The 57,185-nt window shown below is 73.5% G+C and carries 50 protein-coding genes and 1 tRNA gene (2 of these 51 running past the window's edge); 17 read left to right on the top strand and 34 right to left on the bottom strand.

Annotated features, from left to right (window positions below; genetic code table 11):
• Positions 1–267: the 3' portion of an antibiotic biosynthesis monooxygenase family protein gene (locus ACFFKU_RS08935; RefSeq protein WP_380137288.1), read on the top strand. 57 nt of this gene lie to the left of the window's left edge; the window shows 267 of its 324 coding nt (coding positions 58–324); its start codon lies off the left edge, out of view; it ends in the stop codon at positions 265–267.
• A gap of 13 nt (positions 268–280) precedes the next feature.
• Here ACFFKU_RS08935 and ACFFKU_RS08930 read toward each other — a convergent pair whose 3' ends face one another.
• Positions 281–928, bottom strand: a complete 648-nt coding sequence (locus ACFFKU_RS08930; protein ID WP_380138051.1) for a FadR/GntR family transcriptional regulator — start codon at positions 926–928, stop codon at positions 281–283.
• 178 nt (positions 929–1,106) lie between these two features.
• On the opposite strand from ACFFKU_RS08930, the gene ACFFKU_RS08925 reads away from it, so the two are divergent.
• Genes ACFFKU_RS08925 through ACFFKU_RS08915 form a run of 3 tightly spaced genes read left to right on the top strand, consistent with a single transcriptional unit; the run spans position 1,107 to position 5,096 of the window.
• A complete protein-coding gene (locus tag ACFFKU_RS08925) occupies positions 1,107–2,675 on the top strand; it encodes an aspartate ammonia-lyase (RefSeq protein WP_380137286.1) in 1,569 nt (522 codons plus the stop codon).
• Complete coding sequence (locus ACFFKU_RS08920) at positions 2,672–4,120, top strand: amino acid permease (protein WP_380137285.1); 1,449 nt, start codon at positions 2,672–2,674, stop codon at positions 4,118–4,120. The genes ACFFKU_RS08925 and ACFFKU_RS08920 overlap by 4 nt, the downstream gene beginning before the upstream one ends.
• Positions 4,113–5,096, top strand: coding sequence for an asparaginase (locus tag ACFFKU_RS08915; protein WP_380137284.1), 984 nt, complete (start codon positions 4,113–4,115; stop codon positions 5,094–5,096). The genes ACFFKU_RS08920 and ACFFKU_RS08915 overlap by 8 nt, the downstream gene beginning before the upstream one ends.
• 15 nt (positions 5,097–5,111) lie before the next feature.
• Here the strand turns inward: ACFFKU_RS08915 and ACFFKU_RS08910 are convergent, their stop codons facing one another.
• From ACFFKU_RS08910 to ACFFKU_RS08890, 5 genes are all read right to left on the bottom strand, one after another.
• Positions 5,112–5,474 (bottom strand): TfoX/Sxy family protein, encoded by a 363-nt coding sequence (locus ACFFKU_RS08910; RefSeq protein ID WP_380137282.1) that lies wholly within the window; start codon positions 5,472–5,474, stop codon positions 5,112–5,114.
• A 244-nt stretch (positions 5,475–5,718) separates the two neighbouring features.
• Positions 5,719–6,108 carry a DUF3253 domain-containing protein gene (locus ACFFKU_RS08905; RefSeq protein WP_380137280.1) on the bottom strand — a complete coding sequence of 130 codons (390 nt, stop codon included), beginning with the start codon at positions 6,106–6,108 and terminating at the stop codon, positions 5,719–5,721.
• Between the two features lie 7 nt (positions 6,109–6,115).
• Positions 6,116–7,417: an ABC transporter substrate-binding protein gene (locus ACFFKU_RS08900; RefSeq protein WP_380137279.1), complete on the bottom strand. Its 1,302-nt coding sequence runs from the start codon at positions 7,415–7,417 to the stop codon at positions 6,116–6,118.
• Positions 7,418–7,467: 50 nt separating this feature from the next.
• Complete coding sequence (locus ACFFKU_RS08895; protein ID WP_380137277.1) at positions 7,468–8,310, bottom strand: carbohydrate ABC transporter permease; 843 nt, start codon at positions 8,308–8,310, stop codon at positions 7,468–7,470.
• Entirely contained in the window at positions 8,307–9,182 is an 876-nt protein-coding gene (locus ACFFKU_RS08890; RefSeq protein WP_380137276.1) for a carbohydrate ABC transporter permease, read from the bottom strand. The genes ACFFKU_RS08895 and ACFFKU_RS08890 overlap by 4 nt, the downstream gene beginning before the upstream one ends.
• A gap of 172 nt (positions 9,183–9,354) precedes the next feature.
• On the opposite strand from ACFFKU_RS08890, the gene ACFFKU_RS08885 reads away from it, so the two are divergent.
• The gene (locus tag ACFFKU_RS08885) at positions 9,355–9,723 is read left to right on the top strand and encodes a trypco2 family protein (protein WP_380137274.1); all 369 of its coding nucleotides are present in this window, start codon (positions 9,355–9,357) and stop codon (positions 9,721–9,723) included.
• Positions 9,716–13,237, top strand: a complete 3,522-nt coding sequence (locus ACFFKU_RS08880; RefSeq protein ID WP_380137272.1) for an ATP-binding protein — start codon at positions 9,716–9,718, stop codon at positions 13,235–13,237. The genes ACFFKU_RS08885 and ACFFKU_RS08880 overlap by 8 nt, the downstream gene beginning before the upstream one ends.
• 39 nt (positions 13,238–13,276) lie before the next feature.
• Here the strand turns inward: ACFFKU_RS08880 and ACFFKU_RS08875 are convergent, their stop codons facing one another.
• The 6 genes from ACFFKU_RS08875 to ilvD form a co-directional block, all read right to left on the bottom strand.
• Positions 13,277–14,668 carry an HNH endonuclease gene (locus ACFFKU_RS08875; protein WP_380137271.1) on the bottom strand — a complete coding sequence of 464 codons (1,392 nt, stop codon included), beginning with the start codon at positions 14,666–14,668 and terminating at the stop codon, positions 13,277–13,279.
• 203 nt (positions 14,669–14,871) lie between these two features.
• Entirely contained in the window at positions 14,872–15,900 is a 1,029-nt protein-coding gene (gene ilvC, locus ACFFKU_RS08870; RefSeq protein ID WP_380137269.1) for a ketol-acid reductoisomerase, read from the bottom strand.
• Between the two features lie 69 nt (positions 15,901–15,969).
• Positions 15,970–16,482 carry an acetolactate synthase small subunit gene (ilvN, locus tag ACFFKU_RS08865; RefSeq protein ID WP_380137268.1) on the bottom strand — a complete coding sequence of 171 codons (513 nt, stop codon included), beginning with the start codon at positions 16,480–16,482 and terminating at the stop codon, positions 15,970–15,972.
• Entirely contained in the window at positions 16,482–18,341 is a 1,860-nt protein-coding gene (locus tag ACFFKU_RS08860) for an acetolactate synthase large subunit (protein ID WP_380137267.1), read from the bottom strand. The genes ilvN and ACFFKU_RS08860 overlap by 1 nt, the downstream gene beginning before the upstream one ends.
• Positions 18,342–18,557: 216 nt before the next feature.
• A complete protein-coding gene (locus tag ACFFKU_RS08855; RefSeq protein WP_380137266.1) occupies positions 18,558–19,691 on the bottom strand; it encodes a diguanylate cyclase domain-containing protein in 1,134 nt (377 codons plus the stop codon).
• A 21-nt stretch (positions 19,692–19,712) separates the two neighbouring features.
• Positions 19,713–21,404 (bottom strand): dihydroxy-acid dehydratase, encoded by a 1,692-nt coding sequence (gene ilvD, locus ACFFKU_RS08850; protein WP_380137264.1) that lies wholly within the window; start codon positions 21,402–21,404, stop codon positions 19,713–19,715.
• Positions 21,405–21,460: 56 nt separating this feature from the next.
• Between ilvD and ACFFKU_RS08845 the strand changes: the two genes are divergently transcribed.
• Both ACFFKU_RS08845 and ACFFKU_RS08840 read left to right on the top strand, forming a co-directional pair.
• The gene (locus tag ACFFKU_RS08845; protein WP_380137262.1) at positions 21,461–22,603 is read left to right on the top strand and encodes a uroporphyrinogen-III synthase; all 1,143 of its coding nucleotides are present in this window, start codon (positions 21,461–21,463) and stop codon (positions 22,601–22,603) included.
• An 84-nt stretch (positions 22,604–22,687) separates the two neighbouring features.
• A complete protein-coding gene (locus ACFFKU_RS08840) occupies positions 22,688–23,944 on the top strand; it encodes a methyl-accepting chemotaxis protein (protein WP_380137260.1) in 1,257 nt (418 codons plus the stop codon).
• Between the two features lie 15 nt (positions 23,945–23,959).
• Here the strand turns inward: ACFFKU_RS08840 and ACFFKU_RS08835 are convergent, their stop codons facing one another.
• Complete coding sequence (locus ACFFKU_RS08835) at positions 23,960–24,934, bottom strand: 2-hydroxyacid dehydrogenase (protein WP_380137259.1); 975 nt, start codon at positions 24,932–24,934, stop codon at positions 23,960–23,962.
• Positions 24,935–25,054: 120 nt separating this feature from the next.
• Here ACFFKU_RS08835 and ACFFKU_RS08830 point away from each other — a divergent pair, with 120 nt between their 5' ends.
• The gene (locus ACFFKU_RS08830) at positions 25,055–26,272 is read left to right on the top strand and encodes a PQQ-dependent sugar dehydrogenase (protein WP_380137257.1); all 1,218 of its coding nucleotides are present in this window, start codon (positions 25,055–25,057) and stop codon (positions 26,270–26,272) included.
• Between the two features lie 9 nt (positions 26,273–26,281).
• Here ACFFKU_RS08830 and ACFFKU_RS08825 read toward each other — a convergent pair whose 3' ends face one another.
• Positions 26,282–28,048, bottom strand: coding sequence for a glycoside hydrolase family 15 protein (locus ACFFKU_RS08825; protein ID WP_380137255.1), 1,767 nt, complete (start codon positions 28,046–28,048; stop codon positions 26,282–26,284).
• 170 nt (positions 28,049–28,218) lie between these two features.
• Between ACFFKU_RS08825 and fgd the strand changes: the two genes are divergently transcribed.
• From fgd to ACFFKU_RS08805, 4 genes are read left to right on the top strand one after another with little or no spacing between them, the layout of a single operon-like run.
• Positions 28,219–29,235, top strand: a complete 1,017-nt coding sequence (fgd, locus tag ACFFKU_RS08820) for a glucose-6-phosphate dehydrogenase (coenzyme-F420) (protein WP_380137254.1) — start codon at positions 28,219–28,221, stop codon at positions 29,233–29,235.
• 51 nt (positions 29,236–29,286) lie between these two features.
• Complete coding sequence (locus ACFFKU_RS08815) at positions 29,287–29,847, top strand: helix-turn-helix domain-containing protein (protein ID WP_380137252.1); 561 nt, start codon at positions 29,287–29,289, stop codon at positions 29,845–29,847.
• A gap of 10 nt (positions 29,848–29,857) precedes the next feature.
• A complete protein-coding gene (locus tag ACFFKU_RS08810; protein ID WP_380137251.1) occupies positions 29,858–31,156 on the top strand; it encodes an MFS transporter in 1,299 nt (432 codons plus the stop codon).
• Entirely contained in the window at positions 31,153–31,686 is a 534-nt protein-coding gene (locus ACFFKU_RS08805) for an isochorismatase family protein (RefSeq protein WP_380137249.1), read from the top strand. The genes ACFFKU_RS08810 and ACFFKU_RS08805 overlap by 4 nt, the downstream gene beginning before the upstream one ends.
• Positions 31,687–31,701: 15 nt before the next feature.
• Here the strand turns inward: ACFFKU_RS08805 and gatB are convergent, their stop codons facing one another.
• The 7 genes from gatB to ACFFKU_RS08770 all read right to left on the bottom strand — a co-directional run bounded on the left by gatB (position 31,702) and on the right by ACFFKU_RS08770 (position 42,151).
• Positions 31,702–33,234: an Asp-tRNA(Asn)/Glu-tRNA(Gln) amidotransferase subunit GatB gene (gene gatB, locus ACFFKU_RS08800; RefSeq protein ID WP_380137248.1), complete on the bottom strand. Its 1,533-nt coding sequence runs from the start codon at positions 33,232–33,234 to the stop codon at positions 31,702–31,704.
• On the bottom strand, positions 33,231–34,790 hold the full coding sequence (gene gatA, locus ACFFKU_RS08795) for an Asp-tRNA(Asn)/Glu-tRNA(Gln) amidotransferase subunit GatA (protein WP_380137247.1): 1,560 nt from the start codon (positions 34,788–34,790) through the stop codon (positions 33,231–33,233). The genes gatB and gatA overlap by 4 nt, the downstream gene beginning before the upstream one ends.
• Entirely contained in the window at positions 34,787–35,086 is a 300-nt protein-coding gene (gene gatC, locus ACFFKU_RS08790; protein ID WP_380137245.1) for an Asp-tRNA(Asn)/Glu-tRNA(Gln) amidotransferase subunit GatC, read from the bottom strand. The genes gatA and gatC overlap by 4 nt, the downstream gene beginning before the upstream one ends.
• Before the next feature lie 116 nt (positions 35,087–35,202).
• Positions 35,203–37,380, bottom strand: a complete 2,178-nt coding sequence (locus ACFFKU_RS08785; protein ID WP_380137244.1) for a glutamine synthetase III family protein — start codon at positions 37,378–37,380, stop codon at positions 35,203–35,205.
• 163 nt (positions 37,381–37,543) lie between these two features.
• On the bottom strand, positions 37,544–40,111 hold the full coding sequence (gene leuS / locus ACFFKU_RS08780) for a leucine--tRNA ligase (protein ID WP_380137242.1): 2,568 nt from the start codon (positions 40,109–40,111) through the stop codon (positions 37,544–37,546).
• Between the two features lie 128 nt (positions 40,112–40,239).
• Positions 40,240–41,181 carry a GGDEF domain-containing protein gene (locus ACFFKU_RS08775; protein ID WP_380137239.1) on the bottom strand — a complete coding sequence of 314 codons (942 nt, stop codon included), beginning with the start codon at positions 41,179–41,181 and terminating at the stop codon, positions 40,240–40,242.
• Between the two features lie 91 nt (positions 41,182–41,272).
• Positions 41,273–42,151 (bottom strand): shikimate 5-dehydrogenase, encoded by an 879-nt coding sequence (locus tag ACFFKU_RS08770; protein ID WP_380137238.1) that lies wholly within the window; start codon positions 42,149–42,151, stop codon positions 41,273–41,275.
• A gap of 78 nt (positions 42,152–42,229) precedes the next feature.
• Between ACFFKU_RS08770 and ACFFKU_RS08765 the strand changes: the two genes are divergently transcribed.
• Together ACFFKU_RS08765 and ACFFKU_RS08760 are read left to right on the top strand one after the other, a co-directional pair.
• Positions 42,230–43,240: an LLM class flavin-dependent oxidoreductase gene (locus tag ACFFKU_RS08765; RefSeq protein ID WP_380137236.1), complete on the top strand. Its 1,011-nt coding sequence runs from the start codon at positions 42,230–42,232 to the stop codon at positions 43,238–43,240.
• Between the two features lie 93 nt (positions 43,241–43,333).
• Entirely contained in the window at positions 43,334–44,179 is an 846-nt protein-coding gene (locus ACFFKU_RS08760; protein WP_380137234.1) for a PKD domain-containing protein, read from the top strand.
• Between the two features lie 112 nt (positions 44,180–44,291).
• On the opposite strand, the gene ACFFKU_RS08755 is transcribed toward ACFFKU_RS08760, so the two are convergent.
• The 6 genes from ACFFKU_RS08755 to ACFFKU_RS08730 all read right to left on the bottom strand — a co-directional run bounded on the left by ACFFKU_RS08755 (position 44,292) and on the right by ACFFKU_RS08730 (position 46,779).
• Positions 44,292–44,495, bottom strand: a complete 204-nt coding sequence (locus ACFFKU_RS08755; protein ID WP_380137232.1) for a cold-shock protein — start codon at positions 44,493–44,495, stop codon at positions 44,292–44,294.
• A gap of 272 nt (positions 44,496–44,767) precedes the next feature.
• A tRNA-Ala gene (locus ACFFKU_RS08750) sits at positions 44,768–44,840 on the bottom strand.
• A gap of 94 nt (positions 44,841–44,934) precedes the next feature.
• Positions 44,935–45,588, bottom strand: a complete 654-nt coding sequence (locus tag ACFFKU_RS08745; protein ID WP_380137230.1) for a histidine phosphatase family protein — start codon at positions 45,586–45,588, stop codon at positions 44,935–44,937.
• Positions 45,589–45,591: 3 nt separating this feature from the next.
• Positions 45,592–45,975 carry a ribosome silencing factor gene (gene rsfS / locus ACFFKU_RS08740; protein WP_380137228.1) on the bottom strand — a complete coding sequence of 128 codons (384 nt, stop codon included), beginning with the start codon at positions 45,973–45,975 and terminating at the stop codon, positions 45,592–45,594.
• A 28-nt stretch (positions 45,976–46,003) separates the two neighbouring features.
• Positions 46,004–46,579 carry a nicotinate-nucleotide adenylyltransferase gene (nadD, locus tag ACFFKU_RS08735; RefSeq protein WP_380137227.1) on the bottom strand — a complete coding sequence of 192 codons (576 nt, stop codon included), beginning with the start codon at positions 46,577–46,579 and terminating at the stop codon, positions 46,004–46,006.
• 35 nt (positions 46,580–46,614) lie between these two features.
• Complete coding sequence (locus ACFFKU_RS08730; protein ID WP_380137226.1) at positions 46,615–46,779, bottom strand: hypothetical protein; 165 nt, start codon at positions 46,777–46,779, stop codon at positions 46,615–46,617.
• Positions 46,780–46,867: 88 nt separating this feature from the next.
• Here ACFFKU_RS08730 and ACFFKU_RS08725 point away from each other — a divergent pair, with 88 nt between their 5' ends.
• Both ACFFKU_RS08725 and ACFFKU_RS08720 read left to right on the top strand, forming a co-directional pair.
• Positions 46,868–47,863: a glycosyltransferase family 2 protein gene (locus ACFFKU_RS08725; RefSeq protein WP_380137225.1), complete on the top strand. Its 996-nt coding sequence runs from the start codon at positions 46,868–46,870 to the stop codon at positions 47,861–47,863.
• Positions 47,864–48,017: 154 nt separating this feature from the next.
• Positions 48,018–48,788 (top strand): glycosyltransferase family 2 protein, encoded by a 771-nt coding sequence (locus tag ACFFKU_RS08720; RefSeq protein WP_380137224.1) that lies wholly within the window; start codon positions 48,018–48,020, stop codon positions 48,786–48,788.
• A gap of 30 nt (positions 48,789–48,818) precedes the next feature.
• On the opposite strand, the gene ACFFKU_RS08715 is transcribed toward ACFFKU_RS08720, so the two are convergent.
• From ACFFKU_RS08715 to ACFFKU_RS08685, 7 genes are all read right to left on the bottom strand, one after another.
• The gene (locus ACFFKU_RS08715) at positions 48,819–50,165 is read right to left on the bottom strand and encodes a glutamate-5-semialdehyde dehydrogenase (RefSeq protein WP_380137223.1); all 1,347 of its coding nucleotides are present in this window, start codon (positions 50,163–50,165) and stop codon (positions 48,819–48,821) included.
• Between the two features lie 61 nt (positions 50,166–50,226).
• Entirely contained in the window at positions 50,227–50,640 is a 414-nt protein-coding gene (locus ACFFKU_RS08710; RefSeq protein ID WP_380137221.1) for a DUF8830 family protein, read from the bottom strand.
• Positions 50,641–50,681: 41 nt separating this feature from the next.
• Positions 50,682–51,818: a glutamate 5-kinase gene (gene proB, locus ACFFKU_RS08705; protein ID WP_380138050.1), complete on the bottom strand. Its 1,137-nt coding sequence runs from the start codon at positions 51,816–51,818 to the stop codon at positions 50,682–50,684.
• Positions 51,819–51,861: 43 nt separating this feature from the next.
• Positions 51,862–53,388 (bottom strand): GTPase ObgE, encoded by a 1,527-nt coding sequence (obgE, locus tag ACFFKU_RS08700; protein ID WP_380137220.1) that lies wholly within the window; start codon positions 53,386–53,388, stop codon positions 51,862–51,864.
• 125 nt (positions 53,389–53,513) lie between these two features.
• Complete coding sequence (rpmA, locus tag ACFFKU_RS08695) at positions 53,514–53,768, bottom strand: 50S ribosomal protein L27 (protein ID WP_380137219.1); 255 nt, start codon at positions 53,766–53,768, stop codon at positions 53,514–53,516.
• Between the two features lie 9 nt (positions 53,769–53,777).
• On the bottom strand, positions 53,778–54,089 hold the full coding sequence (gene rplU, locus ACFFKU_RS08690) for a 50S ribosomal protein L21 (RefSeq protein WP_380137217.1): 312 nt from the start codon (positions 54,087–54,089) through the stop codon (positions 53,778–53,780).
• A 172-nt stretch (positions 54,090–54,261) separates the two neighbouring features.
• Positions 54,262–57,185, bottom strand: the 3' portion of a protein-coding gene (locus ACFFKU_RS08685; RefSeq protein WP_380137216.1) for an Rne/Rng family ribonuclease. 106 nt of this gene lie beyond the right edge of the window; the window shows 2,924 of its 3,030 coding nt (coding positions 107–3,030); the start codon falls outside the window, past its right edge; it ends in the stop codon at positions 54,262–54,264.

The raw sequence follows: 57,185 nt of genomic DNA, 5'->3' as shown, positions 1-57,185 counted from the left end.
GAGCGTCGCTTCGCCCACCGCATGGGTGCGGTCGAGGGGACGCCGGGCTTCCTGGGGTTCGAGCTGCTCCGCCCGGTCCAGGGCGAGACGCGCTACTTCGTCTACACGAAGTGGGAGACCGAGGAGGCGTTCCAGGCGTGGGCGAACGGCGGCGCCCGCGAGGCGCACGCCGGGGAGCGGGCCCGCCCCGTCGCCACCGGCTCCAGCCTGCTGGAGTTCGAGGTCGTGCTCGGCGCCGTCCCGGTGGACCCGTCCGCCGCGAGCTGAGCCCCGGGGACCCTCAGCCGGTGAGCCGGGAGAGGGCCTGCCTCACCTGACCGAGGTGGGCGCGCATCGCCTCCGTGGCCGCCTCGACCCGGCCGGCGACGACCGCCTCGACGACCCGGGCGTGCTCGTCGTCGGAACGGCTGCGACGGTCGGGGATGAGGTTGAGGGTCTGCGACTGCGCGGTGAGCGCGGACCGGATCTCGGCCAGCATCGACTCCAGCACCCGGTTGCGGGCGCAGGTCGCGATCAGGGCGTGGAACCGCGCGTCCATCCGGGCCCACTCCCCCGGGTCGGCCTCGACCCGCATGCGCTGCAACAGGTCCTGCAGTTCCTGCGCCTGCTCCGGAGTTCTCCGCGCCGCCGCCCATCCGGCCGCCGGGACCTCGACCAGGGGCCGGACCTCCAGCAGTTCGTGGGCGGCGTAGTTCGCGAACACCGGGTCCGGGCCCAGGCTGTCCTTGACGACGAACGACCCCGCACCGGTCCGGGCCTGGGTCAGCCCCAACGCGTGGCACGAACGCAGCGCCTCCCGCACCACCGACCGGCTGACCCCGTGCCGCTCGGCCAGCGCCGCCTCCGAGGGCAACCGGGTCCCCACGGGGAGCTCCCCGGTGAGGATCGCGGCCCGCAGATCGGCGAAGAGGGCCTCGGCCGCACTCATCCGCACGGTGCTGGGGGCGCGCCGGGCCCACTCGACGTCGGGGTCGGCGGCGCTCACGGATCGATCCTCGCACGCCCGGACCGATCCCGGCGGGGGGCTTGCGCGCCGGGGCCGACCGGGGTCACACTCTCGGAATCTGTCGGACAGCCTGACAGGTTGTGAGAAGGGACGGGTCACCGTGACCCCGAGCACCGTCGCTCCACCGCCCCCCGCACCATCCGAACCCGGGCCCCCCACCGGACCCGCCGCCACCGTCCCCGCCACCGCCCCCGCCACCCGGCGCGAGCACGACCTGCTCGGTGAGCGGGACGTGCCGGCCGCGGCGTACTGGGGGGTCCACACCCTGCGTGCGCAGGAGAACTTCCCGATCACCGGGCGGACCATCGGTGCGGACCCGCACCTGGTCCGGGCCCTGGTGGACGTCAAGCGGGCGGCCGCCACGGCCAACCGCGACCTCGGCCTGCTCCCCCGGGACAAGGCCGACGCGATCATCGCCGCCTGCGCCGAGATCGCCGACGGCGCGCTGCACGAGCAGTTCGTGGTCGACGTCGTCCAGGGTGGCGCGGGCACCTCGAGCAACATGAACGCCAACGAGGTCGTCGCCAACCGGGCCCTGGAACTTCTCGGCCGCGCCCGGGGCGACTACGCGTTCCTGCACCCCAACGAGCACGTCAACGCCGCGCAGTCCACCAACGACGTCTACCCGACCGCGGTGAACATCGCCACGATCCGCTGCTTCGAGGACCTCGCCGTCGAGCTCCGCCGGCTGCAGGACGCGTTCGCAGCCAAGGCCGGCGAGTTCGCCGACGTCGTCAAGATGGGCCGCACCCAGCTGCAGGACGCCGTCCCGATGACCCTCGGCCAGGAGTTCGCGACCTACGCGATCATGCTGGGCGAGGACCTCGACCGGCTGCGCGAGTCCAGCGCCCTGCTGCTGGAGATCAACCTCGGGGCCACCGCCGTCGGCACCGGGTTGAACGCCCCCGCCGGGTACGGCGAACGCGCCATCGCCGCCCTGCGCGAGATCACCGGCCTGGACCTGGTCCGTGCCGAGAACCTCGTCGAGGCGACGCAGGACGTCGGGCAGTTCGTCCACCTCTCCGGCGTCCTGAAGCGGGTCGCGGTCAAGCTGTCGAAGGTCTGCAACGACCTGCGGCTGCTGTCCTCCGGCCCCCGCGCGGGGCTCGGCGAGATCCGGTTGCCCGCCGTCCAGGCCGGTTCCTCGATCATGCCCGGGAAGGTGAACCCCGTCATCCCCGAGGTGGTGAACCAGGTGGCGTTCGAGATCGTCGGCAACGACGTGACGATCTCGATGGCCGCCGAGGCGGGACAGCTGCAGCTCAACGCCTTCGAACCGGTGATCGCCCACCGTCTGGGCGAGGGGGCCCGCCACCTCACCGCGGCCGTGGCGGTCCTGACCGACCGGTGCGTGGTCGGCATCGAGACCGACGCCGACCTGTTGCGCGCGCGGGTCGAGAACTCGATCGGTCTGGTCACCGCCCTCAACCCGCGCATCGGTTACGAGGCCGCCACGCGCATCGCCGCGCTCGCGGCCCGCACCGGCGCCCGGGTGGGCGACCTCGTCCTCGAGGCCGGCCTCCTCGACCGGGCCGAACTCGACGAGCTGCTGCGCCCGGAGAACCTCGGCGACCTCCGCCTGCCCGCCCGCTTCGACGGCTCCACGCCCGGCGGCGAACCCCAGCTCGGCCACGACCCCCAGACCTCCTCCGACCGGAGCCCGCGATGAGTTTCGAGAACACGGCCACCGCCGCCCCGCACGTCCGCGTCGACCAGGCCTCCGAGGCCGGGTACCACAAGGCGCTCCGTCCCCGGCAGATCCAGATGATCGCCATCGGTGGCGCCATCGGGACCGGGCTGTTCATGGGGGCCGGTGGCCGCCTGGCCGGGGCCGGCCCGGCCCTGGTCGTCGTCTACGCCGTCTGCGGGGCCTTCGGGTTCCTGATCCTGCGCGCGCTCGGCGAGCTGGTCGTGCACCGCCCGACCTCGGGGTCCTTCGTCTCCTACGCCCGGGAGTTCTTCGGCGAGAAGATGGCCTTCGCCGCAGGCTGGCTGTACTGGCTGAACTGGGCGACGACCGCCGTCGTGGACGTCACCGCGGTCGCGCTGTACATGAACTTCTTCGCCAAGTACTGGGCGCCCATCGGTTCGGTGGCCCAGTGGGTCTGGGCGCTGGCCGCGATCGTCGTCGTGCTCGCGCTCAACCTCCTCTCGGTCAAGGTTTTCGGTGAGCTGGAGTTCTGGTTCGCCCTGATCAAGGTGGCGGCCCTGGTCGCCTTCCTCCTGGTGGGCACGTACTTCGTGCTGTTCGGCACCCCCATCGACGGGCAGGAACCCGGGTTCTCGCTCATCGCCGCCAACGGCGGTTGGCTCCCCAACGGCTTGCTCCCGGCGATCGTCGTCGTCCAGGGCGTCGTCTTCGCCTACGCCTCCATCGAGCTGGTCGGCACCACGGCCGGGGAGTGCGAGCACCCCGAGAAGGTCATCCCGCGGGCGATCAACACCGTGATCGTCCGGATCGTCGTCTTCTACGTGGGTTCGGTCCTGCTGCTGGCGATGCTGCTGCCCTACACCGCGTACGAGGCCGGGGTCAGCCCGTTCGTGACGTTCTTCGGCAGCCTCGGGGTCGACGGCATCGACGGCGTGATGAACCTCGTCGTCCTGACCGCGGCGCTCTCCTCGCTGAACGCCGGCCTGTACTCGACCGGCCGCATCCTCTACTCGATGGCGCACAACGGGTCGGCCCCCGCCTTCGCCGGGCGCATGAACCGCAACGGCGTCCCCTACGGCGGGATCGCCCTCACCGTGGTCGTGGCCCTGCTCGGGGTCGTGCTGAACGCGTTCGTCCCCGACCAGGCCTTCGAGATCGTGCTGAACATCGCCGCGATCGGCATCGTCAGCGCCTGGGGCGTCATCGTGCTCTGCCAGCTCAAGCTCTGGTCGCTCTGCCGGGCCGGGAAGCTCCCCCGGCCCTCGTTCCGGATGCCCGGGGCGCCCTGGACGGGGATCCTGACCCTCGTGTTCCTCGTCAGCGTGCTGGTGCTCATGGCCTTCGACAACCCGGTCGGCACCTGGACCATCGCCTCCCTGGTGGTCATCGTCCCGGCCCTGATGGTCGGTTGGCGCTTCGCCGCCCCGCGCGTCGCGGCGCTGTCCGGGGCCCCGCGTGCCTGAGACGGTCGTCGGCGGGGTCACCGGCGGGGATGGTCGGGTCGCGGGGACGCGCCTCGTCGTCGTCACCACCGGCGGGACCATCGCCAGCACCGTCGACGAGCACGGGGTCAGCTCCCCCACGCTCACCGGCTCCGACCTGCTGGGCGGCACCGCCCGGCAGGTCGGAGTCGAGGTCGAGGTCCGGGAGGCGCTCCGGGTCGACTCGGCCACGCTGACCCTGGCCGACGCCGACCGCATCCACCGGACCGTCCGGGACGCTCTCGCCGACGCGACGGTGCACGGGGTGGTCGTGCTGCACGGGACCGACTCCCTCGAGGAGACGGCCTACCTGCTCGACCTGCTGCACGAGGACCCCCGCCCCGTGGTCCTCACGGGCTCCCAGCGCACCGCGGACCACGCGGACTCCGACGCCCCGGCCAACGTCCGTACGGCGTTCCTGGCCGCGGCCGACCCGGCCTCCCGGGGCCGGGGGGTCCTCGTCGCCTTCGGCGGGTACGTCCTCGCCGCGGCCGGGGTCACCAAGCGGCACACCACCGCCCTCGACACCTTCGGGACCCCCGACGGGGCCCTCCCGCGTCCCGGCGTCCTGCCCGACGCGGCCGGCCCCTGGCCCCGGGTCGACGTCGTCGCCCTCACCCCCGGCGACGACGGCCGGCTGCTCGACGCCTGCCTGGGCCTGGCCCCCGACGGGCTCGTGCTCGTCGGCCTGGGATCGGGCAACGCCAGCCCGGCGGTCGTGGCGTCGGTGGCCCGGGCCACCGCGGCCGGGGTCCCCGTCGTCCTCACCACCCGGGTCCCCGCCGGGCCCACCGCCTCCAGCTACGGAGGCGGGGGCGGCGGGCACGACCTGGTCGCGGCCGGGGGCGTGCCGGCCGGCCGCTTGCGCGTCGCGCAGGCCCGCGTGCTGCTGGCCGTCCTGCTGCGCGGTGGTTCCCGAGCGGAGGACCTCCGCGCGGAGTTCGCCCGCCGCGGCTGACCCGCAGGTCCGGCGTCAGCCGCGACCGAGCCGGGCGTGGTGCTCGGCCGCGACGCCGAGCCAGAAGGCGAGGTCGGCCTCCTCGTCCAGCGCGTCGGCGGACACCGTGATCCACCCCGGTCCCATGGGCCGGTCGGTCCCCATGACCGCGGGACCGGCTCCCGGACGCGCGACGAGCTCGTCGTGCCGGGCCGGGTCGATGCGGACGAGCAGGTCCCCACCGCGCCCGACGGAGACGAGCATCGCCCCGTCCACCATCACCGCCCGCCCCCCGAACATCGCCACCTCGCGCAGCTCGCGACCCGCCAGGGCGGCCCGGACCCGGTCGAGCAGGTCGACCTGCACGGGGTCCGGCCCGCGAACGGCACGAGCGGCCACGGTCATCCCCTTCCCGTCGGTTGTCGAACCCTTCACGGTCGCAGATCCCGGCCCCGACCCCCGCGTCAGCCCCGCCCCACCGTCACCCCCCACCCCACCCCCGCCCCCCACCCCACCCCTCCCGTGATCGAGGAATTTTTCTCGCCCGCCCCACCTGTCACCTCTCCTGGCCGAGCTGGGTGGGTCGGCCGCGACCGAGGAGAATTCCTTGATCACGGGGGAAGGGGTGCGGGTCCCGGTCGGGTCAGACCCGGCGGACGCGGATGGGGCCCTTCGCGGTCGAGGGGTCGACGACCTTCCCGCCCTGGGTGATCTCGGCCCGACCGGAGGCGACGAGGCGGCGGGCGGCGGCCCGGGCCGGCTCCATGAGGTCGCGCCAGTCGTCGCCGCCGACGGCGCGGGCGACCTCGCTGGGGCACACGGTCTTGTTCGTCCCGCGCGCGTCGAGGAGGTCGGCCAGGGCCCGGTCGAGGTCGGCGTCGACCGCGGCCCCGGCCCCCTTCGCCCGCCGTCGGCAGGCGTCGGAGCAGTAGCGGACCAAGTCCCAGTCCCGTTCCCACTTCTTGCGCCAGGTGATCACCCGGCCGCAGACCGCGCAGTCCTTGGTCGGCAGCGGCGAGGAACTGCGGCTCACGCCCGGTTCACGCCTCGATCGCGGCGTTCGCCGCGTCCTGCGCCTGCTTCAGCCCCTCGGCCACCGGCAGCCGCCCGGCGAACACCTCCTGCAGGGCCGGTTCGGCGGCGGTGGAACCGATCTGGGCCTTGGGACCGCGGGGGGCGCCCATGGTCTTCTCGGCGGCCGCGGCGTCGAGGAACGGCTGGACGTCGACCCCCTGCCCCTTCCAGTAGTCCAGGAACCCCTGCTGCGCGGCGGTGACCGCCGGGAAGGCCGCCCCCTCGGCCCCGATCGGGTTCGCGCCCTCCTCGGTGCCCAACCAGCGCAGCAGTTCCTTGGTCTCGTCCAACCGGGAACTCTTGGCGTTGCCGACCGCGACGATCCCGTTGGTGACGAGCACCCGGCCGGCCGGACCGGTCAGCCCGGGGGCCAGCGCCCAGTCGAACTGGGCGCCGTCGGCGACGTTCTTCAGGTTGTAGGTCCCGGACTGGAACAGCGCCATGTTCCCCTGGGTGAACTGGTCGCGGCTGAAGTCGGTGTTCGTGTTGGTGTCCGCCGCGCTCGGCGCGACGCGGTAGCGGTTGATCAGGTCGACGACGTACTGGATGGCCTCGACCGAGCGCTCGTCGTCGGCGAAGACGTAGCGGTCCCCCTCGCCCTGCCACTGCCCCCCGTTGGAACCGACGAAGTTGTAGTAGATGGCCTGCAGGTCGTAGGCCGCGTTGAACCCGTACTGCGTCCGCGCCCCGCCGGTCACCGTGAGGGCCTGGGCCGCGGGCAGGAACGTGTCCATGGTCCCGCCCCAGGCGAGGGTCGCGGGGTCGACGCCGGCGGCGGTCGTGAGGTCGCGGTTGTAGAACAGGCCGATCGCGTCGGACAGCTGCGGGACGCCCCACAGCGTCCCCGAGCGGGTGTACTGCTCCACGACCGAGGACTGCCACCCGGAGGTGGCCTCCCCCAGCTCGGCGCCGACGTCGACGAACGTCCCCGCGTCGACGTAGGTCCCGAAGTTGGAACTGTTGGTCCAGAGGACGTCGGGGAGCGTCCCGCCCGCGACGTCGGCGGGCAGCCGGTCGAAGTAGCTGGCCCACGGCACGAGCTCGACCCGGACGTCGACGCCGGAGTTCGCGGCCTTGAACCCGTCGATGCTCTTCTGCACCGCCGGTTGCAGCGTCTGGTCCCAGATGCGCATGGTCAGGGCCGACCCCGACCCGCCGGACCCGCCCGACCCGGACCCGTCGTCGGCGATCGAGCATCCGGCCAGGGCTCCCGGCAGCCCGACGGCGGCGGCGCCCCCCAGCAGCAGACTGCGGCGCGTGATTCCCATGACGACTCCTCGGACGGTGGCGGACGGACTGCGGTTCTCGGGGATCGGGCTCAGCGGAACCCGGTGAGGGCGATGGACTCGGTGACGTGCTTCTGCACCAGCAGGAACAGGACGACCAGCGGGGCCATGGCCAACGTGGTCGCGGCGGTGACCAGGGTCCAGTTCCCGTTGTACTGGCCCTGCAGGTTGGCGGTCGCGACCGTCAGGGTCTGCCAGGTGGGACCGGCGGTGATGATCAACGGCCAGAGGAAGTTGTTCCACTGCGAGACCACGGTGATGACGGCGAGCGTCGCCAGCACCGGCCGGGACAGCGGCACGACCACGTGCCGCAGGATGCGCAGCGTGCCGCACCCGTCGATGCGGGCCGCGTCCTCCAGGTCGGTGGGGATGCCCCGGAAGTACTCGCGCAGCAGGTAGACCGCGAACGGCGAGCCGAACAGGGTCGGCAGGACGATGCCCCAGAACGTGTTCCGCAGACCCGCCTGGGCGAACATGACGTACAGCGGCACGACGGTGACCGCCTGGGGCACCATCATCGTCGTCAGGTACCCGCCGAACAGCACCTGCCGACCCGGGAACTCGACCCGGGCGAAGGCGTAGGCGGCGAGCACCGAGCAGACGAGCTGTCCGACGAGGAGGACGGCCACCACCTGCACGGTGACGACGAGCGCCGGGATCAGCGTGAACTGCCCACCGAGGATCGCCGCGTAGTTCTCCCCCGTCCAGGGCGCGGGCCAGGTCAGCGTCGCCTGCCGGGCCAGCTGCACGGGTTGTTTGAGCGAGGTCAGCAGGCTCAGCGCGTAGGGCGCGAGCGCGAGCACCGCCCCGGTCAGCAGGACGACGTAGGTGAGGGCGACGGCGAGCGGACGACGGGTCGTGCTGGTCCCCCTCATGCGCTCACCTCGTAGGTCGTACGGCGGGCGAACCACCACCGCTGGGCCACGCTCAGCAGGACGAGCACGGCGAGCATGACCACCGACATGGCTGCGGCCCGCCCCATTCGCAGCGCCGTGAACGCCTCGTCGTAGATCTTGGCCGCGACGACCTGGGTCGCCCCGCCGGGTCCGCCACCGGTCATCGCGTACACGGTGTCGAACACCTGGAAACTCGTGATCACCCCGGTCAGCAGGACGAACGACGTCGTCGGCCGCAGCAGCGGCAGGGTGATGCTCCAGAACGTCCGCAGCGGGCCGGCCCCGTCGACCCGGGCCGCGTCCAGCAGCTGGGCGGGCACCCCGGCCAGGCCGGCCAGGAAGAACAGGGCCACGTACCCGACGTTGCTCCAGATCGTCACGAACGCGACCGCGGGCAGGGCCAGGTCTGGGTCGCTGAGCCACTCGACCCGCACCCCGGTGAGGGCGTTCAGCGCCCCGGTGGAGGGGTCGAACATCCACCGCCAGACCAGCCCGACCACCAGCGGGGCGCAGACCCAGGGGACGACGAAGAGCACCCGGAGCAGGGTCGACCCGGGCAGCCGCTGGGCCAGCAGGACGGCGACGAGAAGTCCGAGACCGGTCTGCAGCGGGATGACCAGCAACGTGAACAGCAGGGTGATGCCGAAGCTGGACCGGATCCCGGCGTCGGCCAGGACCGCGAGGTAGTTGTCGAACCCGGCCCACGTGGGCGGGGAGACGAGGTCCCAGCGCTGCAGGCTCAACCAGAGGGCCACCGCGACCGGGACCAGCAGGAAGAGCACGGTCCCGACCAGGCTCGGCGCCAGCAGCGCGTACCCGGTGGCCGTGTCCTGGCCTCGCCTCGTCCGCACCCGCACCCCCCGACCCGGTTCCGGTCCGCAGTGGACCATCCCGCGCCGGGACCGGCAAGTGGTGCCGATCAGCGGCGCCCTCGATGTCGGCGAACGTCCGACGGATGGGCGAAGTGCACGCTAGCGTCGGGTGCCCTTGCACAGAGTGGTGGGATTGCCCCGGAGGTGGGTCATGGCGCACGATAACGACAGCGCGAGCCGCGGAGGCAAGGTCGACCTGGCCGCGGTCGTGGGACAGTTGCGTCGCCAACTCGGGGACGCCCAGGACGCGGCCCTCACCGACCTGGCCACCGCTCAGGCGGCCGGGCGGCCGACCGTCGTCTTCGAGGTCGGCGACGTCACCGTCGACCTGGACGTCACGATCACGGCCGAGGCCAGCACCAAGGCTTCGGTGAAGTTCTGGGTCGTCGTCGAGGCGGGGGCCGAGGCCGGGGTGTCACGCGCCTCGTCGCAACGCATCTCTTTGACCCTGACGCCGCGCGTGGTCGCGTCGGACGGTCAGATGCAGACGTCCCCGGTCCGGGTACGCGACCTTGAGTGAAGCGCAAGGGCGGGCGGTCCTCGTCGACTGCGACGCCGGGGCCGCTGCCCGGGGTCGGCCTCGTTGCGCGGTCGGTTCCGGGACGGATCTCGGCGGTGGCCTGATCCTTACCGCGGCCCATGTCGTGTTCGATGCCGGCGTCCCGTCCACCGAGGTCCGCATCAGCCCACTCAGCTCGGCGGCGACCGCAGACCCGCTCTTGGGGACGGTCGTCTGGCCGCGGGCTTGGACGGATCCGGGACCGGAGCGGCGGGTGGCCGGGAACACGCCCCCCGACCTCGCGCTGGTGCGGCTCAACACCTCGCCCCTCATTCCGCGGCGTCCCGTCCGGCTCGGGCGGATCACCGGCTCGTCCCCCTACGACGTGGAGTTCGTGGGCTTCCCGCGACAGCAGCGTCTCGGAGGAAAGCCCGACGACCGGGACACACGTCCCGTGATGGCCACGCGGCGGGACAGCGAACAGGCCAGCGCGTCGATCGCCCCGGCCACCGGTGTCCGCGACGGTCGTCTGGCACTGGACGTCCACTCGTCGTTCCCGACCGGCGACGGCCGGGCCGAAGGGTCCGGTTGGAGCGGGGCTTCGGGGGCAGGTGTGTTCGGGGGTGGACTGCTGCTGGGCGTGGTCGCCGACGACGACGTGCGCTACGGAGGCGGGCGCTTGTTGGCAACCCCGCTCGCGACCGCACTGCCTGACCAAGGCTTCCAAAAACTTCTCACCGAGGCAGGTATCGACCTCACGCTGGCGTCCGTGGAACTGGGTCCCTTGTGGGTTTCCCGCCATCGACCCCGCCGCCTGAGCCCTGCCGATCTCCTGCGAGCCGATGCGCGCGTCGTACCTTTTGCCGGTCGCGAAGCGATGCTGAACGATCTCATCGACTGGTGCACCGGAGAACCCGGCACCGAGGTCCAGCTCGTTAGTGGACCGGGTGGCCAAGGAAAGTCCCGCCTGGCCGAGGAACTCCTCCGAGGACTGCCAACCGAGGAGTGGGTCGCAGGTGTGCTGCGCAACGACCCCGACGGCGGAGTCCTTGATCTCACGCCACTCGGTCTAACCCGCGGGCCGCTGCTGGTCCTCGTCGACTACGCCGAGAAGCGGCGCGAACAGGTCGGTCGGCTCGTCCGCATCCTCGAAAACCGGTCGGACGAGGCGCCGAGTCGCGTGCTGCTGCTGGCCCGCAGTGCCGGTGAATGGTGGACGAACCTGCAGGCCGACCTCCGGCCTATGGCCGCCGACCTCGGCAAGGTCGACCTACCCCCACTGCTGCCCGACCCTGAGGATCGAGAGCTCGCGTTCCGGACCGCCGTCGACGCGTTCGCGGGGCGCCTGACGTCCGTCGAGCCCGGCACCGACTGGCCGTCAGCCGCAGCCGCGTGCCGTCCCCCGGATCTGGCGGCCGCGACCTTCTCCTCGGCCCTCACCCTGCAGATGTCGGCGTTGCTGGAACTCCTGCAGCACGGCCCCCACCCGCTGGCCCAACGGCCCACCGGCCCACCGGAACAGGGGTTGTTGGACCACGAGCGTCGCTACTGGGACGCCTGCCCGGCCCCGGCCGACTACCGGGCGCCCCTCGTCGCCACCGCGAGCCTGCTCGGGGCCAGGGACCGGTCCGATGCCGTCGCCACGTTGTCGCGGCTCGCTCCGTTCGCCGGCGACGACAGTCACCGGGCTAGGCACGACATCGCGAACTGGTTGCGCGGCCTCTACCCAGCCGAGGTAGAGGAGTTCTGGGGCAGCCTACAACCGGACCGGTTGGTCGAACATCTCGTCGCGCAGGTGTCGGAGGCGGAACCGGAGTTTCTCGGTGCGGTGCTCGGAAACGCCTCCGAGGCGCAAGTGACCCGCGGCCTGACCGTCCTGACGCGCTGCAGCGTGCACCAACCCGGTATGCGGGTGCGGGTCAAAGAACTTCTCGCGACGAATCAGCACCTCGTCCCCGCCGCGGTGGACGCGGCTCTCAGTTCCCCCGCACCAGAACATCTGGTCGCCGCCATCGAGTCAGTGCTACCCCGGTTATCCCTCGCCCTCGCCCAGGACGCCGCCGGGCGCATGCCTCAGGAGACCAGACTCCTCGCTTGGTCCGCAGGAATGGTCGCCACCCGGATCGTCGACATCCTCCGCGAGGCAGGTTCTCCCTGGCCCGGCGACGCTGAGGGGCGGTCGATGCTGGCCGGAGCCCTCAACGACCAGTCCGTCCGCCTCGCCGCCCTCGGCCACCACAAAGAGGCCCTCACCGCGATCACCGAGGCAGTCACCGTCCGCCGGGACCTGGCCGGCACCAACCCCGACGTCCACGCCCCCGACCTCGCCCGATCTCTCTCCAACCAGTCCAACCACCTCGCCGCCCTCGGCCGCCACAAGGAGGCCCTCACTGCCAGCACCGACGCCGTCATCCTCTTCCGCAACCTAGCCGCCAACCACCCCGACGCCTACAACCCCGGGCTTGCATCGGCTCTCACTAACCAGTCCAACCACCTCGCCGCCCTCGACCGCCGCGAGGAGGCCCTTACCGCCAGCATCGACGCCATCACCCTCTATCTCGACCTGGCCACCACCGACCCCGACGCCTACATACCCTCCCTCGCCTTATCCCTCAACAACCAGTCTGCCTGCCTAGCTGACCTCAACCACCCCGAGAAGGCCCTCACTGCCATAGCCGACGCCATCGCCCTCTACCGCGACCTGGCCGACACCCACCCGGACGCCTACAACCCCGACCTCGCCCGATCTCTCACCAACCAGTCCAATTACCTGTCCACCATGGGCCACCACAGGGAGGCCCTCACCGCCGGCACCGACGCCGTCACCCTCTACCGCGACCTAGCCGACACCCACCCCGACGCATATAACCCCGACCTCGCAACGACCCTCACTAACCAGTCCATCCGCCTAGCCAACCTCGGCCACCACGAGGAGGCCCTCACCGCTGGCACCGACGCCGTCACCCTCTACCGCGACCTGGCCGACACCCACCCCGACGCCTACAACCCCGACCTCGCCTCGTCCCTCTACAACCAGTCCAACCACCTCGCCGCCCTCGGCCACCACGACGAGGCCCTCACCGCCATCACCGAAGCCGTCACCCTCTACCGCAATCTGGCCGACACCCACCCCGACGCCTACAACCCCGACCTCGCCTCGTCCCTCTACAACCAGTCCAACCACCTCGCCGCCCTCGGCCGCCACAAGGAGGCCCTCACCGCCATCACCGAAGCCATCACCCTCCGCCGAGACCTGGCCGCCACCCGGCCCCGAGTCCATGGGGGGAAACTCATCGCCTCGATGCGTCAGCGGGGGTACATCCACACGGTGCGGGGAGACCACACGGCCGCCCTGGACGACGACCTGGCGGCGCTGCGAATCGCCGGGCGGCTCCGGCGTGAGGAAAGCGTCGACCTGACCGACCTCGTGATCGCGCTGGAGGAGGATGTCGTCATCGACCTGCGAAACCTCGGGCGGGACGAGGTGGCCGCCCGCGACGAAGCCGCCCGCTACCGCCGGGAGTCGACGACCTGACCCGGGGAGCGACCGCCGACGGGCGGGGGGCCGGCGCTGTCAGGACGCAAGGTCGTAGACGTAGTCGACAGCCACACCCCAGGTCACGAAACTGACGTGGCCGCGACGTCGAGCCCCAGGGAAGGGCGGAGGCTCCGGTTCGCGGTCGTCGGGATACCCCAGCGGGGGCGGGTCACCGGTGGTGTACGTGTGCCCGGTCGGGGTGGTGACCGTGGTCGTCCCGGCCTCGTCGTCACGGTGCGAGGTGAACCCGGGCACTTCCTTGGCCAGGTTACAGCGCACGCACAACCCCTGACCGTTGGCGGCGGTGGTGGGACCCCCACTCGCATGCGGTCGAACGTGGTCGAGATGGCGGATCGGGGCCTCGCAGAACGGCGTCGCGCACCGCTGGTCGCGTAGCCGGAGGAAATCGGCCAGACCCTTGGGGAAGCACCGGGCGGTGCTGTCCATGGCCACCAACCGTGAGCGGTCCGGGACGGTGAACACCCGGCGGACCCAGGCCACGTCCTGCTCGGCCGCCGCCGCCACGAGATCGCGGGCGATCGCGGCAGGGATCGGCCCGTGCCCGGGCACGCCGGCCGGTCCGTCACCGCGACCGAGGAGGGTCTCCTCGGTCATCACCAGGTCGACGGTGACCGGAGTGGCGTCGGTGACCGGGTCGCGGCCGGTGAGGCGTTCCACCAGAAGGTCGGCCTCGAGCTGAGCTTTGCTCCGCTCATCACCGTCGTCCCGGTCCATCGCCGCCACCGCCCGCTTCAACGAGGCGGCGCACCGCACGGCCGCACGAACCGGCACCAAGGCGGTGAGGTAGGCCATCGAATCCGGGGCAGGACGCACGGAGACGTAGCGGCCCGACTCCGCCCGGGCGGCCTTCACCACCGCCGCGGCCGGGTCGAGCTTCTGCGCCAGTGCCCGCGCGGAGCCGACCAGGCGCTTCGGGCCGACCCCGGCCCGGGCGAGTTCCTTGCGCATGGCCCGGTCGACCTCGACCCGGTGCTCCAGGGTGAGGGCGGCCGTCTCGCGGACCAGTTGATGCGCGGTCCATTCCTCGATCCGCCCCTCCTGCAGGGCGGTGAACGTGTTCGGCATCTCCGTGACCAGACCGGTCGACGATCCGACGAACATCCCACCCAGGTAGGGCGAGGCACCCCGGGCCAGCGCCACCTGCGGGGCGACGGACTTCCCCTGCCGATCCCGAGCAACTCCTCGCGCGGCGTCCGCAGCGCGGACCGAGGCGGTGAACGCGGCCGTCACCTCCGCCTGCACCGCGGAACTCTGCCGCTTGAGTTTCTCCAGACCGGCAAGGGCATCGATCAGCTCGACGTCCGGAACTCCGGCGGCGACGAGAACGCTCAGCTCGCCGACCAGTGCGCGGGCAGCAGCGAGCTTCTCGACGACCGCCGAGACCTCTCCTTCCCACCCGCTGTACATGTGTTCTATTGTAGACGAATCTGCTGCCGCGCAACACCTCTGATCGCATCTCTCCCGCGAGCGGCACGGCGCCCCCGTCCCCCGCCGCGACCGGACGCACGGGACACGTGCGAACGGCGCGTCCCCAGCCCCGGTCGGGGGCGGCGGGAACGCGCCGTTCGGTGGTGCCGCGGATCGCGCGGCCGTTCGGGGGGTGGTGCGGGTCAGCGGGCGGCGGTGCCCTCGACGTAGTCGGAGTCGTCCGACTTCACCCAGGACATGAGCTTGCGCAGTTCGCGACCGGTGGCCTCGATCGGGTGCTGCTCGCCGGCGGCGCGCAGCTTCTTGAACTCCGGGGCGCCGGCGTCCTGGTCGGCGATGAAGCGCTCGGCGAAGGTGCCGTTCTGGATGTCGGCGAGGACCTCCTTCATGCGCTCCTTGACCGAGGCGTCGATGACGCGCGGGCCGGAGACGTAGTCGCCCCACTCGGCGGTGTCGGAGACCGACCAGCGCTGCTTGGCGATCCCGCCCTCGTACATGAGGTCGACGATGAGCTTGAGCTCGTGCAGGCACTCGAAGTAGGCGACCTCGGGCTGGTAGCCGGCCTCGGTCAGCACCTCGAAACCGGTCTGCACGAGGGCGGAGGCGCCACCGCAGAGGACGGCCTGCTCACCGAACAGGTCGGTCTCGGTCTCCTCGGTGAAGGTGGTCTTGATGCCACCCGCACGCAGGCCACCGATCGCCTTGGCGTAGGACAGGGCCAGCGCCCACGCCTCGCCGCTCGCGTCCTGCTCGACGGCGACGATGACCGGGACGCCCCGGCCGTCGACGTACTCGCGACGGACCAGGTGACCCGGGCCCTTGGGGGCCACCATGACGACGTCCACGTCGGCCGGGGGCTTGATGTAGCCGAAGCGGATGTTGAAGCCGTGGCTGAAGAACAGCGCCTTGCCGGCGGTGAGGTTCGGCTCGATCGACTCCGCGTACAGACCGCGCTGCAGGTGGTCCGGGACCAGGACCATGATCACGTCGGCCCAGGCCGCCGCCTCGAACGGGGTCTGCACCGTCAGGCCCTGCTCCTCGGCCTTGGCGCGGCTCTTGGAGCCCTCCTTCAGGCCGACGACCACGTCGACACCGGAGTCGCGCAGGGACAGCGCGTGGGCGTGACCCTGGCTGCCGAAGCCCAGGACCGCCACCTTCTTCCCGGTGATCTTCGACAGGTCGGCGTCGTCCTCGTAGAACATCTCGGCCACGTCTGGTTCTCCTCAGGGGTTTCTCTAGCGGGGGTCTGGCAGGTGGGACGGTTCGGTTCCGCGCGGGCCTCAGGCCGAGCGCAGGGCCTTCTCGGCGATGCCCTTGCCCCCGCGCGCGAGCGCGACGGCACCGGACTGCACGAGTTCACGGACCCCGAACGGTTCGAGGACCCGCAGCAGGGCCTCGAGCTTCTCCGGGGACCCGGTCGCCTCGACCGTGACGGCGTCCAGCGAGACGTCGACGACGTGGGCCCGGAACAGCCGCACCGCGTCGAGGACGTCGCCGCGGGCCGAGGCGTCGGCGCGGACCTTGATGAGCAGCAGCTCGCGCTGGACCGTCGTGTCGTCGTCGAGCTCGACGATCTTCAGGACGTTGACCAGCTTGTTGAGCTGCTTGGTGACCTGCTCCAGCGGCTGGGCGTCCACGTCGACGACGATGGTCATCCGCGAGATCTCCGGCCGCTCGGTCGGGCCGACCGTGAGCGAGTGGATGTTGTAGGCCCGGCGGGCGAACAACGAGGTCACCCGGGTCAGGACCCCGGGGCGGTTCTCGACGAGGACCGAGAGGGTGTGCCGGCTCATCAGGAAACCACCAGTTCCGGACCGCTGGCGTTGTCGCCGCCCTCTTCGCGGTCCCAGTCGGGAGTCATGTCACGGGCGTACTGGATCGCGTCGTTGCTGACGCCGGCGGCGACCATCGGCCACACCATGGCGTCGCGGTGGACGCGGAAGTCCACGACGACGGGCACGTCGTTGATCGCCATGGCCTTCTCGATCGTCGCGTCGACGTCCTCGGGCCGGTCGCAGCGCAACCCGACGCACCCGTAGGCCTCGGCCAGCTTGACGAAGTCCGGGACCGGCCCGGAGTGCTCGCCGTGGTGGGCCCCCGAGTTCAGGTCGGTGTTGGAGTAGCGCTCGGAGTAGAAGAGCGTCTGCCACTGCCGGACCATGCCCAGGGAGGAGTTGTTGATGATCGCGACCTTGATCGGGATGCGGTTCAGGGTGCAGGTCGCGAGTTCCTGGTTGGTCATCTGGAAGCAGCCGTCGCCGTCGATGGCCCAGACCACCGAGTCCGGCATGCCGACCTTGGCCCCCATGGCCGCCGGCACGCAGTAGCCCATCGTGCCGAGCCCGCCGGAGTTCAGCCAGGTGCGCGGGTTCTCGTACCGGACGAACTGCGCGGCCCACATCTGGTGCTGGCCGACGCCCGCGGCGTAGATCGCCTCCGGGCCGGCGATCGCGCCGATGCGGGAGATGACGTGCTGGGGCGCGACGCTGCCGTCGTCGGAGTCGGTGTACCCCAGGGGGTACGTCTCCCTCCACGACCGGGTCAGGTCCTGCCAGGCCGAGATGTCGGCGCGGTGCCCCGCCTCGAACTCGGCCTCGACCGCGACCAGCAGCTCGGACAGGACCCGCCGGGCGTCACCGACGATCGGCACGTCCACGGGCTTGTTCTTGCCGATCTCGGCCGGGTCGACGTCGGCGTGGATGATCTTCGCGTGCGGCGCGAAGCTCGCCAGGTCGCCGGTGACGCGGTCGTCGAACCGGGTGCCGATCGCGATGAGCAGGTCGGCCTTCTGCAGCGCGGTGACCGCGGCGACCGTCCCGTGCATCCCGGGCATCCCCAGGTGCGTGGGGTGGGAGTCGGGCAGCGCGCCCCGGGCCATCAGCGTCGTCACGGACGGGATGCCGGTGAGGTCGGCGAAGGCGGTGAGCTCGGTCGCCGCGTCGGCCTTGATGATGCCGCCGCCCGCGTAGATCACCGGACGGCTGGACTCGGCGATGAGCCGGGCCGCCTCCTTGACCTGCTTGCCGTGCGGGCGGACGTTCGGGCGGTAGCCCGGCAGGTCGACCTTCTCCGGCCAGGCCGGGTCCCAGGCGAACGACGTCTTCGCGACCAGGGCGCTCTTGGCCACGTCGACCAGGACCGGGCCGGGCCGCCCGGCGGCCGCCAGGTGGAACGCCTCCGCGACGACGCGCGGGATGTCGGCGGCGTCGGTGACGAGGAAGTTGTGCTTGGTGATCGGCAGGGTGATGCCGATGATGTCCGCCTCCTGGAAGGCGTCGGTCCCGATCGCGTGCGCGTTGACCTGCCCGGTGATCGCGACCATCGGGACCGAGTCCATGTTCGCGTCGGCGATCGGGGTGACCAGGTTGGTGGCCCCGGGACCCGAGGTGGCCATGCAGACCCCGACCTTGCCGGTCGCGACCGCGTACCCCTCGGCGGCGTGCCCCGCGCCCTGCTCGTGGCGCACCAGGACGTGACGCACGTGCGGGGAGTCCATCAGCGGGTCGTAGGCCGGCAGGATCGCGCCGCCCGGGAGGCCGAACACGACCTCCACGCCCACGGCCTCCAACGACCGGATGAGGCTCTGCGCCCCGGTCAGGGACGCGACGGGCAGCTTGGGGTCGAACGGCAGCGCGGCGGCTTGCTCGGCCATCTGGACTCCTCCTCGGTGCGGCGGTGCTTCCTCGACGACGCGCCCGGCCGCAGGCTGCCGGACGCGAAAAGACCCCTCCGCCGGTGGGCAAGACGAGGGGTCGCGCGCTCGGCTGACGATCTTCAGCCGGCGCGCTGTCCGATGAGTACGAGGAACCGCATGACGCTGAAGGTAGACCACGAGCGCGGGGGGCGTCACCCAGGGGTGGGTCGCGTCTCACATGCTGGACTCCCCGTCCGCCGGTCGGACACCCGCACCGGGGACGACCAGGTGGGCGTCGCGCAGGTCCAGGGTGACCGGCGCGTCCGCGTGCTTGACCGCGTACATCGCGCGGTCGGCCATCCGGAGCAGGGTCTCCCCGTCCTGGGGCACCTCGGTGCCGACCGTCCCGACGCTGACCCCGACCCGCAGCCGACGCTCCCCGGTCTCCACCGGCGCGCGCAGCGCGTCCTCCACGGCCCGGGCCACGGTCGCGAGCCCCGCGGGGGCGGCGAGCCCGGGCAGCAGGGCCACGAACTCGTCCCCGCCCATCCGGGCGACCACCGCCCCGGCGGGCAGCACCGTCCGCAACCGACGCGCCACGGCGACGAGGAGGTCGTCACCGGCGGCGTGACCGTGGCGGTCGTTGACCCGCTTGAAACCGTCGAGGTCGGCGTAGACGAGACCGAGCCCCTGCCCCGGCCGGGCCTGGGCCGCGGCCCGCCCGAGCGCCTCGCCCAACCCCCGTCGGTTGAGCAGCCCGGTCAGCTCGTCGTGCGTGGCGGCGTGCTCCAGCTCGGCCTGCCGCCGCCGCCGCTCCGCGGCCAGCGCCTCCTCGACCGCCCGCCGCCCGGCCGCCTCCCGGGCCAGCGGGTAGAAGGCGCACACCCCCATCAGGGCCATGACCGTGACGACCAGGAGGTCCAGCCGCAGGGGCAGGACGACCGGCGTCCACGGCAGGACGTGGGCCAGGGGGGTCAGCACGGTCCCCAGCACGATGGTGAGGATCCCCGTGGCCAGCGTGCGACGGCTGGACTCCTCGTGCAGCCAGCGGGCGCCGACCACGGCGCAGATCGCGGGCAGCAGGAAGTTCAACCCGCCCGGCAGCAGCGCCACGGCGGTGAGCACGGCCGGGACCAGCAGCCGCAGCCAGCCCCGGTCCACCCCGGGCGGTCCGGCCAACCACCGCTGGACCGGGTGCGCGTAGCTGAGGTTCGCCGCCCCCCAGAGCACCAGGGCGACGGGCAGCGGGGGCCGGGGCAGTTCGAGGCGCCCCTGGACGCACCAGAAGCCGACGATCACGACGAACTGGAAGGCCACCACCGCGCCGGGGCGCGTGAGCGCCCCGGCCCAGCGGCGGTTCCCGGCCACCGGCGCGGTCCGGAGGAGGCGTCAGCCGCAGACGGCCCCGACGGAGGCCGAGCGGACCTGCTTGGCGTACTTGGCCAGGACGCCGCGCGTGTAGACGGGGGGCAGGGGGGCCCACCCCTCGCGGCGCGCCTCGAGCTCGGCCGGGTCCACCAGGAGGTCCAGCGTCTTGCCCGCCACGTCCAACCGGATCCGGTCGCCGTCGCGCACGAACGCGATGGGGCCCGCGTCGACCGCCTCCGGCGCGACGTGCCCGACGCAGAGACCCGTCGTGCCCCCGGAGAAGCGGCCGTCGGTGAGCAGCAGGACGTCCTTGCCGAGACCCGCCCCCTTGATCGCGCCCGTGATGGCCAGCATCTCCCGCATGCCCGGACCACCCTTGGGGCCCTCGTAGCGGATGACGACGACGTCGCCGGCCGAGATCGTGCCGTCCTCCAGCGCGTCGAGCGCCGCGCGCTCGCGCTCGAAGACGCGGGCGGTGCCCTCGAACACGTCGGTGTCGAACCCGGCGCTCTTCACCACGGCCCCGCCCGGGGCGAGCGAGCCGGACAGGATCGTGATCCCGCCGGTGGCGTGGATGGGGTTGTCCAGCGCCCGCAGCACCACGCCGTCGACGTCCGGCGGGGCGATGTCGGCGAGGTTCTCGGCCATGGTCTTCCCGGTGACCGTCAGGCAGTCCCCGTGCAGCAGACCGGCGTCGAGCAGGCAGCGCATGACCACCGGGATGCCGCCGATGCGGTCGACGTCGACCATCACGTGGCGGCCGAAAGGCTTGAGGTCACCCAGGTGCGGGACCTTGGAGGCGACCCGGTCGAAGTCGGCCAGGGTCAGGTCGACCTCGGCCTCGTAGGCGATGGCGAGCAGGTGCAGCACGGCGTTGGTCGAACCGCCGAGGGCCATCACGACCGCGATGGCGTTCTCGAACGCCTCCTTGGTGAGGATCTGCCGCGCGGTGATCCCCTTCTCCAGCAAACGGACCACGGCCTCGCCGGACTTGCGGGCGAACCCGTCGCGGCGGCGGTCGGTGGCCGGCGGAGCGGCCGAGCCCGGCAGCGACATGCCCAGCGCCTCCGACGCCGCGGCCATCGTGTTGGCGGTGTACATGCCGCCGCAGGCGCCCTCACCGGGGCAGATCGCCCGCTCGATGACGTCGACGTCCTCGCGCGACATGAGCCCCCGGGCGCAGGCCCCGACCGCCTCGAAGGCGTCGATGATGGTGACGTCCTTCTCGGTCCCGTCGGAGAGCTTGGCGCGACCGGGCAGGATCGAGCCGGCGTAGAGGAACACGCTGGCCAGGTCGAGACGGGCCGCGGCCATCAGCATCCCGGGCAGCGACTTGTCGCAGCCGGCCAGCAGGACGGAACCGTCGAGCCGCTCGGCGCTCATCACGGTCTCGACCGAGTCGGCGATGACCTCGCGGCTGACGAGGGAGAAGTGCATCCCCTCGTGGCCCATCGAGATGCCGTCGGAGACGCTGATCGTCCCGAACTCCATCGGGTAGCCCTGGGCGGCGTGCACGCCGTCCTTGACCGCCTTGGCCAACCGGTCCAACGACAGGTTGCAGGGGGTGATCTCGTTCCAGCTCGAGCCCACGCCGATCTGGGGTTTGGCGAAGTCTTCGTCGCCCATCCCGACGGCCCGCAGCATCCCGCGCGAGGCGGTCGCCTCCAGCCCGTCGGTGACCTGGCGACTCCGGGGTTTGATGTCCACGCTCACGTGGTCACTGTAGGACGACCGCCCACGGTCGCGACGCCGCCCACTAGGTTCGAGGCGTGAGCCAGACGCAGGCCCCCGCCACCACCGAGGACCGAGGACTGCTCGGCGTGAGCATCGGCATCACCAGCGACCGCCGCTCCGAGGACATGATCGCCAGCCTGGCCCGCAAGGGCGCCCGGCTCGTGCACGCCCCGACCATGCGCATCGTGCCGCTCGGCGAGGACGAGCAGCTGCTGGCCGAGACCCGCGACGTCGTCGCCGACCCGCCCGACGTCGTCCTGGTGACCACCGGCATCGGGCTGCGCGGCTGGGTCGAGACCGCCGACGCCGCCGGGCTGGGTGCCGCCCTGCTGCAGACCCTGGGCCGGGCCCGGGTCGTCGCCCGTGGCCCCAAGGCCACCGGGGTGATCCGGGCCAACGGCCTGCGCGAGGCGTGGTCGGCCGCCTCGGAGCAGACGGCGGAGGCCGTGCAGCGCCTCCTCGACGAGGGGGTGGCCGGTCGCTCGGTCGTCGTGCAGCTGCACGGGGCGGCCGACGCCCACCAGCTGCAGCCGCTGCTCGACGCGGGGGCCCGCGTCCGTGGGGTCGAGGTCTACCGCTGGCAGCCGCCGGCCGATCCCGAGGCCGTCGTCCGCCTCGTCGACCAGATCGCCGACCGGCGCCTGGACGCGGTCATGTTCACCAGCGCCCCCGGGGTCGTCGCCCTGCTCGAGGCCGCCCGGGAGCGCGACCGGCTCGCGGCGGTGCTGGCGGCCTTCGCCGACGACGTCGTCGCCTGCGCGGTCGGCGACGTGACCGCCGAACCGTTGCGTGCGCACGGGCTCGCCCCGCTGATCCCGGAGCGGTGGCGACTCGGGGCGCAGCTGCGGACCCTGACCGCGCACCTGGCCGCGCACCCGCTGGCCGCGGCGGACACCCCGGCGGGACGCCTGCTCGTCCGGGCGGGGGCGGCGGTGCTCGACGGCGAGGTCGTGGAGCTGGGGGCCGGACCGCTGGCGCTGCTGCGGGCCCTCGTCGAGGCGGACGGGGACGTGGTGGGGCGCGAGCAGCTGCTGGCGCGGTTGCCCGGGGCCGCCGACCCGCACACCGTCGAGGTGACCATCGGCCGGCTCCGCGCGGCCCTGCCGGCACCGGACCTCGTCCGGACCGTGGTCAAGCGCGGCTACCGGCTGGCCACCGCGGAGCCCGCGACCTCCTGAGCGGGACCCACGCCGACCCGCGCCCACCCACGGCCGGACGGGGTGCGGGCTCAACTGCGGGCCCCCCGTGCCGACAGGAGACGCATGGTCATCTCCGCGTCGTCCAGCCTCACCGACGGCTCCGTCACCGCGCGCCTGCTGCCGTGGGCCTGGGTCATGATCGCCGCCACGCTGGCGATCACGGGTGGCGTCGCGGCCGGGCAGCGGCTGCCGCTGCTCGTCGCCGCGGGCGTGGCGCTCGTGGTGGCGACGGTCCTGTTCCTGACCGGGGAACGGGTCACCCGCCCCTGGGCCAACCGGGTCGCCCCCTGGCCGCTGCTGGCCGTGCTGGCCGCCCTCGGCGTGCTGGCCCCCGCCGGGGAGCCGGTCTACGTCGCGCTGACCGTCGCCTCCGTCGTGCTGACCGCGTTCAACGGGCGCGTCCCGAGCCTGCTCGCGGCCGTCGCCGGATCGCTCGCCGTCCTGGCCTTCCCGCTGTACCGCGCCACCGACGCGCTCGCCGCGACCGGGCAGCTGCTCGCGCACGCCGGCGTCCTGCTGATGGCCGGCCTCGGGCTGCTCGCGGTCCGCGCCCGGGTCGACGCCGCCGTCGCGGCGGCCGTCCAGGTCGAGCAGGACGCCGCGCGCGCCCAGGCCGAGTCCGCCGCCGCCCGGCAGCGGGCCGACGCGGAGCGGGCCGTGGCCGCCTCGGCCGAGCTCGCCGAGCGGGTCCGGTTCCAGGAGCAGATCTCGCGGCAGTCGGAGTCCCTGGCCGAGGCCGCCGAGCAGGTCCGCCTCCAGTCGTCCTCGGTCGCCGCGGCCGTGGAGGAGATGTCGGCCGCGCTGGCCAACCTCACCCAGACCGCGCAGACCACCGAGCAGATCGCCGAGGGCGTGGCCGGCCGGGCGCGCGACGCCGCCGAGACCATGCTGTCGCTGCGGACGTCGAGCGGGCGCATCCACACCGCCAGCGACGTCATCCAGGGCATCGCCGAGCAGACGAACCTGCTCGCGCTCAACGCCACGATCGAGGCGGCCCGCGCCGGGGAGGCCGGGCGGGGTTTCGCGGTGGTCGCCGCCGAGGTCAAGGAACTGGCCCGGCAGTCCGGCGGGAACGCCGACTCGATCACCTCCTCGGTGAACGAGGTGCAGGGCCACGTGGCCCTCGCCGTCGAACGGGTCGCCGAGATCTCGACCAGCATGGTGGAACTGTCCGAGCACAACGGTCTGCTCTCGATCTCCATCGACCAGCAGGCCACCGCGCTGCGCGAGATCGCGGCCTCCGTGGCCGGGACCGCGACCGAGGTCGCCCTGATGGCCGACGGCATCGAGTCGTTGCGCCGCATCGCCCGCAACCGCTGACGGGCACGGCGGGGATCAGCCTGCGACGACGTTCTCCGGCGTCCCGCCCGCGGCCAGGGTCGCGAGCTGACGGCGCAGCAGACGGACGGCCCGCGGCCGGAACGCGGTGGAGTTGCCGCCCACGTGCGGGGTGATGAGCACCCCGGGCGTGCGCCACAGGGGGTGCGCGGGGGGCAGCGGCTCGGGGTCGGTGACGTCGAGGGCGGCCCGCAGGCGACCGGCGGCGGTCTCGGCCAGCAAGGCCCCGGTGTCCACGACCGGCCCCCGGGCGACGTTGACCAGCAGCGCCCCGTCGCGCATCGCCGCCAGGAACCCCGCGTCGACCAGGCCACGGGTCTGCTCCGACAACGGGCAGGCCAGGATCACGACGTCCTGCGCCGGCAGCAGCCTTGGCAGGTCCTCCGGTCCGTGGACGGTCACGCCGTCCTCGACGCGGGGGGTCGAGGCGAGCGCGGTCAGCTCGACCTCGAAGGGGCGCAACCGGGCCCCCACGGCCCGCCCCACCCCGCCCCAGCCCACGACCAGCACCGAGGAGTCGGCGAGCGCCGGGCGGCGGGCCGCGGCCCACTCCCCCGTCGCCATCCCCCGGGCGGCGTCGTCGATCCCGCGCCGGGAGGCGAGGACGAGGCCCAGGGCGAGCTCGGCGGTCGAGGCCTCGTGGACCCCGGCGGCGTTGCTGAGGGCGACCCCGGGGGGCAGCTGCTCGGGGACCCCGTCGTAGCCGTTGGTCAGGAGTTGCACGAGCCGCAGCTCGAGCCGTCCCGCGAGGCGTTCGGCGTAGGGCGGGCGACCCATGTAGGGCGGGACGACCACGTGCGGTTCGGGTCCCGTCCAGTCCGCGCCGAGGTCCCAGACGGAGAACTCGACGCCGGGCAGCGGACCGACGCCGGCGACCCACGCCGCGCTGGGCAGGGTCACCCGCAGCGTCGTCGCCCCGCGGGGCGTCGCGCCGGCGGGGGCAGGCGGGGTCTCGGGTCCGCGTGACGTCATGGTCGAGGAAGCTAGGGCATGTCCCGCCCCCCGACCCCTCCGGCCCACCCGCCGGTGACCGCGGCTTCGCCGGCGCGGGCGGGAATCGCGGGCCCGGGGACCTCGGGAGACGATGACCGCATGACGGACCGCTCCCGGCCCCGCCCCGCCCGCACCGCGGCCGCGCTCCCGGGCGCCGCCTGCGCCCTCGCGCTCGCGTTGTCCGCCTGCTCCCCGGCGGGCACCGGCTCACCGGCCCCGGTGCCGTCCTCGACGGCCTCGGGTCCGACGAGCAGTGCCGGGCCGGGGGCGGAGACGCCGACGTCCGGCCCCCGCGACCTCTCCCCGGCCGCGTTGCGCGACGGCGCCTTCGGCGTGCCGGGCGACCCGGTCGACGTCACCACCCAGCTCGACGTGCCCTGGGGCATGGCCCTGCTGCCCGACGGCAGCGCGCTCGTCACGTTGCGGGACGAGGCCCGGGTCGTGCAGGCCGGGCCCGGCCGGTTGCAGCAGGTGGCCGCCGACGGCGACGACGGCCGGGTCCAGGGCGTCGTGCCCGGTGGCGAGGGCGGGCTGCTGGGGGTGGCCGTGTCCCCCGGGTTCAGCGACGACGGGCACGTGTTCCTCTACTTCACCGCCCGTACGGACAACCGGGTGGTCCGCTACACGCTGACCGACGGGCGCCTGGGCGAGGCGACCCCGATCCTGACCGGCATCCCCAAGAACTCCACGCACAACGGGGGTCGGCTCGCGTTCGGTCCCGACGGCGACCTGTACGTCGCCACCGGGGACGCGCAGGACCGCCCGAGCGCGCAGGACCCGAACTCCCTGGGGGGCAAGATCCTGCGGGTCACCGCGACCGGGGAGATCCCGGCCGACAACCCGTTCCCGAACTCCCCCACCTACTCCCTCGGCCACCGGAACCCGCAGGGGCTGGGCTGGGACTCGACCGGTCGTCTGATCGCCGCCGAGTTCGGCCAGGACCGCTTCGACGAGCTGAACGTCATCCGGCCCGGCGGCAACTACGGCTGGCCGGAGGTGGAGGGGGCCGGGGACGGCGGCGGACGGTTCGTGGCCCCGGTCCAGACGTGGCCGACGTCGGAGGCGTCCCCCTCGGGGATCGCGGTGACCTCCGACGCCGTCTACGTGGCCGGTTTGCGCGGCGAGCGGTTGTGGCGGGTCCCGCTGACCCCCGAGGGACCGACGGGGTCTCCCGAGCCCTACCTCGAGGGAACCCTGGGTCGGCTCCGGACGGTCGAGCTCGGACCGGACGGCGACCTGTGGCTGCTCACGTCGAACACGTTCCGGGGCGAGCCCCGCGGGGGCGACGACCGGTTGGTGTCGGTCCCGCTGAACTGACCACCGGGGTCAGCCGGCGGCCCGGTCCAGCAGCACCGCCGAGGAGATCAGCCCGATGTGGCTGAAGGCCTGGGGGAAGTTGCCCAGGAACTCCCCGTTCTCCGGGTCGATCTCCTCCGAGAGCAGCCCGACGTGGTTCTGCCGCCGCAGCAGTTTCTCGAACAGGTCGCGGGCCTGCTCGACCCGTCCGGACTGCACCAGGTTGTCCACCCACCAGAACGAGCAGAGCAGGAACGCGCCCTCCTCCCCCTCCAGCCCGTCCGGGGAGTCGGTGTGCAGGTAGCGGTAGAGCAGGTCCTCGCCCGCTCGGAGCTTGTCGACGACGGCGGCGGTCGTCGCGACCATCCGCGGGTCGGCGGCGTCGACGACCCGGCGCAGCGGCAGGGCCAGCAGCGAGGCGTCGAGGGTGCCGGGTTGGTCAAGGTGCTCGGTGAAGCACCCGTCCTCCGCGCTCCAGGCCCGTTCCAGCAGTTCGGCGCGCAGTGCCTCGGCCGCTTCCTCCCACTCCAGGGCGGACTCCTCGCGACCGGTGGCGCGGGCGATGCGCGCGAAACGGTCGAGGGCGACCTGGCACATCGCCACGGAGTAGGTGAAGGGGCGTCCCGCGTCGCGGATCTCCCAGATCCCCTGGTCGGGGGTCTCGGCGTTCTCGCGGGCGAGGGTGGCCAGGTGCCGCAACCGGTCGAAACGCCGGTCGTCGACCTGCCCGCCCGCACGCACGAACTGCCAGGCGCAGTCGAGGATCTCGCCGTACACGTCGTGCTGCAGCTGCCCGGCCGCCCCGTTGCCCCAGCGGACGGGGCGGGAACCCCGGTAGCCCTCGTAGCGGTCGTCGTCCTGCTCCTCCCCCGGGATGTGCCCGTCGAGGGTGTAGAGCACGTCGGGGCGCCCGTCGTCGTGGGTGCAGGCGTCGAGCACCCAGTCGAGGAAACCATCGGACTCCTCGACCATGCCGACCCGGCGCATGGCGTAGACGGTGTAGGCCGCGTCGCGCACCCACGTGAAGCGGTAGTCCCAGTTCCGTTCCCCGCCGATGGCCTCGGGCAGCGAGCTGGTGACCGCGGCGACGACGGCGCCGGAGACGTGGTGGTCGCACACCTTGAGGGTGATCGCGCTGCGGCGGACCGCGTCCACGTAGGGCCCGGAGTAGGTGACGTGCTCCGCCCAGGACCGCCAGACCCGGATGGTCTCCTCGATCGCGGCGTCCACCTCCGCGGGGGTCCACACCTCGGGTTCCTCGGCCCAGGTCAGCGCCAACGTCCAGGTGTCTCCGGCGACGAGCTCGTGCGCCTCCGCACCCGGTCGCGAGGATCGCAGCCGGAGGGTCCGCCCACCCTCCCCGCCGGGCAGGGGGACCCGGGCGCCGTCGACCGCGGCACCGTCGAAACCCCGCAGGTCGCTGGCCACCCGCACCCGCCCCTCGACGACCCGCAACCGGCGGAGCAGGGTCTGCCGGGCGGCGCTGCGCTTCTCCTCGAACTCCCCCGCCACCGCCAGGACGTCGGTGACCTCGAGCACCCCGTCCGCGGTCCGCAGCTGCGTGACGACGACCGCGGTGTCCTCCACGTAGCGCTGGCTGGTCCCGGTCACCCCCTCGACGGGCAGGTCCCACCGACCCCCGCGGTCGGCGTCGAGCAGGGAGGCCAGCACCGCCGGGGAGTCGAACCGGGGCAGGCAGGCCCACCCGATGCGGGCGTCGAGCCCGACGAGCGCGGCCGTCTCCCCGTCGCCGACGACGGCGTGGTCGGCGATGGGCGGGTAACGGTCGTCGGGCACGGGGCGTCTCCTCGTTCGGCTCGGCGTCTCGTCCAGCTCGGCGTCTCGTCCGTGCGGCGTCGCTCGACCGTAGATCGTGACGCCCCCTGGCGCCCGGCGACGGGGCGCGTAGGGTCGCCGACGGGACCGGGAGCACACCACCGGGGCCAGGAGCGGACGGAGGAGCGGACATGGCGGTCGACCGGCACGCACGCCCGTTGCGGTTGGGGTACAAGGCGTCCGCGGAGCAGTTCGCCCCGGCGGCGCTGGCCGACTTCGCGGTGCAGGCCGAGGAGTCCGGGTTCGACTCGGTCTGGATCTCCGACCACTTCCAACCCTGGCGCCACGTCGACGGGCACGCCCCGTCCGCCCTGGTGTGGCTGCCGCACGTCGCCGCCCGCACGTCGCGGGTGCAGCTCGGCACGAGCGTGCTCACCCCCACGCTGCGCTACAACCCCGCGGTGATCGCCCAGGCCTTCGCCACCCTGGGCGCCCTGCACCCCGGTCGCGTCATCCTCGGCGTCGGGACCGGGGAGGCCCTGAACGAGCACGCGGTCGGGGTCGCCTTCCCGGAGGCGCGCGAACGCTTCGCCCGGTTGCGGGAGGCGGTGCGCCTCATCCGTCGCCTCTGGACCGAGGAGCGGGTGAGTTTCGAGGGCGAGTTCTACCGGCTCGAGAACGCGACCGTGTACGACCGCCCGGAGCAACCCGTCCCGATCTACGTCGCGGGCGGCGGCCCCGGGGTGACCAAGTACGCCGGACGGGCCGGCGACGGCTACATCTGCACGTCGGGCAAGGGGATGGACCTCTACTCCGAGACGCTGCTGCCCGCCCTGCGGGAGGGGTTGGAGCTGTCCGGCCGCGGTGAGGGTGACATCGACCGCACGATCGAGATCAAGGTCTCCTACGACACCGACCGGGACCGGGCGCTGGAGAACTGCCGGTTCTGGGCCCCGCTCTCGCTGACCCCCGAGCAGAAGGCGGGGGTCGAGGACCCGGTGGAGATGGCCCGGCTGGCCGACGAGCTGCCCATCGAGCAGGTGGCCCGCCGCTGGATCGTCGCCGACCATCCGGCCGAGGTCGCGAGCGCCGTGCAGGCCTACGTCGACGCCGGGTTCACCCACCTGGTCTTCCACGCCCCCGGGCCCGACCAGTCGCGGTTCCTGGAGCAGTTCAGCCGCGACGTCGTCCCCCTGCTGCGCGACTGACTCCCACAAGAGACCTTGTACAAGGTCTCTTGTGCATCTACGGTCGAGGGTGTGGAAGCCTCGACCCGCCTCACCGACCCCGCGGCCATGCGGGCCCTGGCCCACCCCACCCGGCTGCGGATCCTCGCGGAGCTGCGCAGCACGGGCCCCGCCACGGTCGGGCGGCTCTCCTCCGCGCTCGACGAGGCCCCGGGGTCCATCAGCTACCACCTGTCCCGGCTCGCCGGCATCGGCCTGGTCAGCCCCGACCCGACGCTCGCCCGCGACTCCCGGGAGCGGTGGTGGCGGGCCGAGCACGAGCTGACCTCGTTCCACCCCGTCGAGGACCGGGCCGACCCCGAGCGCGCCGCCGCCTCGATGGCCCTGCGCCGGGAGTTCGCCCGGCGCTGGGCCGAGCTGCACGAGCGCTACCTGGACCTGGAACCGTCCCTGGACGACGCCTGGGTGGCCGCCGCGAACGAGGGCGACCGCTCCTTGCACCTGAGCGTCGAGGAGCTCGCCGAGCTGGGCGCGGAGCTGGACGACCTCAGCGAGCGCTGGCAGGCCCGGTCCCGACGGGGCGAGGGCCGCGAGGCCGTCGTGCTGCTCACCGCGGCGTTCCGGCGACCGTGACGTCCTCGCCGTGACCGGCCGGGCGCGGCTGCGGTGGCTGCTGGCCGCGCACACCATCAGCTCCACGGGCAACGCCGCCACCGCGATCGCCCTGCCGCTCTACGTGCTGGCCACGACCGGGTCGGCCGTCCTGGTCGGCGTCGTCGCCACCGCGGCCGTCGTCCCGGTCGTCGTGGGCGGGCTGTTCGGCGGGGTGCTGGTCGACCGGTTCGGCTACCGCCGGACCAGCGTCGTCGCCGACGCGGTGGGGGCGGTGACGATCCTGGCCGTCCCCGTCCTGCACGTGACCACGGGCCTGCCGTTCTGGGCGCTGGTGCTCCTCGTCGTCGCCACCAACCTGCTCGACACCCCCGGGCAGGCCGCCCGCCACGCCCTGCTGCCCGAGCTCGCCCGCGAGGCCCGGGTCCCGCTGGAGTCGGCGACCGCCTCGATGGACGCCGCCGAACGGGCCTCCCGCCTGCTGGGCGCCCCCGCCGCCGGGGCCGCCGTCGCGGTGTTCGGCGCCCCGGCCGTGCTGGTGGCCGACGCGGTGACCTTCGTGGCGGCGGCCGCTCTCGTGGCCCTGGCCCTGCCCGCGTCGACCCGGGCGGCGCGAGCCCGTGCCGCGGGCGCCGCCGCCGCGGTGCGCTCCTACCTCGGGGAGCTGCGGGAGGGGCTCGGCTTCGTCCGGACCGACCGGCTGCTGCTCGCGGTCGTCGGGATGGTGACGGTCACCAACGCCCTCGACGCGGCCTGGTCCTCGGTCGTGCTCCCCGTCTACGCCACCGACCGTCTCGGCGGCGGGACCGCGTTCGGGCTGCTCGTGGGCGTGTTCGGGGCGGGCGCGGTCCTGGGGGCGCTGCTGTTCGCCCGGGTGGCCGGGCGGTTCTCGCGACGCGCCGTCTTCGCCGGGTGCTTCCTGGTGGCCGGCGCCCCCCGGCTCGTGGTCATGGCCGCCGATCCGGGCCTGACCGTGCTGCTGCTGACCCTGGGGCTGGCGGGGCTGGCCGCCGGGGCGATCAACCCCGTCCTGGGCGCGGCCCAGCTCGAGCGGGTGCCCGCCGACCTGCGGGCCCGGGTCGCCGGGGTGGTGGGTGCGGGGGCCTGGGCCGGGATGCCCGCGGGCACCCTCGTCGCCGGCGTGTGGCTGGAGCACGGGTCCATGACCGCGCTGCTGCTGGCCCTGGCCGGGGTCTACCTGGCGGTCACCCTGCTCCCGGTCCTCTCCCCCACCTGGCGCGAACTGGACCGCTTCCGCGACCCGGCCGGTGGCGGCACCCGGCGCGGGACGGACCTGACGACCGGCGGCCCTGGTAGAGAAGGGCGATGACCCGGACGTCAGGCACCGCCACCGCGCTCGTGCTCGTCGACGTGCAGCGCAACCTGGTCGAGGGGCCGCACGCGGTCCCCGCGGCCCCGGCCCTGCGCGTCGGCCTCGACACCCTCCTGCGCCGGGCCCGGGCGGCCGGAGCCGTCGTCGTCCACGTCCAGCACGAGGGCCCGCCGGGCTCACCCGACGAGCCCGGGACGCCCGGCTGGGAGCTGCACCACCCCCCCGCCCCGGGAGAGCTGCTGGTGCGCTGCGGGGTGCGCGACGCCTTCGAGGCCACCCCCGAGCTCGCCCGGTCGCTGACCGCCCGGGCGGTGGACCGGGTCGTGGTCGCCGGCGTGCAGTCGGAGCACTGCGTGGCGGCCACCTGCCGGGGCGCGCGCGCCCAGGGGTTCCGGGTCGAGCTCGCCGCCGGCCTGCACGCCACCTACGACTCGGCGACGTTCGCGGCCGAGATCGAGAGCGGGGTGGAGAAGGCCCTGGAGGCCGAGGGCGTCGTGCTCACCCCCGGCACCCGGGTCGTCTTCTAGGGTCGGTCCCGGCGCTCAGGACCCCACGCGCTCGACGACGAGCTCGCGGACGCGGGCCGCGTCGACCTTGCCCTGCATCTCCTTCATGACCGCCCCGATGAGGGCGCCGGCCGCCTGGGCCTTGCCCCCGCGGATCTTCTCGACCACCCCGGGGTTGGCGGCGATGGCGGCGTCGACGGCCGCGACCAGCGCGGTCTCGTCGGACACCACGGCCAGGCCGCGGGCGGCCACGACCTCGCTCGGAGACCCCTCGCCGGCGAGGACGCCGTCGAGCGCCTCACGGGCCAGACGGTCGGTCAGCGTCCCCGCCTCGACCAGGGCCTGCAGCTCCGAGACCTGCAGCGGGGTGATCGGCAGCGAGGCCGGGTCGGTGCCCTCGGCCTTGGCCCGCCGCGAGAGCTCGCCCGTCCACCACTTGCGCGCGCTCGCGGGCGAGGCCCCCGCCGCGACCGTCGCCTCGACCGGGTCGAGCAGGCCGGCGTTGAGGACGTCGCGCATCTCCAGCTCGGAGAAACCCCACTCGGTCGTCAACCGTCGACGCCGCTGGGCGGGCGGCTCGGGCAGCGTGGCCCGCAGCTCCTCGACCCAGGCCGGGTCCGGGACGATCGGGACGAGGTCGGGTTCGGGGAAGTAGCGGTAGTCCTCGGCGTCGGACTTCTCCCGACCGCTGGTGGTCAGGCCGGTGTCCTCGTGCCAGTGCCGGGTCTCCTGGACGACCTTGTGGCCGGCGTCGAGGAGCCCCGCGTGCCGGGAGACCTCGTAGCGGACCGCCCGCTCGACGGAGCGCAACGAGTTCACGTTCTTGGTCTCCGAGCGGGTACCCAGCGGGGAGTCCGGCGTCGGGCGCAGGGACAGGTTCACGTCGCAGCGCAGCGAACCCTGTTCCATCTTGACGTCGGAGACGTCCAGGGCCCGCAGCAGGTCGCGCAACGCGGCCACGTAGGCCCGGGCCACGTCGGGCGCCCGGTCACCGGTCCCCGTCAGCGGCTTGGTGACGATCTCGATGAGCGGGATGCCGGCCCGGTTGTAGTCCACCAGGGAGTACTCCGCGCCGTGGATGCGGCCCGTGGAACCCCCGACGTGCAACGACTTGCCGGTGTCCTCCTCCATGTGCGCCCGTTCGATCTGCACGCGGTAGGTGAACGCCTCGCGGGTCCCGTCCTCGCTCGCCGGCACCTCGACGTCCAGGTAGCCGTCGTAGGCGATCGGCTCGTCGTACTGCGAGGTCTGGAAGTTCTTCGGCATGTCCGGGTAGAAGTAATTCTTCCGGGCGAACCGGCAGCTGCGGGCGATCGAGCAGTTCAGCGCCAGGCCGATGCGGATGGCCGACTCCAGCGCAGCGGCGTTGAGCACCGGCAGCGCCCCGGGCAGCCCCAGGGAGACCGGGTCGACCTGGGTGTTGGGCTCGGCCCCGAACTCGGTCGGCGCCCCGGAGAACATCTTCGTCGCCGTCGAGAGCTCGACGTGCACCTCGAGCCCGAGCACCGGGTCGAACCGGGCGACGGCCTCGTCGTAGGGGACCAGTTCCGTGGTCAGCTCCGCGCTCACGCCGTGGCCGCCTCTCGTGCGCCGTCCGTTCGGTCCTGCACCGGCAGGGCCGGGACGGAGTCCAGGAAGGCCCCGCCCCACCGCTCGACCAACCGCGTCTCGACCGCGGCCCCGACCCGGTAGAGCCGGTCGTCGGCCTGCTGCGGGGCGAGGATCTGCAGACCGACGGGGAGGCCGTCGGACAGCCCGCAGGGCAACGACATCCCGGGCAGCCCGGCGAGGTTCGCCGGGATCGTCGCGACGTCCCCGGCGTACATCGCGAGGGGGTCGTCGAGCTTCTCGCCGAGGCGGTAGGCGACGGTCGGCGCGGTCGGCGAGACCAGGACGTCGACCTGCCCGAACGCCGCGGCGAAGTCGCGCTGGACCAGGGTGCGGACCTTCTGGGCGCTGCCGTAGTAGGCGTCGTAGTAGCCGGCCGAGAGCGCGTAGGTGCCGAGGATGATCCGGCGCTTGGCCTCGTCGCCGAACCCGGCGGCGCGGGTCGCCCGCATGACCTGCTCGGCCGTGACCCCGTCGCCCTCGGGCACGACCCGCAGGCCGTAGCGCATGCCGTCGAACTTGGCCAGGTTGCTGGAGCACTCCGAGGGCAGGATCAGGTAGTACGCCGCCAGCGCGTGCACGATGTTCGGCAGCGACACCTCCACGACCTCGGCGCCCGCCTCGCGCAGGATCGCGACGGACTCCTCGAACCGCTGCAGCACACCGGCCTCGTAACCCTCACCGGAGAGTTCGCGGACGATCCCGACCCGGACCCCGGTCAGGTCACCGGTGGCCCCGGCCCGGGCCGCGGCGACCACGTCGGGCGCGGGGGCGGGGATGGAGGTCGAGTCGAGCGGGTCGTGCCCGCCGATGACCGCGTGCAGCAGCGCGGTGTCGAGCACCGTGCGCGCGCAGGGGCCGGCCTGGTCCAGCGAACTGGCCAGGGCCACCAGGCCGTAGCGGGAGACCCCGCCGTAGGTGGGTTTCACCCCGACGGTGCCCGTGAGCGCCGCGGGCTGCCGGATCGAACCCCCGGTGTCGGACCCGACGGTCAGCGGGGCCTCGAAGGCGGCCAGGGCCGCGGCCGACCCCCCGCCGGAACCCCCAGGGATGCGCTCGGCGTCCCAGGGGTTGCGGGTCGGGCCGAAGGCGGAGTGCTCGGTGGTGGACCCCATGGCGAACTCGTCCATGTTGGTCTTGCCCAGGACGACGAGACCCGCCTCGTGCAGCCGGCGGACGACCGTGGCGTCGTAGGGCGGCACCCAGCCCTCGAGCATCCGCGACCCGCAGGTGGTCGGCTGCCCGATCGTGGTCAGGACGTCCTTGACCCCGATCGGCACCCCGGCCAGCGGCCCGAGCTCCTCGCCCCGGCCGCGGGCGGCGTCGATCTCGGCGGCGCGGGCGAGGGCGGAGTCCGCGGCGACGTGGAGGAACGCGTGCACCCCGCCGTCGGCGTCCCCGTCGACGGCGGCGATGCGGTCCAGGTGGGCCCGGGTGACCTCCACGCTGGAGACCTCCCCGGCGCCCAGCGCGGCGGCCAGGTCGGCGGCGTCGCGCCGGATCAGGTCGGCGCTCATGCGTCCTCCTCCAGGATCTGCGGGACGCGGAACCGGCCGTCCTCGGCCGCGGGGGCGCCGGCGAGCGCCTCCTCGGCGGTCAGGCCGGGCGTCACGACGTCCGGGCGGGTCACGTTGGTCAGCGGCACCGGGTGCGAGGTCGCCGGGACGTCGTCGGTGACGACGGAGGCGACCTGGGCGACCGCGTCGAGGACCGCGTCGAGCTGGCCGGCCATCCGGTCCAGCTCCTCGTCGGTCATGTCGATGCGGGCCAGGCGCGCGAGGTGCTCGACCTCGGAGCGGGAGATGGCGGACACGTCGACGGAGTCTACTGTCCGGCTCCGACGCGACCCGGGCCCCACGCACCGCACCCTCCCGGTGGCGCCGGGAGGGTGCGGGTCGGACGGGCGGAACGGGTCGGACGGGGCCGCCCTCAGCGGATGAAGAGCATCTCCTGGTAGGTCGCCAGCGGCCAGAGGTCGTCGGCGACGAGGGTCTCCAGCTCGTCGGCGGCGGTCCGGACCACGTCCATGGCCGGCAGCAGCACGTCGCGGGCGTAGAACGCCGCGGCCTCGGGCTCGTGCGGGGCGTCCTCGAACACGGCCTTCTTCAACGCCGTGATGCCCGCCCGCAGCGCCGCGATCGGCGCCGAGACGGTCTGCAGCAGAGCGGTGTCCGCCTCCATCCCGGCCTCGCGCAGGGCGACCACGTTCTGCGCCAGCAGGGTCTGGTACCGGATGGCGGCGGGCAGGATGCTCGTCTTGGCGATCTCGATGGTCAACCGCGCCTCGACGGCGACGCTGAGCTCGTACTGCTCCACGGCGATGTCGTAGCGGGAGTGCAGCTCGCGCTCGGAGAAGATGCCGTAGCGGCTGAACAGTTCCACGGCCTCCGGGCTGACGACCTCGGGCAGGGCGTCCATCGTGGTGCGCAGGTTCTTCAGCCCGCGGGCCTCCGCCTCGACCTGCCACTGCTCGGAGTAACCGTCGCCGTTGAAGACGACCGCGCCGTGGTCGGTGATGATCTGCTCGAGCACCTTCTGCACGGCGTGGTTGAAGTCCTCGCCGGCCTCGACCCGGTTCTCCAGCTCGGTCGCGATGTGGTCCAGCGCCTCGGTGACGATGGTGTTGATCGTGTACACCGGGGACGCGATGGACTGCATCGACCCCGGGGCCCGGAACTCGAACCGGTTGCCGGTGAAGGCGAACGGGCTGGTGCGGTTGCGGTCGCCCGGGTCGGTCGGCAGCACGGGGAGGGTGTCGACGCCGATGGTCATCGTCCCCTTCTCCTTCGACGAGGTCGCCCCGCCCTTGGCGACCTGGTCGAACACGTCGGCCAGCTGGTCGCCGAGGAAGATGGAGATGATCGCCGGCGGGGCCTCGTTCGCGCCGAGCCGGTGGTCGTTGGTCGCCGAGGCCACGGAGGCGCGCAGGAGCCCGCCGTACTTGTGCACGGCGCGGATGACCGCGGCGCAGAACACCAGGAACTGCGCGTTCTCGTGCGGGGTGTCCCCGGGCAGCAGCAGGTTCCCGACGGTGGAGGAACCGAAGGAGAAGTTCACGTGCTTGCCCGAACCGTTGACGCCGACGAACGGCTTCTCGTGGAAGAGCAGTTCCAGGCCGTGCTCGCGGGCGACCTTCTTCATGGTCACCATGAGGAGCTGCTGGTGGTCGGCGGCGAGGTTGGACGCCTCGAACATCGGCGCGATCTCGAACTGGCCGGGGGCCACCTCGTTGTGCCGCGTCTTGGCCGGGATGCCGAGCTTGAACAGCTCGCGCTCGGCGTGCAGCATGAACGCGAGGACCCGGTCGGGGACGGCGCCGAAGTAGTGGTCGTCGAACTCCTGGCCCTTGGGCGGCTTGGCCCCGAAGAGGGTGCGCCCGGCGTTCAGCAGGTCCGGGCGGGACAGGAAGAAGTGCCGGTCGAGGAGGAAGTACTCCTGCTCAGGGCCCGCGTAGGACACGATCGTGCCCGGCTCGTCGTGGCCGAAGAGCTTGAGCACGCGGGCCGCCTGCCTGGCCATCGCGGCCTGGGAGCGCAGCAGCGGCGTCTTGTGGTCGAGCGCGTCGCCGGTCATGGAGACGAACACGGTGGGGATGCACAGGGTCATCCCGTTCTGGTTCTCCAGCACGTAGGCCGGGCTGGTGACGTCCCAACCGGTGTACCCGCGCGCCTCGAAGGTCGAGCGGAGACCGCCGTTGGGGAAGCTGGAGGCGTCGGGTTCGCCCTGCACGAGGGTCTTCCCGGCGAACTCGGCGATGGAGCCGCCCTCGCCGTCGGGCTCGAAGAAGCTGTCGTGCTTCTCGGCCGTGGAGTGGGTCAGCGGGTAGAACACGTGGGCGTAGTGCGTCGCGCCCATCTCCAGGGCCCAGTCCTTCATCGCCGAGGCGACCGCGTCGGCGACGGCCGGGTCCAGCGGCATCTGCTTCTCGATGGTCGCCATGACCGAGCGGAAGACGGCCTTGGGCAGCCGCTTCTGCATGACGGCCTTGGTGAAGACGTTGCGCCCGAAGACCTCCCCGGGGGCCTCGGCGGCCGTCCAGGTCGGCGAGGGGGCCTGGTAGGCGATGACGGCGTTGATCGCGTCGAGGCGGGCGGCACTACCGCTCATGAGGGGCTCCTGGGCACTGGGGACGTCCGGCGGGACGGACCCTAGAACCCCCGAGCACCTCCGATGTTTCGTCGTCGTGACGGGCGTGTGGCCGGTTGCTGTGCGGCCCCCGAGCAGCCCCGTGCGGCCCCGGAACGGGGCCGCACGGGGACCGGGCGACCGGTCAGGCGGGGACGATGTTGACCAGGCGCGGGGCGCGCACGACGACCGTGCGCAGCTCGCGCCCGGCGAGCGCCGCCCGGACCTTCTCGCTGGCCAGGGCCAACGCCCGCAGGTCGTCCTCGGCGACGTCGGGTGCCACCTCGAGGCGGTCGCGCACCTTCCCCTGCACCTGCACCACGCAGGTCACGGACTCCTGCACGAGCAGCGACTCCTCGACCGCGGGCCAGCCGGCCCGGGCGACGGAGGGCTGGTGACCGAGGTGGGCCCACATGTCCTCGGCGGTGTAGGGCGCGAACAGGCTGAGCAGCACCGCGACGGCCTCGACGGCCTCGCGCACCGCGGGGTCGGCCGGGCCGACGCTCGGGGAGTCGATCGCCTTGCGGGTCGCGTTGACCAGTTCCATGACCCGGGCCACGACGACGTTGAACCGGAACGACTCGACCAGCTGGGCGGCCTCGTGGACCGTCCGGTGGGTCACCCGGCGCAGGGCCTGGTCCCCCGTCGCGGGGTCCGCCCCCGCCGCGCTGGTCACGTCCCGGGCCAGGCGCCAGGCGCGGGCCAGGAACTTGGCCGACCCGGCCGGGGAGACGTCGGCCCAGTCGATGTCCTCCTCCGGGGGACCGGCGAAGGCCATCGTCAGCCGCACCGCGTCGACGCCGTGCTCGTCGAGCTGCTCGGAGAGGCGGACGAGGTTGCCCTTGGACTTGCTCATGGCCGAGCCGTCCATGAGGACCATGCCCTGGTTCAGCAGCCGCGTGAACGGCTCCTGGAAGGTCAGGTACCCCATGTCGAAGAGCACCTTGGTGATGAACCGGGCGTAGAGCAGGTGCAGGATCGCGTGGGTCACCCCGCCGACGTACTGGTCGACCGGGCCCCACCGGCCGATGAGCTCGGGGTCGAAGGCCTGGGTGTCGTCGTTCGGGGAGACGAACCGCAGGAAGTACCAGGACGAGTCCACGAAGGTGTCCATGGTGTCGGCGTCGCGCCGGGCCGGGGACCCGTCCAGCGGGCTGGGCACGTTCACCCAGTCCTCGGCCGCCCCCAGCGGCGAGGTGCCCTTCGGGGTGAGGTTCAGGCCCGCACTGTCGGGCAGCCGCACGGGCAGCTCCGACTCCGGCACCGGGACCTCGCCGGTGGCCGTGTGCACGATCGGGATCGGGGTGCCCCAGTAGCGCTGCCGGGAGATCAGCCAGTCGCGCAACCGGTAGTTCTTGGCCGCCCGGCCCCGCCCCTCGGCGGCGAGCAGCTCGGTCTGGCGGGCGATGGCCGCCGCCTTGTCCAGCCCGTCCAGCGGGCCGGAGTTGACCAGGGAACCCTCCCCCGCGGTGGCGACGCCCGACACGGCCGGATCCGGCAGGGGCGCACCGTCGGCGTCGCGCACGTCGACGACGACGCGGACCGGCAGGTCGAAACGACGGGCGAAGTCGAGGTCGCGCTGGTCGTGGGCGGGCACGGCCATGATGGCGCCCGTGCCGTAGTCGGCCAGGACGTAGTCGGCGGCCCACACCGGCAGCCGCTCGCCGTTGACCGGGTTCAGCGCGTACCGCTGCAGGAACACCCCGGTCTTCTCCCGGTCGGCGGAGAGCCGGTCGATCTCGGTCGAGGCCTGGACCTGGGTCAGGTAGGCGGAGAACTGCTCCTGCACCTCGGCGGGCGCGTCGGCGACCAGTTCCGCGGCCAGGTCGGAGTCGGCCGCGACCACCATGAACGTCGCCCCGTGCAGCGTGTCCGGGCGGGTCGTGTACACCGTCACCGGCTCGTCGCGACCCTCGATCGTGAAGTCGACCTCGGCCCCGTAGGACCGCCCGATCCAGTTGCGCTGCATGGAGATGACCTTGGAGGGCCACTGCCCCTCGAGGGTGTCGAGGTCGTCCAGCAGGCGGTCGGCGTACTCGGTGATCCGGAAGTACCACTGGGTGAGCTTCTTCTTGACGACCAGGGCGCCGGACCGTTCGGACGTGCCGTCGGGCAGCACCTGCTCGTTGGCCAGCACGGTCTGGTCGACCGGGTCCCAGTTGACGTAGGAGTCCTTGCGGTAGGCCAGGCCGCGCTCGTACATCTTGAGGAACAGCCACTGGTTCCACCGGTAGTACTCCGGGTCGCAGGTGTGCAGGACCCGGTCCCAGTCGAAGGAGCACGCGTAGCGACGCATCGACGCCCGCTGCTGGGCGATGTTGTCGTAGGTCCAGCCCCGGGGGTCCAGCCCCCGCTTGATCGCCGCGTTCTCGGCCGGCAGGCCGAACGCGTCCCACCCGATGGGGTGCAGGACGTCGTAGCCCCGCTGACCCCAGTACCGGGCGATGACGTCACCGAGCGCGTAGGCCTCGCCGTGACCCATGTGGAGGTCCCCGGAGGGGTAGGGGAACATGTCGAGCACGTACTTCTTCGGGCGCCCCGAACCCTCGGAACCGTCGGCCGGGTCGTCGGAGGCGCGGAACGGCTTGAGCTCGTCCCAGACCGGCAACCACCTGTCCTGCAGCGCGTGCGCGTCGTAGCGCTCGCCCTGCTCCTCCCGCGACCCGTGCTCCTCGCGCGCCGCCTGACCGGGGTGGTCGGTGCCCGTGCTCATCTCGTCGTCCTCCGCTCGCGAACCGGCCGGAGACCGCCGACCCCCGACACGGCAAGACCCCTCACTCAGGAGGGGTCTTCCCACGAGGGCGGCGGCGTCCGCACCCGGTCGAGCTTAGGGCATCGGCCTCAGGCGCCGGCCCGACCGCCCGCCTCGGGACGACCCGTACCGGGCAGCGGACCGGACTCCTCGGCGGCGTCCCCGCGGCGCCGGCCCGCGGCCGAGGTCCCGGCCCCCGGTTCGGCCCGCAGCGCGCGCCGCCGCTGCAGGGCCAGCTCGGCGCCGGCGACCAGCTCGGCGACCCCGCCCTCGTCCCACGGCGCGAGCATCGAGGTGCCGACCTCGACGGTGGGGCGCAGCTGACGCACGCCGCCCTCGACCGCGGTGGTGCTGCGCTGGGACAGCCGGTGCTGGGCCAGTCCCACCCGCACCCGCCGTTCCAGCTCCTGGGCGTGCAGCCCGGAACCGGGGCCGAGGACGAGGTAGTGGTCCCCGCCGTCGCGCGCCAGGACGTCGGAGCTGCGGGTGGCCCGGCGCAGGACCTCGGCCGTGGCGACCCGGTCGGCCCGGCGCTGCTCCGGCGTCGGCACCGGGACGGTCGGGTCGGCGGGGGTGCCGGCCCCGATCTCCACGACGCAGGCGTGCACCGCACCCCCGGAACGCCGGGCGGCCTCGAGGACCTGGGTGCCGATGAGGTCGAGGCCGGCCCGGTTGAGCAGGTCGGTCTCGTCGTCGTGGACGCTCTGCCCGCGCGCCGCGGCCAGGGTCGCGAAGAGCTCCCCGCAGAGCTCCTCCGAGGAGCGCAGGGACCGCCGGGCGCCGCCCAGCAGCCCCAGGGTCACCGTCAGCGCCCCGAGCGCGAGGAAGGCGACGGCCAGCAGCACCGCGGGCACCAGGGCCCGCGGTCCACCGGCCAGGACCGCGGAGAGGAGGACGGCCACGGTCAGGACGACCGCGGCCCCGACCCCCGCCAGCCACGGCCAGTACTGCTGACCGCGGGTGCGCGGGGCGGCGTGCGCCCCCCGACCACGGGTCTCACCGACGGGAGGGTGATGTGCTGGAGTGTTCACGCAGCGGTGATCGACCCCGCCGGCACCGGCCTGGATGCGGCCAACGGGTGAGGCGGGCGGGATTCACCCGTTGGCCGGATCGGCGCCGGGCTCAGTCCCGGGAGGCCGCCGCGGCCCGGGCGACCTGCTCGGCGCTCGGACGGACCCCCGTGTAGAGGACGAACTGCTCGGCGGCCTGCAGGGCCACGACCTCGCCCCCGGTGATGGTCGGGACTCCGTGCTCGCGGGCGGTCCGGACCAGCGGCGTCACCTCGGGGACGGCCACCACCTCGAAGACGACGCGGGCCGTGGCCACCACCTCGGCCGGGACGGGCAGCGCGTCGGCCTCCGGGCCCCCCGCCATGCCGACCGGGGTCGCGTTCAGCAGCAGCGCGGGACGCAGCCCGTCCAGGCTGCTGCGGTGCCGCGCGCCGTACTGCCCGGCCAGCGCCGGTCCGCTGGAACCGTTGCGGGCCAGCACGGTCAGGTCGGTGAACCCGCTGTCGCGGATCGCGGCCAGGGCCGCCTTGGCCATGCCCCCGCTGCCGACGACCACGACGGGGCCGTCCGTCCCGACGACGTCGGCGACGCCGTGCTCGGCCAGCAACCGGGCCACGGCCACGTAGTCGGTGTTGTGGGCGACGAGCCGTCCCCCCTCGTTGACGATCGTGTTGACCGAGCCGATGGCCGCCGCCGAGGGTTCGAGGTGGTCGACCAGCGGGATGACCGCCTCCTTGAACGGCATCGAGATGCCCGCACCGCGGATGCCGAGCGCGCGGATGCCACCGACCGCGGCCGCGATGTCGTCGGTGGTGAACGCCTTGTAGACGAAGTCGAGGCCCAGCTCGGCGTAGAGGTGGTTGTGGAAACGGGTCCCGATGTTGCTGGGCCGCCCGGACAGGGACAGGCACAGCGTGGTGTCCTTGCTGATGCGCCGCGGCCCTCCGGGGGACGGGGCGGGGACGGCGGGGGTCGGGGTGGGCTCGGGCACGCGGTCACCGTAGGACATGCCCACCACCGCCCGGACGGGTCCGGGAACATCCCCGAGAGGTTGACGGTTCAAGGAAAAATGAAGCGCATCGGGTTCCTCTCGTTCGGGCACTACCAGCCCGTCCCCGGCTCGGCCGCCCGCACCGCCGCCGACGCCCTGCGTCAGACCGTCGAGCTGGCCGAGGCGGCCGAGGAGCTCGGCGTCGACGGCGCCTACGTCCGGGTCCACCACTTCGCCCGGCAGCAGGCCGCCCCCTTCCCCGTCCTCGCGGCGATGGCGGCCCGCACCTCCCGCATCGAGATCGGGACCGGCGTCATCGACATGCGCTACGAGAACCCGCTCTACATGGCGGAGGAGGCCGCCCAGGTCGACCTGCTCTCGGGCGGACGGCTGCAGCTCGGCGTGAGCCGGGGATCACCCGAGCCCGCCCTCGACGGCCCGGCCGCCTTCGGTCACGTCCCCCGGCCCGGCGAGGACGGCGGCGCCCTGGCCCGCCGGCACCTGGCCGAGTTCCGGGCGGCCGTCTCCGGGGTGGGGGTCGCGGAGTCGAACCCGCGCATGACGGGACGCTCCTTCCGGTTGCCGGTCATGCCGCAGTCGCCGGGGTTGGGCGAACGGGTCTGGTGGGGTTCAGGAACCCGCGAGACGGCTCGCTGGGTGGGCGAGCAGGGTATGAACCTGATGAGTTCCACGCTGCTGACCGAGGACACCGGGATCCCCTTCGACGAGTTGCAGGCCGAGCAGATCGGGATCTACCGGGCGGCGTTCGCCGCGGCCGGGCACGGTTTCACTCCGCGGGTCTCGGTGTCGCGCAGCGTCATCCCCATCACCAACGACCTCGACGAGGCCTACTTCGGTCGCGAGCGCGGGTCGGCCGACCAGGTCGGGTCGCTCGGCGAACCCGGACTCGCCCGGTTCGGCAAGACCTACGCCGGGGAACCCGACGTGGTCGCGGAACAACTCGCCAAGGACGCGGCCGTCCGGGAGGCCGACACCCTGCTGGTGACCGTCCCGAACGCGGTCGGGGTGGACTACAACGCGCACCTGCTGGAGTCCGTCGTCCGGTACGTGAAACCCGCGCTCGACTGACGGGGCTCCCGGGTCGCGTCGCCGCGACCCGGTTTGTCCACAGGCCGGCGGCGAGGGGGCCGACGGCCGCGGCGTTCCTGGCACGGTGGCGCCATGCCTCGACGACCCCGACGCGCCGCCCGTCCGGCCCTCGCCACGCTCCTCGCCCTCACGACGATCGGCGTCGGGGTCGCCGCCACCTCCACCCTGGCCACCGCCTGCACCGGGTCCACCGGGGCGAGCGCGGGCCGGGGCTCCTTCGAGGTGGGAGGTTCCCGGACCTGCGACGGCGACCGGCCCGCCCGTGACGGGGGCCGCCGGCCCGCCGCGGAGCGGCACGCGAGCCTCGTCGACGTCGCCGTCGGCACGTGCGGGAACGCGGGGTGCGACGGACCACAGGCTCCGTGCGCACCCGGCCTGGACCGCGCCTCCGTCACCACCACGGTCGCCGGGGCGGGACCCGAGAACGCCGTGCGGCGCAGCACCTGCGTGGCGGCGGGTGACCCGGGGGTCGCGGCGGCGGCCACCCCCGTGGTGACCGCGGCCGATCTCCGGTCCGTCGGACTGCCCGCCGCGGAGGTCCGGCTCGAACCCCCGACCGGGGAGGCCGTCGTCGGCCTGCCCGTGAACGTCTGGACCCGACCCGTCCCGGTGCTGCGCACCGTCGACGTCCTCGGCGTCCCGGTGACCGTGCGCGCCGTCCCGCGCCGGTGGACCTGGCGGTTCGGCGACGGCGCCACGCTCGGCCCGACCGCGGACCCGGGCCACCCCTGGCCCGCCATGACCACGACGCACACCTACTCCCGCAGCGGGACCTTCACCGTCAGCGGCACGACGACCTGGACCGCGGACTACCTCGTGCCGGGAGCCGGCTGGCGTCCCGTGGCAGGAACGGTCGAGGTCGACGGCGACGTCGGGAACCTCACCGTCCGCACCGCCACGAACCTGCTCACCCGCTGAACTCCTGCCCCCGGGAACCTGCCTCCGGGAACCTGCACCCGCAGAACTCCCCGGAACGACGGAACTCCCCGCCGCAGAGCGACGGGGAGTTCCGGGGGCGTGATCGAGAAGATCAGAGGCGGGTCACGTTGGAGGCCTGCGGCCCCTTCTGGCCCTGCGTGATCTCGAACTCGACCTGGTCGTTCTCGTCCAGGGACTTGAAGCCCCCACCAGTGATCTGGGAGTAGTGGACGAAGACGTCAGCGCCACCGTCGTTGGGAGCGATGAAGCCGAAGCCCTTCTCGCTGTTGAACCACTTGACAGTTCCCTGAGCCATATTGGCCTCCTCGGGTGATCGCTCCGAAGAGCTCGCCGCCCGAGGCGCTTCCGGACTGGAAGCATGCGTACCTCGAGAGATCCCCGGGCACATGAGCACGACGAGAAACTGCGACTGCGATCAGCCTAGCACGCAGGCGACCGACCACCACCAACCGCGACCGTCCCCATGCCCGCCGCACCCCGGGTCCGCGACGCCGGCGGGCGGCCGCCGGACGAACGCGGAGGCGGCAACGACGAAGGGCCCGGACGACGTCCGGGCCCTTCTCGAGGTGGAGCTGAGGGGACTCGAACCCCTGACCCCCTCCATGCCATGGAGGTGCGCTACCAGCTGCGCCACAGCCCCTTACCCGTCTCCGCCAGGCCTTCCGGCCCGCGGCGACGTCGTCAACCTTACCCCACCCCGGGCCGTGCTCGGGACACCACGGCAGCGGTGCGGGTCAGCCCTCGACCCCGACCTCGTCACCGGCGGCGCCGACGTTGTGCTCGACCAGCACCCAGCCCCCGCGTCGCGAGGGTTCCAGGACCGTCCAGTGGGCGTTGCGGAAGCCGGCGAGCCGGTCCCAGTGGGCCAGCCCGAGTCCGGTCAGCTCGAGCACGGCCCCTTTGAGCGCGGCGCCGTGGGAGGCGACCACCAGGGTCCCGCCGTCGGGCACCGTCGCCGCGTGCCGCTCGATCGCCACGGCCGCGCGCCGGGCCACCTCGGAGCGCTTCTCCCCCCCGGGCCCGCCGAGGCGCAGGTCCTCGCCCCGGCGCCAGGCGTCGAAGTCGGCGGGGTGCGCGGCCTGGATCTCGGGATGGGTCAGCCCCTGCCAGACCCCGGCGTGGACCTCGCGGACCCCGGGCTCGGGGACGGCCGGCAGGCCCGTCTCGGCGGTGAGCGCCGCGGCGGTCGACGCCGCGCGCCGCAGGTCGGAGGTCACCAGCACGACGGGACCACCGCCCCGCAACCGCGGGGCCAGCTCGGCCGCGGCCGCCTTCACCTGGGTCTCCCCCACGGCGTCGAGGGCGACGTCGAGCTGCCCCTGGAACCGGCGCTCGTGGTTGAAGGCCGTGCGTCCGTGACGCCAGAGCACGACCCGCGCTGCGGGCACGGCTCAGGACTCCGCGGAGGTGGCGGGCTCGGCGACCGGGAGCGTGATGGGCGGGCAGTCCTTCCAGAGGCGCTCCAGCGAGTAGTACTCGCGCTCCTCGGAGTGCTGCACGTGGATCACCACGTCGACGAAGTCGAGCAGGACCCAACGGCCCTCGCGCTCGCCCTCGCGGCGGACGGGCTTGGCCCCCAGGGGGAGCAGCTGCTCCTCGACCGCCTCGGCGATGGCGCGCACCTGGCGCTCGTTGGGCGCCGAGGCCAGCAGGAAGGCGTCGGTGATGAAGAGCTGATCGGACACGTCGAGCGCCACCACGTCGGTGGCGAGCTTCTCCGCGGCAGCCGCCGCGGCCGTCCGGGTCAGCTCGAGGGCACGCTCGGATGCGGGCACGGGACTCCTTGAACTGTCGGTGGAGTCCTTAGTCTCCCACGCCGCCGGCGTAGAGCCGGTGCTTGGTGATGTGCTGCACGACGCCGTCGGGCACCAGGTACCAGACCGGCAGACCCGACCGCACGCGGCGCCGGCAGTCCGTGGAGGAGATGGACAGGGCCGGGACCTCGAGCAGCGACACCCGGTCCATCGGCAGCCCGTCGGCCCGCAGCTGGTGCCCCGGGCGGGTGACCCCGACGAAGTGCGCCAGGTGGAACAGGTCCGGCGCGTCCTTCCAGGTGAGGATCTTCTCCAGGGCGTCGGCGCCCGTGATGAAGAACAGGTCCGAGTCCGGCTGGGCCTCGGCCAGCTCGCGCAGGGTGTCGATCGTGTAGGTGAAACCGCCCCGGTCGATGTCGATGCGCGAGACCGTGAAGCGAGGGTTCGACGCCGTCGCGATGACGGTCATCAGGTACCGGTGCTCCGGCGGGGCGATGTCGCCCCGCGACTTCTGCCACGGGCGCCCCGTCGGGACGAAGACGACCTCGTCCAGGTCGAACCGGGCCGCGACCTCGCTGGCCGCGACCAGGTGACCGTGGTGGATCGGGTCGAACGTGCCGCCCATCACCCCGAGGCGGTGCCGGGGCGAGGTGCGGGTGTTCAGTGCCGGGTGCCGACGGAGCGGAAGCCCATGGTCGCGATGAGCATGCCCATGAGGATGCAGATGGCCACGATGCCGAAGGCGACGGGCGCCATGGGCAGGTCGACGCCGGCGTGGGCCTCTTCGGCCTGGTTGGCGGCCGAGGCGGCCAGGGCGTACAGCATGTCGTCCTCCCGGGGCGTGGTGCGTCTGGGAGCAGTCTCGCACGAGAGCCTGCGCTCCGGCGCAGGGGTCGTGCGCGAGGATCGGGGGGTGTCGCGACAACCTGAAGGTCTCGGGCCCGCCGTCGACGTCTCGGTGGTCGTGCCGGTCTACGACGAGGCCGAGGTGCTCGAGGAGTTCGCCGGGCGGTTGCGGGCCGTGCTCGACGCCCCCGGTGCGGCGCAGCACGTCGGGAGCTACGAGGTGCTCGTGGTCGACGACGGCAGCCAGGACCGCTCGCCCGTGGTGCTGGCGCGGTTGCGGCGGGACTGGCCGCAGCTGCGGGTGGTCAGGCTGCGGCGCAACAGCGGTCATCAGGCCGCGCTCTCCGCCGGGCTGGCCCTCGCGCGCGGGACCCGGGGCGTGCTGACCATGGACGCCGACCTGCAGGACCCGCCCGAGGTGCTGCCCGACCTGGTCTGGGCGGCCGAGACCAACGAGGTCGTCTACGCCGTCCGGGGCGACCGTTCCAGCGACTCCCGCTTCAAGCGGGTCAGCGCCGAGTGGTTCTACCGGGTGCTGCGCTCCCTCGGGGCGACGCTGCCCGCCCACGCGGGCGACTTCCGGTGGATGGACCGGGTCGTCGTCGACGCGGTGCTGGCGCTGCCCGAGCAGCACCGGGTCCTGCGGCTGGTCGTCCCCGAGCTCGGCTTCCGCTCCGGCGCCGTCACCTACCGGCGGGCCCCCCGGGCGGCGGGGCGCACGAAGTACCCGCTGCACCGGATGCTGCGACTGTCCCTGGACGCGATCACCGGGTCCTCGACCGCCCCGTTGCGGCTCGCCACCGTGTTCGGGCTGGGGGGTGCCGCGGCGTCCTTCCTGCTCCTGGTCTACGCCCTGGGATCCTTCGCGCTGGGGGCGACCGTGCCCGGGTGGACCTCCACCGTGACCGTGGTGGCGGGCGTGGGCGGCCTGCAGCTGCTGTGCACCGGGATCCTCGGCGAGTACCTCGGCCGGCTCTACGTCCAGGCGCAGAACCGGCCGAGCTACCTCGTGGCCGCGGACAGCCTCCGGGAGCAGCGGACGGACCCCGGCCCCGATCACTGACGACGGGAGTCGTCCCGTCCGGGACGGGACGCTCGGTCGTTTCCCCGCGGGCGGGGTGACCGAGCTGTCACGATCGGTTCGCGGAGCAGGAGATCGGCACGCGGTTGGCGGCCGCTGCCGGCCGCGAGCCGTCCGAGGAGCCGTGGAGGCCACCGTGAGCACGCCCTTCTTCAGCATCCTGATGCTGACCTACAACGCCCCCGAGTACGTGGAGCTGGCGGTCCGTTCGGTGAAGGAGAGGACGACCGGCGTCGAGCACGAGCTCGTCGTCGTCGACAACGCCTCCGACGCCCCCACGCGGCAGCTGGTGCAACGCCTGCACCGCGAGGGCTTGATCGACACGCTGAAGCTGATGCCCTACAACTCCCTGTTCGCCGAGGGCAACAAGGTCGCCTCCCGCCTGGCGGACCGGCGGGCGACGCACCACCTGCTGCTGAACAGCGACGTGGAGGTCACGGGCGCGGACTGGCTCGAGCACCTGCTGGCCGTCCACCGTCGCGGGGTCACCGCCTACGGGGTCGCCCTCGACCCCCTGCGCGTGGACGGTTACTGCCTGCTCATCGACGCCGACCTCTACGCCGCCAACCCCCTGGACGAGAGCCACCAGTGGTGGTGGGGCGTGACCAAGCAGCAGGCCGCGCTCCTGACGCAGGGCTTCACGGTGCAGGGTTACGGGGAGCACGAACGCTGGGTCCACCACTTCGGGGGCCGCAGCGGCAGCGCCTTCGAGCACGCCCGGGGCATGGACGTCACCCGGGAGGAGGTCGCCTCGTGGTTCGCGGGCCACCGGGCGACGGTGCTCGACCGCCGCCGGAACGGGCAGATCCCGAACCACGAGACGCCCTCGGCGCTGCAGCGCGTCGTGGCCCGCGCCCGGCGGCTCGTGGGCCGCGTGCGCCGCCGCCTCGTCCGGGCTCGCCGCTGAGACGTCCCCGGACGGGCCCCGGGAGGCCGCTCAGACCCGCACGTGCCCGGCGCCGAGGACGTGCCAGGTCGTGGTGGTGAGCTCCCCGAGCCCCATCGGTCCGCGCGCGTGCAGCTTCTGGGTGGAGATGCCGACCTCGGCCCCCAGCCCGAACTCCCCGCCGTCGGTGAAGCGGGTCGAGGCGTTCACCGCCACCACGGCGGAGTCCACCGCGGCGGTGAAGTAGTCGGTGACCCGGACGTCGGTCGCGAGCACGGCCTCGGTGTGGGCCGAGGACCACCGCGCGATGTGGGCCACGGCCTCCTCGACCGAGTCGACCACCCCGACCGCGATCTCCAGGCCGTGGTACTCCGCGGCCCAGTCGGCGTCGGTCACCGGCTGCACCGCGAGGCCCACCGACTCCGCGGCCCGGGCCGCGGTCGCGTCGGCGTGCAGGGTGACCCCGGCGGCGTCGAGGGCACCGAGCAGGGTCGGCAGGAAGTCCGTCGCCAGCGCCGAGTGCACCAGGACGGTCTCGGCCGCGTTGCAGACGCTCGGGCGCGACACCTTGGCGTTGAGCACGATCTCGACGGCCTGCTCGAGGTCGGCGGAGGCGTCGACGTACACGTGGCAGTTGCCGACCCCGGTCTCGATCACCGGGACGGTCGCCTCCCGCACGACGCGCTGGATGAGGTCGGCCCCACCGCGGGGCACGAGCAGGTCGACCAGGCCGCGGGCGGTGAGCAGCACCCCCACCCCGTCGCGACCGTGCTCGTCGATCGTGGTGACCGCGTCGGCGGGCAGCCCCGAGGCGGCGAGCGCGTCGCGGATGACCTCGACGAGGACCGCGTTGCTGGACCGGGCCGCCGACCCGCCGCGCAGGACCACGGCGTTGCCGCTCTTGAGCGCGAGCACGGCGACGTCGACCGTCACGTTCGGTCGTGCCTCGTAGACCACGCCCAGCACGCCCATCGGCACGCGGACCTGCCGCAGCCGCAGCCCGTTGGGCAGCGTCGAACCGCGCACGACCTCCCCGACCGGGTCCGGGAGGGCGACGACGTCGCGGACGGCGGCGGCGAGCGCCGCGACGCGGGGGGCGTCCAGCCGGAGCCGGTCCAGCAGCGAGGCCGAGGTGCCCTCGGCCTCGCCCCGGGCCAGGTCTTCGGCGTTGGCGGCGACGACGCGCTCGGTCGCCGCCTCGATGGCCGCGGCGACGGCCAGCAGGGCCGCGTCCTTGTCCGCGCGCGAGGCCAGCCGCAGGGCGCGCGAGGCCTCCTTGGCCGCCCGGCAGGTGGCCAGCACGGCCTCGGCGACGGCCGGGTCCGGCGCGGCGGCCGGGGTGCCCGCCCCGGCGGTGGTCGCGTCGGACGGGGTCGCGGAGTCGGCGAGCAGCGTCATGCCCCGATCGTACGGTCTGCGCCCACCCCGCTCCCGGGGATTCCCGCCCGAGGGACCCGGGTCACCAGGGCGCCACGTCACCGACCACGTCGAGGGGACGGCCGCCGTGCCGCCACCGGGGCCGTCCCCCGGGACGGGGAGCGGCGTCGCGGGCCGCACGGGCGAGGCGGTGCTCCACCGTGGCCCGGTCGACGACCTCGACCCCGGCCACCCGCCAGTCGGGCAGACCGGTGCTGCGCCGGTGCTCCGGCCAGAGCCGCAGCGCCAGCGCCGCCGCGTCGTCGGCGTCCTCGGCCTCGTCCCAGTAGTGCAGCTCGACCCGGTCGGCGGCGTAACGGACCCGGGAGAGCAGCGGTCGTTCGCGGACCAACGCGTCCAGGGCCGAGCGGAGACCGCCGAGGTCGGTACGTTCCCCGGCGACCGTCAGCGTGACCGACCACAGCGGCAGCAGCTCCACCTCGTGCGGATCCCCCACCGTCGCCCCCACCCTCCGTCGTGCCCGTCCCGGTCCGGCGCTCAGGCCCGCCGAGCCCCCGGCCGGAGCAGGACCAGGTGGTCGCGGTGCACCAGCTCGCGCTCGTAGGCCGGGCCCCACTGCCGCGCCAGCTCCCGGGTGGAGCGGCCGAGCATGTCGGGGACCTCGTCCGAGGAGTAGTTCACCAGCCCGCGGGCCAGCGCGTGGCCGAACGCGTCGACCAGCTCCACCGGGTCGCCGGCCCCGAACGTGCCGCTCACCCCGGTGACCCCGGCCGGCAGGAGGGAGGACCGTCGTTCGCTCACCGCGCGCACCGCTCCCTCGTCCAGGACGAGACGGCCCGCGGGGGTGGCGGCGTGCGCCAGCCAGAGCCGGCGCGTGCTCGGGCGACGGGTGGCGCTGACCGCCGTGCCCGGCACCGAGAACCACGTCCCGACGTCCTCCCCGGCCAGCGCCGGCCGGGCCAGCGCGGCCGCGGTGACCAGGGTGGGGACGCCGGCGGCCACGGCGATCTCGGCGGCGTCGATCTTGGTGGTCATGCCCCCGGTGCCGACCCCCGCGGCCCCGGTCGAGCCGATCGTGACGCCCTCGAGGTCGGCGGGTCCGGCGACGTGCGCGATCCGGCGCGTGCCGGGCCGGTCGGGCGGACCGTCGTGGACGGCGTCGACGTCGGAGAGCAGGACGAGCGCGTCGGCCCGGACGAGGTGGGCCACCAGGGCGGCCAGCCGGTCGTTGTCGCCGAAGCGGATCTCGTGGGTGGCGACGGTGTCGTTCTCGTTCACCACGGGGACGACCCCGAGGGCCAGCAGCCGCTCCAGCGTGCGCTGGGCGTTGCCGTAGTGGGTGCGCCGCACGACGTCGTCGGCGGTCAGCAGGACCTGTCCGACGGTCAGTCCCGCGCCCGCGAAGGCACGGGTGTACTCGGCCAGCAGCAACCCCTGTCCGACGCTGGCGGCCGCCTGCTGCGAGGGCAGGTCGCGCGGTCGCCGGTGCATCCCGAGCGGGGCCAGACCCGCGGCGATGGCCCCGGAGGAGACGAGGACCACCTCCCCGCCCGCGAGACGGCGGGCGGCGAGGACGTCGACGAGCTCGTCGAGCCGGTTCGCGTCGAGCCCGCCGACCGCCGTGGTCAGCGAGGACGAACCGACCTTGACCACGACCCGTCGGGCCGAGGCCAGCCCGGCGCGACCCCCGACGCTCACCACCGGGCCACCGCGGCGCTCACCGCTCGTCGTCCCCGGTCCAGTGCCCGGCGCGGCGCTCGGTCTCGAGCTCGGCGCGGGCCGCGGCCTTGGCGGCCCGGCGGTCGCGCTCCTCCTCGCGCTTGGTGGCCCGGGTCGGGCGCTGGGACTCGTCGAGGCGGAGGTCGGTGCCGCGGGGGCCCATGACCGCGTGCCCGGCGTAGCCCGGCGACATGGTCGGCTCCCAGTCGAAGACGACGGCGTTCTCGTCGGCCCCGATGAGCACCTCGGAACCGGGGACGGCCCCGGCCTTGAACAGCTCGTCCTCGACCCCGAGACGGGCGAGCCGGTCGGCCAGGTAGCCGACGGCCTCGTCGTTGCTGAAGTCGGTCTGGCGCACCCAGCGGGTGGGCTTCTCCCCGCGGACCCGGAAGCGCACCCCACCGGTCTCGACGTCGCCGTAGACCTCACGGGTGACGGTGAACCCGCTGTCGTCGATCGCCCGGGGGACGATGATCGTGCGGGTCGGGGCGGGCGGCGGGGCGGCGGCCCGGGCGGCCTCGACGACCTCGGCCATGGCGAAGGCCAGCTCGCGCAGACCGTGGTGGGCGACCGCGGAGACCACGAAGACCGGCGCCCCGCGCTTCTCCAGGTCGGCCCGCACGATGTCGGCGAGGTCGCGCGCGTCGGGCACGTCGGCCTTGTTGATGACGATGAGCCGCGGGCGATCCTGCAGCGGGACGTCGCCGTCCTCGACCGCGTAGGCGGCGAGCTCCTTCTCGATGGCCTCGAGGTCGCCCACGGGGTCCCGGTCGGTCTCCAGCGTGGCCCCGTCGAGCACGTGGACCAGGGCCACGCAGCGCTCGACGTGGCGCAGGAAGTCCAGACCGAGCCCGCGGCCCTCGCTGGCGCCCGGGATCAGACCCGGCACGTCGGCGACGGTGAAGCGGGTCGAGCCCGCCTCGACGACCCCGAGGTTGGGCACGAGCGTGGTGAAGGGGTAGTCGGCGATCTTGGGACGGGCCGCGGACATCGCCGCGACCAGCGAGGACTTGCCCGCGCTCGGGAACCCGACCAGGGCGATGTCGGCGAGCGTCTTGAGCTCGAGGGCGACGTCGCCGAGGTCCCCCGCCTCCCCCAGCAGCGCGAACCCGGGCGCCTTGCGCGCCTTGGAGGCCAGCGCGGCGTTGCCGAGACCACCCCGACCGCCCTGGGCGACGACGAGACGGGTCCCGGGACCCACCAGGTCGGCGATCACCTCGCCCTTGGGGGTCTTGACGATGGTGCCGTCCGGGACACCGACGACCAGGTCCTCTCCGTCGGCGCCGTTGCGGTGCGACCCCTCGCCGCGACCGCCGTGGGTGGCCCGGCGGTGCGGTCGCCGGTGGTGCTCCAGCAGCGTCGTGACCTGCGGGTCCACCTCGAGGATGACGTCGCCGCCACGGCCGCCGTTGCCGCCGTCGGGGCCGCCCAGCGGCTTGAACTTCTCCCGGTGCACCGAGGCGCAGCCGTTGCCGCCGTCTCCGCCCGCGACGTGCAGGACGACGCGGTCCACGAAGGACGTCATGAGGGGTGTCTCCGGTCTGTCAGAGGGGTGCTGCCGGGAGCGCCGGCCGGAGGGCCGACGCACGAGAGGGCGGGCCGGTGTCCCGGCCCGCCCTCTCGGTCACGCTGAACTGGTGGTCGTGCGGATCATTCGCCCGCGACGACGTTCACGACCTTGCGGCCGCGCTTGGTGCCGAACTCGACCGCGCCGCCCACCAGGGCGAACAGGGTGTCGTCCCCGCCGCGGCCGACGCCGGCCCCGGGGTGGAAGTGGGTGCCGCGCTGGCGGACGAGGATCTCGCCGGCGCTGACGACCTGGCCGCCGAAGCGCTTCACGCCGAGACGCTGCGCGGCGGAGTCACGACCGTTGCGCGAGGAGCTCGCGCCCTTCTTGTGTGCCATGGGTTGACGTCACTCCCCGATCGAGGTGATCTTGACGCGGGTGTACTTCTGGCGGTGACCCTGCCGCTTCCGGTACCCGGTCTTGTTCTTGTACTTCAGGATCGTGATCTTGGGCCCCTTGGCGTCCTCGACGACCTCGGCGGTGACCTTGACCCCGGCGAGCTTGGCGGCGTCGGTGGTCACCTCGGACCCGTCGACGAGGAGGAGCGCCTGCAGGTCGAGGGAGGACCCCTTGGCACCGGCGACGCGGTCGATGGTCAGCACGTCGCCGACCGCGACCTTCTCCTGCCGGCCACCGGCGCGGACGATGGCGTAAACCACAACGAACCCGTTTCTCTCGTCGAACGTACTGGGCGCCCTCGGAACCATCAGACCGTCGGTCTCGAGGACCGTCAGACCAGCAGCGCGGAGCGCGGGGGTGTGCTCGGCACACCGAGGGTCGATCCTACGGGGCGGGCGCGGGCGGGGTCAAAACGACGCCCGCGCCCGACCGTCAGGAGTCCTCGGGGGCCGGACCGTCGCCGGGAGCCGGCTCGTCGTGCTTGGCGAAGGCCGCCGGCGGCGGCATCGGGAACGGCTGACGCGCCGGGGCGGGCGCCACCGGGGGCGCCTTCTCCTCGGTGCGGTTCTTGCCGCCGCGGCTGCGCCGCGAGCGACCGCCCGACCCCCCGGACCCGTTGCCCCCGGACCCGTTGCCCCCGGACCCGTTCGCGCCGGAGCGGTCCTCGGACTCCCCCGCGCCGCCCGCGGCACCGCCCGGGCGGCTCCCGCCCGGCGCGGCCGCGGCCTGCTCGGCCTCGTCGGCCTCCAGCTCCTCCAGCACCGCGGCCAGCCCCTGACCGGTCCGCTTGCGGGTCATCTGGACGAGCCCGAGCGAGGTCACCTCGGCCACCTGGTGCTTGGTGCGGTCCCGGCCGAGGCACTCGACCAGTCGGCGCAGCACGAGGTCGCGGTTCACCTCGAGCACCATGTCGATGAAGTCGATGACGATGATCCCGCCGATGTCGCGCAGCCGGAGCTGGCGGACGATCTCCTCGGCGGCCTCGAGGTTGTTGCGGGTGACCGTCTCCTCCAGCGTCCCGCCGGCCCCGGTGAACTTCCCGGTGTTCACGTCGATGACGTGCATGGCCTCGGTCGGGTCGATCACGAGCGAACCACCCGAGGGCAGGTACACCTTGCGACCGAGCGCCTTCTGCAGCTGCTCGTCGATGCGGTGGGCGGCGAAGACGTCCTCCTCGGAGTCCCACCGCTCCAGCCGGGGCTGCAGGTCGGGGGCGACGTCGCGGACGTAGTCCGAGACCGTCTGCCAGGCCGACTCCCCCGCGACGACGAGCTTGGTGAAGTCCTCGTTGAAGACGTCGCGGACGACGCGGACGGTCAGGTCCGGCTCGCCGTGCAGCAGCACCGGGGCGTTCTTGGCCGTGATGCGGGCCTGGATCGACTCCCAGGTGGCCTGCAGCCGTTGCACGTCCGCGGCCAGCTCCTCCTCGGCGACCCCCTCGGCGGCGGTCCGCACGATCACGCCGGCCCCCTCGGGGACGACCTGCTTGAGGATCTTCTTCAGCCGCGCCCGCTCGGTGTCGGGCAGCTTGCGCGAGATCCCCGCCATCGAGCCCCGCGGGACGTAGACGAGGTAGCGGCCGGGCAGGTTGATCTGGCTGGTGAGCCGGGCGCCCTTGTGCCCGACCGGGTCCTTCGTGACCTGCACCAGGACCGGGTCGCCGGACTTCAGCGCGGCCTCGATGCGACGGGGTTGTCCCTCCAGACCGGCGGCGTCCCAGTTGACCTCGCCCGCGTAGAGGACCGCGTTGCGGCCCTTGCCGACGTCGATGAACGCGGCCTCCATGCTGGGCAGGACGTTCTGGACGCGGCCCAGGTAGATGTTGCCGACCATCGTCGTCTGGGCCTTCTTGGCCCCGTAGTGCTCGGCCAGGATGCCGTCCTCGAGGACGCCGATCTGGGTGCGGCCGTCGGACTCGCGCACCACCATGACCCGCTCGACGCTCTCGCGCCGGGCCAGGAACTCGGCCTCGGTCAGGATGGCCCGCTTGCGGCCCTGCTCGCGCCCCTCGCGGCGACGCTGCTTCTTGGCCTCCAGCCGGGTCGAGCCCTTGAGCGCGGTGATCTCGTCCTCTCCGGTCCCGCGCTCGCGCGGCCGACGGGGCTCGCGCACCCGGGTGACGGTGTTCGGCGGGTCGTCGGCGGCGACGTCGTCACCCTCGCCGGATCCCGAACGGCGGCGGCGACGACGCCGACGGCGCGAGGAGCCCGAACCGGAGTCCTCCTCGCCCCCCTGGTCCCCCTGCGAGTCGTCCCCGGTGTCGGCGGCGTCGTCCTCCTCGCCCTGGGCGTCGGAGTCGGCGCGACCGTTCCCACCGGAGCGCTCGGGGCGCGGCCCGTCCTCGTCCTGCTCGCGCTCGTCGTCGGCGTCCTCCCCGCGGCCGTTGCGACCACGGCGGCCGCGGCCACCGCGACGCCGACGGCGGCGCGGCGCACCCTCGTCGTCGTCCTCGGATCCGTCGGCCTCGTCCGCCGCGTCCGACCCGTCGGAATCGTCCGAGTCGTCGTCCTCGGCGTCGTCCTCGCGGGCGTCGACCCGTCCGCCGCGGCGACGGGAGCCGCGAGACCGGCGACGTCCGGCCGGGCGCGCCTCCGGCTCGTCGTCGCTCTCCTCGGCGTCGTCCCGGTCCGCGTCCTCGAGGTCGTCGGCGTCGACGTCCTGGTCGTCCTGGTCGTCCTCGACGTCCTGGTCGTCCTCGTCGTCGGCGTCGTCGCCGTCCTCGAAGATCGAGAACGGCGAGAAGGAACGGGGCGGCCCCGCCGGGGCGGAGGCCCGCCGGCGCGGCCGGTCGGACTCCTCGGACTCGGGAGCCTGGAAGAACAGGGCGGTGGCGCGGGCCGCGGCGGCCGCCGCGCGGTCCTGGTCGGCCACGGGGGCCGACGCGCCCCGGGCGAGTCCGCGGGCCCGCAGCAGGACCGGGTCGTCCATCAGGTCGTCCGTGCCGGAGGTCTCCGACCGCGGGGCGGCGGAGGACGTCGTGGGGGCCGGCGACTCGTCCCGGGCCGCGGCCGGTGCTTCGGCCGGCTCGACGGCGGGGGTCTCGGCCGGGGTCTCGGCGGGGGTCTCCGCCGGGGTCTCCGCCGGGGTCTCGGCCGGGTCTCCCGCAGCGGCCTCGGCCGCGACCGGGGTCGGCGCGACGCTCGCGTCGACCGGGGCGCTGGTGGCCCGACGGCTGCGCCGGGTCCGGGGACGGCCGGCGGCGGCGTCGAAGCTCTCCGCGGCGGGCGGCGCGGACGCCTCGGGCACCGGGGTCGGCGCCGGGGCGTCCGGGGCGGGCCGGTCGTCGGCGGCCGACGCGGCGGGGGGCTGCGCCGAGGTGGGGGCCACGGGGGTTTCCGCCACGGCGGTCGGGGGGC

Source organism: Kineococcus gynurae (assembly GCF_042433995.1).
Taxonomy (GTDB): domain Bacteria; phylum Actinomycetota; class Actinomycetes; order Actinomycetales; family Kineococcaceae; genus Kineococcus; species Kineococcus gynurae.
Note: the sequence above shows the minus strand (reverse complement) of the source record. Positions and strands in the feature narration are given on the sequence as shown.

Bases quoted from the DNA above. Each gene is read 5' to 3' on its own strand.
- ACFFKU_RS08930 (WP_380138051.1), bottom strand. From the start codon at position 928: ATGAGTGCGGCCGAGGCCCTCTTCGCCGATCTGCGGGCCGCGATCCTC.
- ACFFKU_RS08895 (WP_380137277.1), bottom strand. From the start codon at position 8,310: ATGAGGGGGACCAGCACGACCCGTCGTCCGCTCGCCGTCGCCCTCACC.
- gatA (WP_380137247.1), bottom strand. From the start codon at position 34,790: ATGAGCGCCGACCTGATCCGGCGCGACGCCGCCGACCTGGCCGCCGCG.
- ACFFKU_RS08885 (WP_380137274.1), top strand. From the start codon at position 9,355: ATGGCGCACGATAACGACAGCGCGAGCCGCGGAGGCAAGGTCGACCTG.
- leuS (WP_380137242.1), bottom strand. From the start codon at position 40,111: ATGAGCACGGGCACCGACCACCCCGGTCAGGCGGCGCGCGAGGAGCAC.
- ACFFKU_RS08840 (WP_380137260.1), top strand. From the start codon at position 22,688: ATGGTCATCTCCGCGTCGTCCAGCCTCACCGACGGCTCCGTCACCGCG.
- ACFFKU_RS08730 (WP_380137226.1), bottom strand. From the start codon at position 46,779: ATGCTGTACGCCCTGGCCGCCTCGGCCGCCAACCAGGCCGAAGAGGCC.
- ACFFKU_RS08765 (WP_380137236.1), top strand. From the start codon at position 42,230: ATGAAGCGCATCGGGTTCCTCTCGTTCGGGCACTACCAGCCCGTCCCC.
- ACFFKU_RS08920 (WP_380137285.1), top strand. From the start codon at position 2,672: ATGAGTTTCGAGAACACGGCCACCGCCGCCCCGCACGTCCGCGTCGAC.
- ilvN (WP_380137268.1), bottom strand. From the start codon at position 16,482: ATGAGCCGGCACACCCTCTCGGTCCTCGTCGAGAACCGCCCCGGGGTC.
- obgE (WP_380137220.1), bottom strand. From the start codon at position 53,388: ATGACGTCCTTCGTGGACCGCGTCGTCCTGCACGTCGCGGGCGGAGAC.
- rpmA (WP_380137219.1), bottom strand. From the start codon at position 53,768: ATGGCACACAAGAAGGGCGCGAGCTCCTCGCGCAACGGTCGTGACTCC.
- ACFFKU_RS08805 (WP_380137249.1), top strand. From the start codon at position 31,153: ATGACCCGGACGTCAGGCACCGCCACCGCGCTCGTGCTCGTCGACGTG.
- ACFFKU_RS08715 (WP_380137223.1), bottom strand. From the start codon at position 50,165: ATGACGCTGCTCGCCGACTCCGCGACCCCGTCCGACGCGACCACCGCC.
- fgd (WP_380137254.1), top strand. From the start codon at position 28,219: ATGGCGGTCGACCGGCACGCACGCCCGTTGCGGTTGGGGTACAAGGCG.
- ACFFKU_RS08830 (WP_380137257.1), top strand. From the start codon at position 25,055: ATGACGGACCGCTCCCGGCCCCGCCCCGCCCGCACCGCGGCCGCGCTC.
- ACFFKU_RS08860 (WP_380137267.1), bottom strand. From the start codon at position 18,341: ATGGCCGAGCAAGCCGCCGCGCTGCCGTTCGACCCCAAGCTGCCCGTC.
- ACFFKU_RS08785 (WP_380137244.1), bottom strand. From the start codon at position 37,380: ATGAGCGGTAGTGCCGCCCGCCTCGACGCGATCAACGCCGTCATCGCC.
- ACFFKU_RS08760 (WP_380137234.1), top strand. From the start codon at position 43,334: ATGCCTCGACGACCCCGACGCGCCGCCCGTCCGGCCCTCGCCACGCTC.
- nadD (WP_380137227.1), bottom strand. From the start codon at position 46,579: ATGGGCGGCACGTTCGACCCGATCCACCACGGTCACCTGGTCGCGGCC.
- ACFFKU_RS08755 (WP_380137232.1), bottom strand. From the start codon at position 44,495: ATGGCTCAGGGAACTGTCAAGTGGTTCAACAGCGAGAAGGGCTTCGGC.
- ACFFKU_RS08900 (WP_380137279.1), bottom strand. From the start codon at position 7,417: ATGGGAATCACGCGCCGCAGTCTGCTGCTGGGGGGCGCCGCCGCCGTC.
- ACFFKU_RS08875 (WP_380137271.1), bottom strand. From the start codon at position 14,668: ATGTACAGCGGGTGGGAAGGAGAGGTCTCGGCGGTCGTCGAGAAGCTC.
- ACFFKU_RS08835 (WP_380137259.1), bottom strand. From the start codon at position 24,934: ATGACGTCACGCGGACCCGAGACCCCGCCTGCCCCCGCCGGCGCGACG.